At 70.1% G+C, this 56,138-nt stretch carries 52 protein-coding genes and 3 pseudogenes (2 of these 55 only partly in view); 16 read left to right on the top strand and 39 right to left on the bottom strand.

Annotated features, from left to right (window positions below; all coding sequences use genetic code 11):
• The 3 genes from EJG53_RS17635 to EJG53_RS17625 all read right to left on the bottom strand — a co-directional run.
• On the bottom strand, positions 1-561 hold the 5' portion of the coding sequence (locus EJG53_RS17635) for a hypothetical protein (RefSeq protein ID WP_125045666.1). It extends 33 nt beyond the left edge of the window; 561 of the gene's 594 nt are visible here — the first part of the coding sequence; it begins with the start codon at positions 559-561; its stop codon lies off the left edge, out of view.
• A gap of 34 nt (positions 562-595) precedes the next feature.
• Positions 596-1,030, bottom strand: a complete 435-nt coding sequence (locus EJG53_RS17630; protein ID WP_031004996.1) for a helix-turn-helix domain-containing protein — start codon at positions 1,028-1,030, stop codon at positions 596-598.
• A gap of 136 nt (positions 1,031-1,166) precedes the next feature.
• Positions 1,167-1,352 carry an Lrp/AsnC ligand binding domain-containing protein gene (locus EJG53_RS17625; protein ID WP_244955191.1) on the bottom strand — a complete coding sequence of 62 codons (186 nt, stop codon included), beginning with the start codon at positions 1,350-1,352 and terminating at the stop codon, positions 1,167-1,169.
• 778 nt (positions 1,353-2,130) lie between these two features.
• Between EJG53_RS17625 and EJG53_RS17620 the strand changes: the two genes are divergently transcribed.
• From EJG53_RS17620 to EJG53_RS17600, 5 genes are all read left to right on the top strand, one after another.
• Positions 2,131-3,282, top strand: a complete 1,152-nt coding sequence (locus EJG53_RS17620) for an HNH endonuclease (protein ID WP_167515127.1) — start codon at positions 2,131-2,133, stop codon at positions 3,280-3,282.
• Positions 3,279-4,613: an SMODS domain-containing nucleotidyltransferase gene (locus tag EJG53_RS17615; RefSeq protein WP_125045663.1), complete on the top strand. Its 1,335-nt coding sequence runs from the start codon at positions 3,279-3,281 to the stop codon at positions 4,611-4,613. Before EJG53_RS17620 ends, EJG53_RS17615 begins: the two co-directional genes overlap by 4 nt.
• Before the next feature lie 109 nt (positions 4,614-4,722).
• Positions 4,723-6,231 (top strand): hypothetical protein, encoded by a 1,509-nt coding sequence (locus EJG53_RS17610; protein WP_125045662.1) that lies wholly within the window; start codon positions 4,723-4,725, stop codon positions 6,229-6,231.
• 282 nt (positions 6,232-6,513) lie between these two features.
• Positions 6,514-6,858 (top strand): hypothetical protein, encoded by a 345-nt coding sequence (locus tag EJG53_RS17605; RefSeq protein ID WP_125045661.1) that lies wholly within the window; start codon positions 6,514-6,516, stop codon positions 6,856-6,858.
• 24 nt (positions 6,859-6,882) lie between these two features.
• Positions 6,883-7,083 (top strand): hypothetical protein, encoded by a 201-nt coding sequence (locus EJG53_RS17600; RefSeq protein WP_125045660.1) that lies wholly within the window; start codon positions 6,883-6,885, stop codon positions 7,081-7,083.
• Positions 7,084-7,301: 218 nt separating this feature from the next.
• On the opposite strand, the gene EJG53_RS17595 is transcribed toward EJG53_RS17600, so the two are convergent.
• Positions 7,302-7,565 carry a helix-turn-helix transcriptional regulator gene (locus EJG53_RS17595; protein ID WP_125045659.1) on the bottom strand — a complete coding sequence of 88 codons (264 nt, stop codon included), beginning with the start codon at positions 7,563-7,565 and terminating at the stop codon, positions 7,302-7,304.
• Positions 7,566-7,728: 163 nt separating this feature from the next.
• Between EJG53_RS17595 and EJG53_RS17590 the strand changes: the two genes are divergently transcribed.
• Positions 7,729-8,175: a hypothetical protein gene (locus EJG53_RS17590; protein ID WP_125045658.1), complete on the top strand. Its 447-nt coding sequence runs from the start codon at positions 7,729-7,731 to the stop codon at positions 8,173-8,175.
• A 290-nt stretch (positions 8,176-8,465) separates the two neighbouring features.
• Positions 8,466-12,056 carry a hypothetical protein gene (locus tag EJG53_RS17585; RefSeq protein WP_125045657.1) on the top strand — a complete coding sequence of 1,197 codons (3,591 nt, stop codon included), beginning with the start codon at positions 8,466-8,468 and terminating at the stop codon, positions 12,054-12,056.
• A gap of 126 nt (positions 12,057-12,182) precedes the next feature.
• Here the strand turns inward: EJG53_RS17585 and EJG53_RS17580 are convergent, their stop codons facing one another.
• The 13 genes and pseudogenes from EJG53_RS17580 to EJG53_RS17520 form a co-directional block, all read right to left on the bottom strand.
• A complete protein-coding gene (locus tag EJG53_RS17580; RefSeq protein WP_125045656.1) occupies positions 12,183-12,737 on the bottom strand; it encodes a hypothetical protein in 555 nt (184 codons plus the stop codon).
• Positions 12,734-13,144: a hypothetical protein gene (locus EJG53_RS17575; protein ID WP_125045655.1), complete on the bottom strand. Its 411-nt coding sequence runs from the start codon at positions 13,142-13,144 to the stop codon at positions 12,734-12,736. Before EJG53_RS17575 ends, EJG53_RS17580 begins: the two co-directional genes overlap by 4 nt.
• Positions 13,145-13,387: 243 nt before the next feature.
• Positions 13,388-14,512, bottom strand: coding sequence for a restriction system modified-DNA reader domain-containing protein (locus EJG53_RS17570; protein WP_244955190.1), 1,125 nt, complete (start codon positions 14,510-14,512; stop codon positions 13,388-13,390).
• Positions 14,513-14,517: 5 nt separating this feature from the next.
• Positions 14,518-16,158, bottom strand: a complete 1,641-nt coding sequence (locus EJG53_RS17565) for an AAA family ATPase (protein ID WP_125045654.1) — start codon at positions 16,156-16,158, stop codon at positions 14,518-14,520.
• Between the two features lie 34 nt (positions 16,159-16,192).
• Positions 16,193-17,692: a class I SAM-dependent DNA methyltransferase gene (locus EJG53_RS17560; protein ID WP_125045653.1), complete on the bottom strand. Its 1,500-nt coding sequence runs from the start codon at positions 17,690-17,692 to the stop codon at positions 16,193-16,195.
• Entirely contained in the window at positions 17,689-19,038 is a 1,350-nt protein-coding gene (locus EJG53_RS17555) for a restriction endonuclease subunit S (RefSeq protein ID WP_125045652.1), read from the bottom strand. The genes EJG53_RS17560 and EJG53_RS17555 overlap by 4 nt, the downstream gene beginning before the upstream one ends.
• Entirely contained in the window at positions 19,038-22,091 is a 3,054-nt protein-coding gene (locus EJG53_RS17550; protein WP_125045651.1) for a DEAD/DEAH box helicase family protein, read from the bottom strand. Before EJG53_RS17550 ends, EJG53_RS17555 begins: the two co-directional genes overlap by 1 nt.
• 1,173 nt (positions 22,092-23,264) lie before the next feature.
• Positions 23,265-23,696 (bottom strand): annotated as a pseudogene (locus EJG53_RS42550) (TniQ family protein); the annotation flags it as partial.
• 2 nt (positions 23,697-23,698) lie between these two features.
• The gene (locus tag EJG53_RS43910; protein ID WP_125045649.1) at positions 23,699-24,919 is read right to left on the bottom strand and encodes a TniQ family protein; all 1,221 of its coding nucleotides are present in this window, start codon (positions 24,917-24,919) and stop codon (positions 23,699-23,701) included.
• Positions 24,916-26,229 carry an ATP-binding protein gene (locus tag EJG53_RS17535; RefSeq protein WP_125045648.1) on the bottom strand — a complete coding sequence of 438 codons (1,314 nt, stop codon included), beginning with the start codon at positions 26,227-26,229 and terminating at the stop codon, positions 24,916-24,918. Before EJG53_RS17535 ends, EJG53_RS43910 begins: the two co-directional genes overlap by 4 nt.
• Positions 26,222-28,321 carry a transposase gene (locus EJG53_RS17530; protein WP_371858697.1) on the bottom strand — a complete coding sequence of 700 codons (2,100 nt, stop codon included), beginning with the start codon at positions 28,319-28,321 and terminating at the stop codon, positions 26,222-26,224. The genes EJG53_RS17535 and EJG53_RS17530 overlap by 8 nt, the downstream gene beginning before the upstream one ends.
• 257 nt (positions 28,322-28,578) lie before the next feature.
• Positions 28,579-29,358 (bottom strand): TnsA-like heteromeric transposase endonuclease subunit, encoded by a 780-nt coding sequence (locus EJG53_RS17525; RefSeq protein WP_174856420.1) that lies wholly within the window; start codon positions 29,356-29,358, stop codon positions 28,579-28,581.
• Positions 29,359-29,678: 320 nt separating this feature from the next.
• Complete coding sequence (locus tag EJG53_RS17520; RefSeq protein WP_125045647.1) at positions 29,679-30,218, bottom strand: TetR/AcrR family transcriptional regulator; 540 nt, start codon at positions 30,216-30,218, stop codon at positions 29,679-29,681.
• Positions 30,219-30,368: 150 nt separating this feature from the next.
• On the opposite strand from EJG53_RS17520, the gene EJG53_RS17515 reads away from it, so the two are divergent.
• A complete protein-coding gene (locus EJG53_RS17515) occupies positions 30,369-30,782 on the top strand; it encodes a PPOX class F420-dependent oxidoreductase (protein WP_125045646.1) in 414 nt (137 codons plus the stop codon).
• Positions 30,783-30,809: 27 nt separating this feature from the next.
• Positions 30,810-31,661 carry an SDR family NAD(P)-dependent oxidoreductase gene (locus EJG53_RS17510; protein ID WP_125045645.1) on the top strand — a complete coding sequence of 284 codons (852 nt, stop codon included), beginning with the start codon at positions 30,810-30,812 and terminating at the stop codon, positions 31,659-31,661.
• An 83-nt stretch (positions 31,662-31,744) separates the two neighbouring features.
• Here EJG53_RS17510 and EJG53_RS17505 read toward each other — a convergent pair whose 3' ends face one another.
• Positions 31,745-32,209: an SRPBCC family protein gene (locus tag EJG53_RS17505; protein WP_125045644.1), complete on the bottom strand. Its 465-nt coding sequence runs from the start codon at positions 32,207-32,209 to the stop codon at positions 31,745-31,747.
• Complete coding sequence (locus tag EJG53_RS17500) at positions 32,197-33,105, bottom strand: RNA polymerase sigma-70 factor (RefSeq protein ID WP_125045643.1); 909 nt, start codon at positions 33,103-33,105, stop codon at positions 32,197-32,199. The genes EJG53_RS17505 and EJG53_RS17500 overlap by 13 nt, the downstream gene beginning before the upstream one ends.
• Before the next feature lie 176 nt (positions 33,106-33,281).
• Here EJG53_RS17500 and EJG53_RS17495 point away from each other — a divergent pair, with 176 nt between their 5' ends.
• Positions 33,282-33,995: a DUF5710 domain-containing protein gene (locus tag EJG53_RS17495; protein ID WP_125045642.1), complete on the top strand. Its 714-nt coding sequence runs from the start codon at positions 33,282-33,284 to the stop codon at positions 33,993-33,995.
• Positions 33,996-34,030: 35 nt separating this feature from the next.
• On the opposite strand, the gene EJG53_RS17490 is transcribed toward EJG53_RS17495, so the two are convergent.
• Positions 34,031-34,900 carry a putative protein N(5)-glutamine methyltransferase gene (locus EJG53_RS17490; RefSeq protein ID WP_125045641.1) on the bottom strand — a complete coding sequence of 290 codons (870 nt, stop codon included), beginning with the start codon at positions 34,898-34,900 and terminating at the stop codon, positions 34,031-34,033.
• 335 nt (positions 34,901-35,235) lie between these two features.
• Between EJG53_RS17490 and EJG53_RS17485 the strand changes: the two are divergent.
• Both EJG53_RS17485 and EJG53_RS17480 read left to right on the top strand, forming a co-directional pair.
• A pseudogene (locus EJG53_RS17485) lies at positions 35,236-36,620 on the top strand (carotenoid oxygenase family protein).
• Positions 36,621-36,894: 274 nt separating this feature from the next.
• Entirely contained in the window at positions 36,895-37,815 is a 921-nt protein-coding gene (locus tag EJG53_RS17480; protein ID WP_125045640.1) for an NAD(P)-dependent oxidoreductase, read from the top strand.
• Positions 37,816-37,961: 146 nt separating this feature from the next.
• Here the strand turns inward: EJG53_RS17480 and EJG53_RS17475 are convergent, their stop codons facing one another.
• The 5 genes from EJG53_RS17475 to EJG53_RS17455 all read right to left on the bottom strand — a co-directional run bounded on the left by EJG53_RS17475 (position 37,962) and on the right by EJG53_RS17455 (position 42,349).
• Positions 37,962-38,528 carry an NADPH-dependent FMN reductase gene (locus tag EJG53_RS17475; RefSeq protein WP_125045639.1) on the bottom strand — a complete coding sequence of 189 codons (567 nt, stop codon included), beginning with the start codon at positions 38,526-38,528 and terminating at the stop codon, positions 37,962-37,964.
• 167 nt (positions 38,529-38,695) lie between these two features.
• Positions 38,696-39,127, bottom strand: a complete 432-nt coding sequence (locus EJG53_RS17470; RefSeq protein ID WP_125045638.1) for an ankyrin repeat domain-containing protein — start codon at positions 39,125-39,127, stop codon at positions 38,696-38,698.
• Positions 39,128-39,260: 133 nt separating this feature from the next.
• A complete protein-coding gene (locus tag EJG53_RS17465) occupies positions 39,261-40,502 on the bottom strand; it encodes a GNAT family N-acetyltransferase (RefSeq protein ID WP_125045637.1) in 1,242 nt (413 codons plus the stop codon).
• Positions 40,503-40,644: 142 nt separating this feature from the next.
• Positions 40,645-41,625 (bottom strand): asparaginase, encoded by a 981-nt coding sequence (locus tag EJG53_RS17460; RefSeq protein WP_125045636.1) that lies wholly within the window; start codon positions 41,623-41,625, stop codon positions 40,645-40,647.
• Positions 41,626-41,680: 55 nt separating this feature from the next.
• Positions 41,681-42,349 (bottom strand): RsiG family protein, encoded by a 669-nt coding sequence (locus EJG53_RS17455; protein WP_125045635.1) that lies wholly within the window; start codon positions 42,347-42,349, stop codon positions 41,681-41,683.
• A gap of 183 nt (positions 42,350-42,532) precedes the next feature.
• On the opposite strand from EJG53_RS17455, the gene dtd reads away from it, so the two are divergent.
• A complete protein-coding gene (gene dtd / locus EJG53_RS17450) occupies positions 42,533-42,958 on the top strand; it encodes a D-aminoacyl-tRNA deacylase (protein WP_125045634.1) in 426 nt (141 codons plus the stop codon).
• Positions 42,959-42,997: 39 nt separating this feature from the next.
• Here dtd and ygfZ read toward each other — a convergent pair whose 3' ends face one another.
• From ygfZ to EJG53_RS17415, 7 genes are all read right to left on the bottom strand, one after another.
• Positions 42,998-43,978 (bottom strand): CAF17-like 4Fe-4S cluster assembly/insertion protein YgfZ, encoded by a 981-nt coding sequence (gene ygfZ / locus EJG53_RS17445; RefSeq protein WP_125045633.1) that lies wholly within the window; start codon positions 43,976-43,978, stop codon positions 42,998-43,000.
• A gap of 19 nt (positions 43,979-43,997) precedes the next feature.
• A complete protein-coding gene (locus tag EJG53_RS17440) occupies positions 43,998-44,483 on the bottom strand; it encodes a Fur family transcriptional regulator (protein WP_125045632.1) in 486 nt (161 codons plus the stop codon).
• Between the two features lie 21 nt (positions 44,484-44,504).
• On the bottom strand, positions 44,505-45,548 hold the full coding sequence (locus EJG53_RS17435) for an ABC transporter substrate-binding protein (protein WP_125045631.1): 1,044 nt from the start codon (positions 45,546-45,548) through the stop codon (positions 44,505-44,507).
• An 8-nt stretch (positions 45,549-45,556) separates the two neighbouring features.
• Positions 45,557-46,351 (bottom strand): ABC transporter ATP-binding protein, encoded by a 795-nt coding sequence (locus EJG53_RS17430; RefSeq protein ID WP_125045630.1) that lies wholly within the window; start codon positions 46,349-46,351, stop codon positions 45,557-45,559.
• Positions 46,352-46,424: 73 nt separating this feature from the next.
• Positions 46,425-47,537, bottom strand: coding sequence for a FecCD family ABC transporter permease (locus tag EJG53_RS17425; RefSeq protein ID WP_167515125.1), 1,113 nt, complete (start codon positions 47,535-47,537; stop codon positions 46,425-46,427).
• A 253-nt stretch (positions 47,538-47,790) separates the two neighbouring features.
• The gene (locus EJG53_RS17420; protein WP_125045629.1) at positions 47,791-48,354 is read right to left on the bottom strand and encodes a heme-binding beta-barrel domain-containing protein; all 564 of its coding nucleotides are present in this window, start codon (positions 48,352-48,354) and stop codon (positions 47,791-47,793) included.
• Positions 48,355-48,640: 286 nt separating this feature from the next.
• Positions 48,641-49,123, bottom strand: coding sequence for a hypothetical protein (locus EJG53_RS17415; RefSeq protein WP_125045628.1), 483 nt, complete (start codon positions 49,121-49,123; stop codon positions 48,641-48,643).
• A 78-nt stretch (positions 49,124-49,201) separates the two neighbouring features.
• Between EJG53_RS17415 and EJG53_RS17410 the strand changes: the two genes are divergently transcribed.
• Positions 49,202-49,567, top strand: coding sequence for a DsrE family protein (locus EJG53_RS17410; protein WP_125045627.1), 366 nt, complete (start codon positions 49,202-49,204; stop codon positions 49,565-49,567).
• A 34-nt stretch (positions 49,568-49,601) separates the two neighbouring features.
• On the opposite strand, the gene EJG53_RS17405 is transcribed toward EJG53_RS17410, so the two are convergent.
• The 6 genes and pseudogenes from EJG53_RS17405 to EJG53_RS17380 form a co-directional block, all read right to left on the bottom strand.
• Entirely contained in the window at positions 49,602-49,913 is a 312-nt protein-coding gene (locus EJG53_RS17405) for a DUF3099 domain-containing protein (RefSeq protein WP_125045626.1), read from the bottom strand.
• 120 nt (positions 49,914-50,033) lie between these two features.
• The gene (locus tag EJG53_RS17400) at positions 50,034-50,321 is read right to left on the bottom strand and encodes a DUF1416 domain-containing protein (protein WP_125045625.1); all 288 of its coding nucleotides are present in this window, start codon (positions 50,319-50,321) and stop codon (positions 50,034-50,036) included.
• A gap of 46 nt (positions 50,322-50,367) precedes the next feature.
• A complete protein-coding gene (locus tag EJG53_RS17395; protein ID WP_125045624.1) occupies positions 50,368-51,213 on the bottom strand; it encodes a sulfurtransferase in 846 nt (281 codons plus the stop codon).
• A gap of 134 nt (positions 51,214-51,347) precedes the next feature.
• A complete protein-coding gene (locus EJG53_RS43905) occupies positions 51,348-51,455 on the bottom strand; it encodes an Ms5788A family Cys-rich leader peptide (RefSeq protein ID WP_358974834.1) in 108 nt (35 codons plus the stop codon).
• Between the two features lie 257 nt (positions 51,456-51,712).
• Positions 51,713-52,423, bottom strand: a complete 711-nt coding sequence (locus EJG53_RS17385) for an LmeA family phospholipid-binding protein (RefSeq protein WP_125045623.1) — start codon at positions 52,421-52,423, stop codon at positions 51,713-51,715.
• 422 nt (positions 52,424-52,845) lie between these two features.
• Positions 52,846-53,655: pseudogene (locus EJG53_RS17380) on the bottom strand (hypothetical protein); the annotation flags it as partial.
• Between the two features lie 453 nt (positions 53,656-54,108).
• Here EJG53_RS17380 and EJG53_RS17375 point away from each other — a divergent pair.
• Positions 54,109-54,384: a hypothetical protein gene (locus EJG53_RS17375; RefSeq protein ID WP_125045622.1), complete on the top strand. Its 276-nt coding sequence runs from the start codon at positions 54,109-54,111 to the stop codon at positions 54,382-54,384.
• A gap of 148 nt (positions 54,385-54,532) precedes the next feature.
• Here the strand turns inward: EJG53_RS17375 and EJG53_RS17370 are convergent, their stop codons facing one another.
• A complete protein-coding gene (locus tag EJG53_RS17370) occupies positions 54,533-54,778 on the bottom strand; it encodes a MoaD/ThiS family protein (protein ID WP_030021040.1) in 246 nt (81 codons plus the stop codon).
• Between the two features lie 204 nt (positions 54,779-54,982).
• Here EJG53_RS17370 and EJG53_RS17365 point away from each other — a divergent pair, with 204 nt between their 5' ends.
• Positions 54,983-56,138 carry the 5' portion of an ABC transporter ATP-binding protein gene (locus EJG53_RS17365; RefSeq protein WP_125045621.1) on the top strand. 578 nt of this gene lie beyond the right edge of the window, so 1,156 of the gene's 1,734 nt are visible here — the first part of the coding sequence; the start codon lies at positions 54,983-54,985; the stop codon falls past the right edge of the window.

Here is a 56,138-nt window from a genome sequence, read left to right as displayed (position 1 = left end):
CTTCGCCGTCGTCTTCTTGGCGGCCGGAGCCTTCCTGGCCGCAGCGCCCTTGGCCTCCGGCTCGCTCCCGGCGGTCTCCGCGTCGCCCGCAGCGGGCTCCTGCTTCGGCTCCTGCCGGGGCTCCGGCTCGATCGCGACCGCGAGGTCCTCGGTCGCCTCGGCGGTCTCGCTGCGCCAGCTCTGCACGGCGCCGCGACCGCGCTCGGCCAGCCCCTCGTACCCCTCACGGGCCTTGACCGCGGCCTCGGCGGCCCGGCCGACCCCCTGCAGCACGAGGTCCTGCGTCTGCTGGCTCAGCTTCTTGAAGTCGGCGTCGAGCAGGCCGAGCTGCCGGGTGATCCAGTCCTGCGCCTCCTTGGCCTCCTTGGTGACGCGGTCCTGCACGGCCTTGGGGTCGGTGTTGCGGACGGCCTCGAAGCGCTTGGGAGCCTCCTCGCGCAGCTTCTCGACCAGCGCCGGCAGCTCCTTGGCCTTCTCGGCGGCGAGGTCCACACCGCCCGCGAAGGCGTACAGCGGAGTCGGGTCGGTGAGCACCTTGCGGACGTCGTCGGTGATGGCCATGGCGTGGTTCCTCCTGGAATCGGTGGTCGGTCGCTCAGGTGGCGTGCGGGTCGCCGTCGGCCTCTCGGGCGTCCGGAGCGGGCTCGTGCGCCGTCGCGCCGTCGCTCTCGCCGCGCCCGCTCCCGTGTCCGTTCTCCTTGCGGAAGGACTCGTAGATCTGCAGCAGCACCTGCTTCTGCTTCTCGGTCAGCGCGGGGTCGGTGAGGATCGCGGTGTGCACCTCGACCCCGTCCACCTTCCGCTCGTCGAGGATCCCGGCCTGCACGTACAGCGTCTCGGCGGAGATCCGCAGCGCCTTGGCGAGCTGCTGCAGGATGTCCGCGCTCGGCTTGCGCAGCCCGCGCTCGATCTGACTGAGATACGGATTGGACACCCCGGCGGCATCGGCGAGCTGCCGCAGGCTCAGCTGCGCGTTACGCCGCTGCTCCCGCAGGAACTCGCCGAGGTTGCCGACGTTGAGTGATGCCATGCCCCGATGGTGCGCCATCGTGCTAACTATTGCAAGCGGGCGCTAGCAAAAGTGGCGTTAAGGGGGGATCGTTCGGTTGAGACTGAGCACGATAGGTGTCGCATTTGCAGGACAACTGTCGTGCCACCACTGCCGGTCAGCTGTCTGTCTTGATCTTCTTCATGGTGAGGTGGGATTCGAGGCACCGTACGCCGGGCAGGCCGCTCAACTTGCCTGCGAGGAAGCCTTCGTAGGCGGCGTGGTCGTCGACGGAGACGCGAAGGAAGTAGTGGGGGCGGCCGTACATGCGTCGGCACTCGATGACCTCGTCGAAGGCAGCCACGGGGAGACTCGAACTCCTCGAAGCTCTTGCGGCCTGGGAGTAGATCTCGACGTCGATTAGGCCCTCGAGGCCGCGGCCGAGGGCTTCCGGGGCGAGGACGCCTGGAAGAGGCCGGCGCCATCGCCGGGTACCGGGCTCATTGAGGGTTCTGCGCGCCGAGTGAACCGTTGCCTAGGCGCCTGACGGAAGCGTCGCCCAAGGCCACTGCGTGTACGAACGGGACCGCAGCGGGCTGTCCGCGCCCTCGATGACCAGCAGCTGTCCGGTCTCTGTGATGTCCGGGCAGTCTCGGAGATCTCCGAGCAGGTGAGCTGATGTCTCAGTCATCTCCGGGTACGTCGCTGTGACTGTGTCCACGGTCGTCGTGGCTGGTAGGCGTCGCTCCGGAGGCCTGGATGGATGCGTGTGAGGTGTCGGCGGAGGACGTCGATCTGGACTACGTCAACGCGGGCGGGGTCCGTGAGCGCGAGGCGCGCGCTGGAGTGTCTGTGGTCAGTCCGGTTCGAGTCGGTACGGCCCGAGCGCCGGTTCCCGGCTTTCCGAGGGCCGGGGCAACCGGTACGGCTGGCGCTGGTCAGCGACGTGTGGCGGGCATGTGGGCTACGAGTCGTGGCTGGACCGCGATCGCCTGATGCTGCTCGACTGCGACCGCTGGTGACAAGCATGTCCTCACAGCCGTTCCGGCCGTCTTGGTGCCGACGGCCACCGGCTGTCAGTGGCGCGTGCTTCTCTGTATGCACTTCCGTCTTCGATGGGAAGATGCGCGAGAAGAGGTCATATGGCCATCTCTGACACAGAACGCTTGAAGGCTTGGGTGCGAGCCGGGGGACGGTGCGAGTTCTGCGGCAACTACCTGCTCGAGGGCAAGCTCACCTACAAGGACTTCACCCTCGGGGAACTGGCCCACATCGTGGGCCGTGACGTAGCACCTGGCTCTCCGCGGGGCATGGACCCGCTCCCGGAAGACAAGCGCGACCTCGCTGACAACCTGATGCTTCTGTGTCGAGGTGAGCACAACGAGATCGACCGCAAGGGGTCACTCAACCTCATGACGGTGGAGCGCTTGCGGACGATCAAGCGCGAGCGCGAGGCATGGATTCGGCGCATGACTGGCCTCAGCCCCCAAAACGGAACCGCGGTGATCCGGTTGATCGGGCCGGTGCGGGGCTACGAAGTTGAGCTGACCAAGCCGACGGCCGCCGAGGCGGTGATCCGCTCAGAAGGGCGGTTCCCCGATTTCCCATTGAGCCTGCACGGCGACGGCTTCGAGATCGACCTTTGTAACGTGATCGGAGAGGAGGAGCCCGAGCCGGCCTACTGGGAACAGTGCAAGCGGCACATCGATCGGATTCTTGAACGTCGGCTCGCCGAAGCACTGCGCGAGGACGCCGTGCAACACGTCAGCGCCTTCGGCTTCGCGCGTCTGCCGTTGCTCGTCTACTTCGGCTCGCGCCTCGACGACACCTTTGCCGTCACTATCTACCAACGGCACCGCAGTACAGAAGCCTGGAACTGGCCCGACAACCCGGCGCCCAGCACGAGCTTCACCACCACCTCACCGCAGAACCCCCCGCAGGGCGCCGAGGAGGGAGTCCTGGTACTCAACATCTCCGGCTCAATCCAGGCTGACGAACTTCCCGAGAATCTCCAGGGACTACCACGCTGGGTGATCAACCCTGCTGGCGCAGTGCCATCCGTCGATGTAATCGACTCACTGGAAACGCTGAGCGAATTCACAAACTCGCTGCGCTCAATGCTCTCCAGCATGGAAGCCCAGCACAAGCACATGCGAATCCTGCACGTTCTAGCCGCAGCCCCGGTTTCGGCAGCCGTGGCGTTGGGACGGGTTCACGACTCTCACGTGCACCCGAAGATGGCTATCTACGACCGAACCGAGGGGCGCTACACAGTCGCGCTGGAGATTTCATGAAACTGCTGGCTTACTTCAGTGCATTCCTTACGAGCACTGTAAATCTCAACCAGACACGCCTAGATCAACTCGACGATCACGTGGCCACAATTACATCAACTCTGAAGGCTGACAGTCAAATCGGCAGCCTCTACAGGACGCACATTCCGCAGGGGTCCTGGGCTCACCGCACAATCATCAGGCCATTCAACAATCACGAGTTTGACGCAGACTTCCTCCTACATCTGGATGAGGTGGAGGACTGGAAGCCAAAAGACTACTTGCGGGAGGTCCGGGCTGCGTTCAAGCGATCCGCCACCTACAAGTCGAAGGTAACCAAGAAGAACCGATGCTGCCGCATCGTCTACGCGGGCGACTGCCACGTCGACGTGGTGCCCTACATCACTCTGGCGGACGGCCGCGAGGTTATCGTCAACTACGCCGAGAATGATTTCGAAGATACCAACCCTCAGGGATTTACGGACTGGATGAAGGAGAAGGATAGTCTGGCCAACGGCCAACTGCGGCGCGTCATCAGACTGATGAAGTACGTCCGAGACTACAAGCAGACCTTCAGCGTACCGTCCGTAATTCTCACGACTCTGCTTGGTGAACGAATTCAAACCTGGCACGAAGCTACGCGCTACAGCGACACTCCCACAGCTCTAAAGGTAATTCTGGCCGATCTGAGCGCTTGGCTAGACCTGTACCCGCTCATGCCGACCCTCGCCGACCCAAGCTGTCCGGAGACAACGTTCAACCACCGCTGGAACCAGGAGCAATACGAGAACTTCCGAAAGAAGATCAAGCTGTATAGCTCATGGGTAACCGAGGCCTATGATGAGGAAGACAAAGCGCTGAGCCTTGCAGCATGGCAGCGCGTCTTTGGTGACTCGTTCCAGCAACCGAGCTCGGTTCAGAAGCCTCTGACGGCATCCTCGGATATTCAACCGACTCGCGAAGCTCGTGCCCCGCACGAGCAGTACATCGAAGAATTTGGCTTCAGCTGGCGAGGAGGGTACAAAGTACGGATCAACGCTCAGGTTCTCCCGAAGAGTGGTTTTCGGAACGGCCCCCTACGCCGTCTCCGTCGAGTGAGCGTCCTTCAGAGCCTGCGCTTCACAATCACCACCGATGTTCCAGAGCCGTACGACCTCTATTGGAAGGTCAGGAATCGCGGCCCCGAAGCCGCTGCGCGCGATCAACTCCGAGGCGCGATCGTTCTCGATGAGGACCGAAGCAGAACCCGCGAGGAGTCAACATCTTGGAAAGGACAACACTATGTGGAGGTCTACATCGTCAAAAACGGCCGTGTCCTAGCCACTGATCATCACGACGTCATCATCAGCTGAGCTCAGGCGCCCGCCGGGCCCAGCACTGCGCTGGCGTCCATCAGCAGACATCGGGGTTGCGCCCCCGCCGGAGCTGCCGAACACGCAGCCCGGAAGGGAACATTCGTACGTGACGCGTGACCCGTGCGCGGGACGTGCGGGATGCGTGCGCCTGCGCGCCCGCATGGTGGCTGGCGGGTTGCGGCGCATGCCTACCCGACTGAGTGACGCAGCTTTCGACGAGCAGTCGTGGTCCTCGGGGCCGGTGCGCCGGGCCCTGTGGAACGTGACCTCGTCGGACATCGCGACGATCGTGTGCCCGACCTGCGGGGCTTCGCAGTACGCCCCCTGCCGGACCTTGCGGGACCGTCCGACCACGGCGCTGCACCGTGGCCGCACCCTCCGCTATCTCAACGTCCGCTTCGCCCTCGACCTGCGCGAACCTCACCACCGCAGCGTGCAGCGACGCAGCGGCCTTGGCCTTGACGCGGCGGGCCTGCGCGCCGTGCGGATGCCGCATCCGCAGCCGTGGCGACTGCCCCTGCCGGAACTGTCGGACTTGATCAACGTCAGCTTCCTCGACCTGACCAAAGTGGTGACCGCGCAGGCATGCGGGGTGCGCCGCACGGGTCTCGACGAGCTGCTGTACGGCCCGGACCGTATCGAGCAGAGCATCGACGCCCTCACCTACGCGCTGTACGACCGGCAGATTCGACGCGAGATCCGGATCCTGTCCGGCCAGTGTGATGAGACGGCCCGGAATCTCAAGGCTCAGCAGCAGGCTGTATGGCAGCAGTTGCGGGAAGCGGAGCGCCGCTTGAAGGCTAAGCGTGTCGAGGAGCTCACCACCGCGGGAGTACTCCCGTTCCCGCCCGCCACCGATGACTCCCGGCGGGTGGCACGCGCCTGGCTGGGCCGCTACCTAAGCGCCGAGAAGGACGCCCTGGTCCTGGAGTTCGCAACCGCGGCAGGGGTGCCCACCGCGGCAGCCGCGCCGATCCGCTGCATTCAGGAGAAGATCACCCGCTGCATCGACAACGGGTGGCTCATCGCACCGCTCAACGACGCCGTCCGCTCCGTCCTCGCATTCGACGAGTCGGCGTTTCGAAAGCGGATGCTCACCGACGCCGGCCGCCAGGACGAACGCGATGACGTGCTGTGTCATCCCTTGGTACTCAACCGCTGGCGCGATCAGCTCAACGAGAGCCTGCGTGCCGTCGCCCCGGGCGCGGACAACCCACACACCAAGCACCTGACCGATCTGACCCGCACGCCGACTCCCCGCACCACCGTGCAGCTAAAGCAACTCCAGGCCCGGCGGCGGCTGTTCGCGGCGCTGCTGCAGCGCCGCGCCGAGGCCGTACGCCTGATCACCGCGCTCAACGATGGGCTGTCCATCGCCGAGCGCGGCGATCCCAGCCATGCACTGCTGAAGCAAGCCGGCGACCAGGCCTACGACGAGCTCGTACGCCGCCACCCGGATCTCTACCAGCGCATCCGTGCGCACCTGGCAGGGTTCGAGACGCGCTATGGGCGCCTGCAGACCCCCGGCTCGCGCACCCGGCTGCGCGAGCAGATCTTCGAGGAACTCGACCGCGCGGCAGTGCGGACGCCGGCCAGTGTGACCGTGCGGCGGTGAGCTGACGCGATGCCGCGCGGGTAGCCGCATCGCGACCCGGTCCCCGCTCCTGTGGCCCGCCGCGGCCGACGGAGCGCGGACCGGGCGGGATTCGGGGCCGCGGCGGTATCGCGTCGTTGGTGGGCGGTATTCGGCTGGCGGCGCACTTTCGCAGCACCTTCTGCGGGGGCACACTGGCTGAACGGAACCCGGCAGGCGGTCAGCGTCTGCGCAGCTCAGCCCGGCGCAGACACCGCTGTCTACGAGCGGGCGGCCGACCTGGTGCAGCGGGCCGAGGACTGCGTGGCCGCCGGAACCAGCCTCACCACCCTCCTCGACCACACGGGCACCGGGGAAGGCGAGCCGTCGGGCGGCGGCTGGTCACCTGCCAGCGGGGCACCCGCAGGGCGCCGCGACTACGTCCTGGTCAAGCCGGTCGTGAAGTGGCACGTCCGGCTGCTGCTCACCAAGGTCAGCATGGTCTACCCGCTGGCCATCACCGCCTCCACGGTCGGCGTCGCCTACTCCAACGGGCTGGGAGAAGGGTGGGCTGGCTGGCTCTACATCCGGGCACACGTCGGCTTCAGCATGATCTTTGCCGCGTACTGGGGCAGCGGCCGGCTGGACTGGACGGCCGGGGCGACCTAGATCGGTCCACCACTCGTCGTGCTCATGGACGTGTGCATGGGCGCGCTGTTCCATGACGCCTGGCCGCTGCTGGCCTACTTCCCTCCAGCGTGGCTGGTGTGGCTCCTGTTCTGCGTCCCGGGTCTGGCGTGCCTCCCCTTCACCTGGCGCATCTGGTTCGGCCAGCCCCAGCCCCGGACGCCCGCGCAAGGCGACACTCCCTCGCTCCGCAATGTGCGCTGGTAGTGGCCTCCCGGCGTATCCGGCTGCGGTGCCACATGCCGCACTGCCAGGCGGTCGGGTGGGAGCCGCCTGACGGCACGCCATGCCGGGCGCGCACACGTGCCCACCGACGGGCTGCGCCATCTTGCCTCTGCGCAGCGGCAGGAAAGGATCAGATACTCGAATCTGGCACGGGCGCCCGAACGCTGCGTCCCCTTCGGGTGGGCCTTGCCTCCCTCAGGTCAGCACTCGGATCCCGGAGGCTCGTGCCCCGTACACAGGGAATCCAGGAGTTCGCCCAGCGAAATGCCGAAGGCGTGGGCGAGGGCGTGCCAGGTACCGAGTGATCCGATGGTGCGACCCTGTTCGACCTCGATGAGGGTGCGGCGCGACAGGCCGCTGCGGGCGGCAAGCTCGTCATAGCTCCAGCCCCGCTCGGCACGGTGCCGGGCGAGTGCCTGCCGGAGCGCCGTCGGGTCGGGGTCCGGCGGCGGAAAGATCGTCACCCAACCATCGGACGGTGCAGCCCCCTGCCCTGACAGTGCAGGCCTCTGCCCTATTTGTGGCGGTACGAAGACGCCCCGCGAGGGCAGAGGTCTGCACTACTCTCTCCGCGCGTCGCCCGGGTCGAAGGCCGGCGACGATCTGATGACGGCTTGGAGGGATCCGATGACCACCGCCCCACCCTCGCGCGCCTGGACGGTCACCATCAGCAGCCCGGCCGGGCGGCCCCTGCTGATGTGCAGCGCCTGCCCCGGACCGGACCCTGCGGCGAGTGTCCCGCGAGGGGAGGAGATGCGGCGGCATCTGGCGCGCCACGTACGGGAATCCGGCCTGGAGCCGCATCTACGTACGTGTCAGTGCCGCGAGCGGTTCTGCGTCTGGCACCGGCGCCAGGGTCCGTGCAACGGCGCCCTGCGGCTGGTGCTGATCCGGGCGGACCAGGGCCGGACCTGGCACCTCGCCGATGCTTGCGCCGCCTGCGCCGTCGCGATTCCACAGGCGGCGACCGTCTCGGAGCCCCCTGCGCCGCACGGCCGGACAGCGCGCGACTCGCCGGCGACCGACGCCTCGTATGTGCTCGAAGAGCCCGGCGAGTGGACCGAATCGCTGTGAACACCGCCGCATCGCGGCCGTGACAGGGATCTGCATGGGCGGGTTCCAGAGCGGCCGGCCCGCTCACGCTGCCGCAGCAGGGGTCAAGAGGCATCATCGGGATGCCTGACCCTGTGTCGGCCGGCCGCGTTGTGCGCGCCCGCGACGATAGAGGCGATTGTCAGACGCAGTCGCTAACCTCCATTGACCTGAGTGGCGTTGGACGAACTGGGGATTCGATGGTGCGGATGGACGGCGGTCGGTTAGCAGCCCGAGGGTTTCAGTACCAGTACCTGCGCACACTCGAAGCGATGTTGACCGCATCGGATCAGGAACGGATCCACGGCTGCCGGATCGAGGGGCCTACGGACACGACTTCGACCGCGGCGGTCGACGTGGTCGACTTCGACCTTGTCGACAGGGAAGGCGACTGTCTGCTCGCCGCGCAGGTCAAGAGCGCTTCGCCGGGACGCCAGGTCAGCGCCCCGGATGCCTTCACGATTCTGGCCGAGCTGGTCTGCAAGGTCGAGGCCGAGCGGTACGAGCTGATCACGGCTGCGGTGCCCGACCGTAACTGCCGGACCCTGGCCAAGATCCTCGATGCGCCGCTCACTGACACCGATCAGCTCAAGTCGCAGCTGGCGCAGATGTTGCAGCGGGCTCCCTCAGCAGCGACCCGCCTCGAAGCATTGACCGGGCCGGACCTGGAGCGTCTTGCCCGCGCGCGGGTGGTGTGCGACGCCCGGGACGTGGAGGGCATCCGCCAAGACCTGCACGAGCGGCTGCGCAAGCGGCGGGCCCGCCATCGCGTCGGCCTCGGCAGCCGCTCCGCGGGCCTGATCACAGGGCATCTTCTCGCCGAGATCATGCGCCGCGCGGCCGACCCCCACCAGGCGTACTGGAGCATCGCCGACTTCACCGACGCCGCGCTCGTCGAGGACGACGTGCTGGTGCGCGCGCTGGGGCGCCAGGACTGGGGCTGCGTGTTCGGCCCGCTCGCGCCCGTACCCGACGTATCCCGTCCTGACCTTCTCGCCGACATCACCGAAGCCCTGGCCCCGTCCGATCCGCGCGACCGTTCCGTCAACTCCTGTGTCCTGTCCGGCCTGTCGGGTATCGGGAAATCGAGCACGGCCGCCGCGTATGTAGCCGCACACGCCGACGCCTACGACCTCGTCCTGTGGGCCGAGGCCGCCACGGAAGAGTCCCTGGTCGGCTCCTTTCGGCGCATCTGGGGGCATCTGAACGGGCAGGCGCACGATACCCCCGCCGGCGCGAGCACCCCGTACCTGCGGGAACAGGTCCACGAGCTGCTCGCGGCGCTGCCCGGACGCTGGCTGCTCGTCTTCGACGACGCCACCCCCGACGGGGTCGATGCGTGGATCCCGCGGCTGGGGCGTGGCGATGTGCTATTCACGTCCATCGACAGCGCCAACTGGCACAGCCTGCCCCGCGTCGGCCTGTCACCGATGGACCGTGCCCAGGCAGTCGACCTCCTCACCCGCCGCCTCCGGTTGAACGCCGACACCGCGGCCTTTCACCGGGAAGACCTGGACGCTCTGGCCGAGACGCTGGAGGGGTGGCCTCTGGCCATCGAGCTGGCCTGCGGATACATGCGCACCTGCCAGATCCCCGTCGAACGACTGGGCACCTTCCGTACCCTCCTGCTCGATCGGGCCCTGGCCGACAAGAGATCCAAGCCATCGGGCTATCCGCGGACCCTGGCAGCCACCGTCGAGCTGAGCCTGGAGCGACTGGCCCGCAACACGGCCGACGACAGCCACTTCTCCCTCCCGGTACGGGAACTCCTCGGGTTCCTGTGCAACTTCGCCGCCCAGCGCATTCCGGTGCACCTGGCGATGGCCTGCGCGTTCATCCCGCCCGACCTCGTCCCCGCAGGCAAGGAAGCCGTCGTGGTGGACGAGGCCACTGTCCCGGTCAGGGAGATGATCCGGTCGCTGATCCAGGTGTCCTTCGTCCGCTACGACGAGCCGCTCGCCTCCCGCCATTCCGAGATCGCCGGCAGCGACGACACCGTGTCGATGAACACTGTCCTGCAGCATCTGCTGCGCCAACACCATGCCCACGGCGCCCAGGTGGAGAGGGCACTCTCCCGCAGCGCCTTCCACACCGCGCGCTGGCTCGGCGCGGCCCTCGACTTCGACGATGCCGACCGGGCCTGGGAGATCGCCCCGCACGCGGCGGCCCTAGCCGGCCACATCCAGGACATGCAGGTCAAGGACAACGACACCGCGCTCCTGATCGGCAACCTCGCCGGATTCGAGTACATCCAGGGGCAGATGGACCAGGTAACGCGGCTGCTGCACCTGGAACTGGACTGGCTTCAGGAACTGGCCGACCCCAACAAGCTCCTGATCGCGCAGACCCGCATCTCGCTGGCCCAGATGTACGCGCACCACAGCATCTCCGATCCGGTGGAACAGGTGGTGAACCTGCTGTCGCCGCTCGTGGAGTACGTCGAGCACCTGCCCAAGGAGCAGGACGGCGAGAACGCGGCCGCGCTGTTGGCAACGCAGGCCCGCATCCTCCTGCACAACCTTGCCGACTCCCGCCCCGACAACCCTCACCTACAGCCCGTGCTGGACGCCTTCACCCGACTGTCCGATCAGCTGCCCCAGACCTCGGCGGTCAGCGAGCGGCTCGGAGCCGAGCGGATCGCCCGCCTGTTCGGCGACGGAGATCTGCAGGGTGTCGAACACGCCGCCCGCGACCAGCTCCCCCCTCCCCACCACACCCACGCCCGTTCCTTCTACGCCGCCGAGATCCAGCGCCACCTCATCGAAGCGCTCGTCTACCAGCGCCGCTGGGCAGAGGCCGAAGCGGAGTTCGAGGCCTTCCTCCCCTACACCGGACCCCGGTCGCTGTACCGCTCCTCCGTCCAGGACTTCGTCCACAACATCGGGCTCGCCTGCGCCCTGGCATGGATCGAATCCGCCGACGACCACGCCGCGGCGCTGCTGCGCCGCGTGCTGACCGAGTGCGGCATCGAGCATCTCGATGCCGCACTGCGCGAGCATGAGCGAGCCCGGTTCACCCTCCTCAAGGCGGTCGACGCCGCCGCCCACCACGACGCCGACGCCTTCATCGCCCTGACCGTCGAGCTGCGCGACAAGTCCTTCGACATCGACGGCATCAATCCGACCGCGCCCTGGGAACGTCTCATGATGGCGCTGCTGGAACGGGTCACGGCCATGACCAGCAAGCAGATCCACGACCATGCCCACGCAGCCGGCGAGGCGCTCTTCGACGAAGAGCGCATCCTCCCCGAACAGCGCGCGTATCTCCGCCAGATCGTCGAAGCGGCGGTGGCCGATGTGCACTGCGCCCTCAGCGGGCAGGCCCCCCTCCAGGCGATCGGCGTCATCCGCGATCCGCGCACTGTCGCCGACGGGGCGCGCCCTCCGAGGACCCCCATCGTGCTGATGGAGCCGCGTCACATGCTCACCGCCATGGCCGCGGTCGGGGCGCCCGCCATGGAGTACCAAGTCCACCGGATCAGCAGCGCAGGCTTTCGTCGGATGATCCCCGAGGCCCCGTCCGTCCCCTTCCTTCCCGGATGGCGGTTGTGCCAGCGCGGCAACCGCATGGAACTGCGTGACCCAGAGGGCACCGTCTGGGCCCGCGCCCTGACCAGCCTGCCGCCCCGGTGGAACGATGCGGCCGCCGCCAGCAAACGGGTCCTGGTGGTTTACGGATTCGGATTCACTCTGGAGGAGCCACCCGAGCGGCGCCCGGCGTTCGCTTCCCCGCAGGCCTTCGCGGAGTACTTCCACACGGCGGCCACTTCCGGGATGCTGACGGCCGCGTTCGTCGAGTGGGACGCTGTGCGGCCCCGCAAGCAGACCTCCCGCCAGCAGGGCCGCAAGCGGCGCAAACGCTGACACGCGGCCCGTTCACCGAACGCGACCACACCAGACCGGGCGCGGTTTCAATGACCGTCGTGGCGACGGTGCGCGCTGCCCCGCGCACGGCGCCCTCGCCGTCGTTCACCTCTCGACGCGAGGCGGTCACAACGGGCCGAGGACCTGCGCCATCTGTTGGCCCAGGTCGGCGATCACCTCGAAGGTGGCCTTCTCCGGGGCCCGTACGCCGTAGTAGGCGAAGACGGCGACGCCGAGGGGCAGGTACCACCAGGAGTAGACGTCCGTCCGGTGAGGCAGCACCATGCGAAGGATCCTGAACACCAACGCTGCCAGAGCCATGGTCCCGAGCGTGTAGAGGGTGGACCACCACAGGGACGGGCCGGGGTCGGCGGTCCAGGTGGCCCGCACACTGGCCCCGGAGATCGCGAGCGGGATGATCGGGGCCAAGGGCAGTAAGGCGAGGGCGAAGAGATCGCCAAGCCCATTGAGGAAGTAGACATCCGCTGGCTCGTAGTGCCAGCCCCCTTCGTCGTCATCCTCGTCTTCGTCGTCAACCTCGTCGTCGGCCAGTACGGGCTCTGCGCCGTGATAGTGGTACTCGGTGATGTGCTGGTCGCCGCCCGCCTGGTAGACGCGGCCTTCATCCTCGGCGCTCGCGTTCATCTGCCAGGACGCATCGTTATCATATGGGTCGGTCATTGTTCGTGGATGAACTGATTGCCGCCTGCCTGGTAGACGCGCCCGTTGTCGTGGACTTCGGCACGGAAGCTGATGGGTGGACGGGACGTATCGGCCGGCGCCAGCCGTGCCAGCAGTTCCTCGAACTCGGCGGCTGCGGTGCGGTCATCCAGGAAGAGCGTCAGCATCCGCCCCTGCCACACCGACTGCAGGGCATCGCGGACCTGCTGCCTCTCGCCTTCCGGGACGGCGAGCAGCGTCTGGCGGGTCGCGTCGAGATCCCGCTCGACAGCATCCGTGGTCTCAGGTTGGAAGCGACGCCACAGGGCGACAACGCCCGTACGGAACGCGCTCCATCCATCGGCCGCCATGGCCGAGACCAGAGCCGCACCACCGGCACTGGCCAAGGTGATGAGTGTTGGATCCACGGTGCCCTCCTTCCCGCTGATGTCCAAGCGTTCAGCTGCCAGTGAAGCATCACCTCCGTGCAGCGGCTCGGAACTTCAGTGAGACGATGGATAGGTGGCCGGTTCACGCCTGTCCACGTGAGGCGATTCGTCCGCCCGCGCTATTCGATACGCGACTGCCTTCCCCTCTCGCCGCATCGCAGGCCGAGTACGCCGCGCAGCGGCCATGGGTCGCGCTTCGTGCTCGCCGCCGGTACCGGTGTCTCACACGAGCGCGATGGGCGGGACGTGCTGGGCGCGGAATTCGGCGAGGGTCTGCTCCACGCCGCCGATGGTCAGATGCCAGAAGTCCCAGCCGTTGATCTTGTTGCTTCCGGTGGCGACTCGGGCAGCGGTGGTCGGGGTGCGCCAGAGGCGGCCCGAGACGTCGATGTGGCCCTCGTGGTTCAAGACTGCCTGATGGACCTTCTTCTCGTGCCGGCCGGTGAGGGTGATGCCAGCCTTGAGGTCGTCCGGGTCCAGATGTTGCAGCAGGTCGTGCAGGTCGACTCGGGAGCGTGCCGGGTCGGTGGTGGGTGCGGCGGCGGGCGTCGTTGCGGCCGTGGCGGGCGCGGCGGCCGGCTGGGCGACGGCACGGTGCAGGGCCAGAGCCATGGCGGCTGCCGCACTGTAGGGCGCCTCGGGTCCCACCTTGTCGTCGACCAGCTGCTGGATGTCGGTCAGGTCCCCGTGGCGGGCGAGTACGGTGACCTCCCGTATGAGGCGGGCGCGGAGCGGGACGAGGTGGGAGTCGTTGAGCGCCAGAATCCGTATGGTTTCGTCGGCGCGGCACACGCCGCGGTTCGTTTCGGCCGGCGAGTAGGGGGTGCTGCTGCGCCGGGCGTAGCCAGCGGAGTCAAAGCCGAGTAGGTCGGGGTCACTGGGGTGGGCCGGGTCCAGGAGCAGCGGCTGTTCGCTGTTCAGGTCGTCGACTGATGTGCGGGCGCGGGTTCCGCCTATTAGCGGGAACTGGCTGCCCTTGGCGCGGCCTTCCCGGACCCCGTTGTAGCGGGCTCCGCCGCTGTTGCAGTGCTTGCAGGCGATGCGGTAGTTCGACACCTCGTAAGCCAGCCACCAGTAGCCCGGGTGGCCAGGCACGTCGAGTACTTCGGATTTCGGCCGGAAGTGGTCGACGGTGATGTCCGCGCGCACAATGAGGGTCTCGCAGTACCAGCACTTGACGCCGACGAGACCGAGGAGCAGGTCGCGTACGGCGTCCTCGGCCCAGTGCGAATTGAATTCACGCTCGGTGCCAGCAGCGACGGCGGCCCTGACCGCGTCGAGGGTGCGTTTGGCCTTGGCTGCCCAGGCCGGCGGGGCGGTGAGCCCTTGCATGTTGACGTGTCTCATCGGCGTCAGATCACCGACGAGAAGCGCTCGTGGAACAGCTCGGCGACCAGGGCCTGCAGTCGTTCGGGCGAGGGCGGGTTGGGGCCGTGGGCGGCCTCGAGGAGCGCGAGGCGTCTGCGGTGGAGCTCGGCGAGGAAAGCCGCCACGAGCGGATCACGGTCGGAGTTGGGAAAGTCCATGGTCTCCAGCTGGGCGGTGACGTCGCGCAGTGCAGCCTGTTTGACCGGGTCGCCAGCCGCCTCGGGGAGCAGCGCGTACTGGCGGTCGATCAGTTCCTGGGTGTGCTCGTCAAGCTGGGTGGGCAGGTCGAACAAGTCGGTGGTCAGCAGGCCGCCGGCACCTTGTCCGCGCGGGTTGGCCCGCGGTATCACCGCGGTGGCCTGGCCCTCCACGTCGGTGGTGACGACGCGGATCTGCTCGCGAGTCATGTTGGACACCAGGAGCGGTTCGTGGGTGGCGGTGAGGAACTGCGAGTGCTGATGCGGTCCCAACACGCTGCGTACGGAGGAGTACCAGCGCCGACTCCACTCGGGGTGGAAGTGGGAGTCGGGCTCGTCCAGCAGGAACAGCGACTCATGTGCCCGCTGGAGCCTCAGCAGGCCCAAGATGGTGAGGAGTTGCTGCTCCCCCGAGCTCAGGTCGTTCAAGCCGACGGTGAGCGCGCCGGGTTTGTCCAGGCGGACGTCGACGGTGAGGTAGCCGGCATCCAGCAAGGTGGCGAGCAGGCCGAACATCGACAGGTCGCTGTCGAAGAGGTTACGGAAGGCGCGAACATCTTCTGCAGTGCCCAGGACGATCTGGAACCCGTCGGCGGGGCTGCCGGCTCCGTCCACCGGGTCGGCATCGGGAATGAGACCGAACCGCCCCGATTCGGCGGCGGCCGCGAACAGGGTGCGGGCGGGCCCGCCCAGGCCCCAGTACGGGAGGGCGGCCAGGTGCGGGGCGCGTGCGGCGCGTGGCGCGCGGATCCGCAGGACCGCAGAGGCCACACGCTGGAGGTAGGAGTGGCGGCGCAGATAGGTGCCGAACGAGTCGGACCAGTGGGTGGTCTGCGCGAGGAGCAGCAGCGGCAGGTGCGCGGGCGTACACAGGAACACCGGCGTGTACAGGGGGCAGGTGATGGGCAGGGTCAGCTGCTCGGTCCACAGTTCGCCTTCGTTCAGGGCGTGGTGTGCGCGCCACTGGTCGAAGTCCGTCATCCACTGCCGGCGCCATTGGCCGACGCGGCGGGCGGCGAAGCGGCGGTGCTGGTCGAACTCGCTGGTCCAGGGAGCCTGGGCATGCGCCTGGTAGCCGAAGACGTGATCGGGCAGATGCTGCGCCCACACTGCGCGGGCCACGCGTATCGGCCGGCCCACGGAGGTGTCCACGGATAGCTCGGGTGAGGTATTGGGGGAGGTCTGAACGACCCGGACCGTCCTGTCGTGGACCTCGTAGTCGAGTTCGAAGGCGAAGGCCGCACGGCGGCCCGGCCGGTGCAGGGCGCCGAAGATCTCGGCGAGCGCGTGCAGGGCCCGGGACTTGCCGCCGCCGTTGGGGCCGATCAGGGTGGCAATGGCATGGCCGCCATCGAGGGCGCCAGTGAGGTCCAGCTCGAAGTGACGCAGGCCCCGGTAGGAGGGAAGTCTCAGTCGCAGCAGCCGCACGGCATCCCCCCGGTCAAGGTGCTCCTGGTCGCCGTCACCGCTCCGCCTCACGATCCGGGCCGTCCGCGTGCACACCGTAGGGGCGCAGTGCTTCAGTCAGGGAGGCGAATTCGGCCAGGGCGGCGCCCAGCTCAGCGGTGATCTCCTGGGCCATGCGGTGCAGGTCGGCCTCGGGCTCTTGCAGTGCGAAGGGCCCGGGCGGGGGTTCGGCGACCTGAAGGTCCAGGTTGACGCCGGGCCGGGCGAGCAGGTCCTGGACGGCGAAGGATCGGAAGAGGGGGGTCTCGACTCGTTCACTGCGGGGTCGGCCGGGCCGGTAGGCGGACACGAAGTCGCTGTAGTCGGGACCGGCTGGTGTCGTGGGCTTGGCCGTCGACGTGTGCAGGGAGCGCAGGTCGTACACCCACAACCGTGTCGTGGACGGGCTGCCGTCGGGGCGCGGTTCGGGCTTGTCGAAGAACAGGACGCTGGCCTTGAGACCGCTGGCGTAGAAGATGCCCACGGGAAGCCGCAGCAGGGTGTGGACGTCGCACGCGGACAGCAGGCGCTGCCGGATCAGCTCACCCGGCCCGCCTTCGAACAGCACACTGTCGGGTACCACGACAGCGGCGCGGCCGTCGGTCTCCAGCAGGCTGTGGATGTGCTGGAGGAAGTTGAGCTGCCGGCTGGTGGTGAGGGTCCAGAAGTCCTCCCGGTAGGGCTCCTCGCTGGTGGAGCGGCGCCCGAACGGAGGGTTGGTGAGCACCAGCGTCGCCCGCCGCACCGGTGGGCGGGCCAGGGCGTCCCCGACGGTGATACACGGGTGGGTCTCGTCGGCCCGGGTGACGCCGTGCAGGACGAGGTTCGTCGTGGCCAGCCGCGCGGTGGCGTCGACGAGTTCGGTGCCGAAGAAGGTGCTCTGGTCGAGCCGCTTACGCTGAGCCGCGGTGACACCTGAAGGAAAGTGGTCGACCAGGTAGTCGAAGGCTTTGATCAGGAAACCACCGGTGCCGCAGGCTGGGTCGGAGACCGTGTCGTCGATGCCGGGCTGCATGCACTGCACGATCGCCTCGATCAGCGGCCGGGGCGTGAAGTACTGGCCGGCGCCGGTCTTCGTGTCCGTGCTCATGCGGGCCAGCAGCGCCTCGAAGACAGCGCCGATGTCGGCTGAGGACCACTGGTAGCGGTCCACCACGTCGACGATCAAGCGGTGTAGGAGGGCAGGGTCCGGGATGCGGTTTTGTGCCCGCCGGAAGAGCAGCCCGAGCGTTCCGGGCCGGGCGGCGAGCTGGTCCAGGATCTGCTCGTACGCCGGGATGAGGGAGTCGCGCTCGGTCGAGGTGAGCTGCTCCCATGCGTCGAAGCCGAGGGTGTCGCGCCCGTTGAGGGGGCGTTGGCGTTGTTCATGGGCGCGCTTGAGGACGATCAGGCTGGAGAGCTGCTCGATGAGCTCCAGGCCCGAGGTGCCGTTGTCGCGCAGCACGTTGGCGTAGTTCCACAGCCGGTCCACCAGGGCCTGGTCGTGTCCGGGGCGGGAGGAGACGGTGGGGTTCACAGCACAGACTCCTGTTGCCCAGACGGGGAGAGCGGAGGGGACAGATGACCAGTGAAAGCGCGTTCCAGGAGGTTACGCCGTAGCCGTCCGGCCACCTCGAGAGCGCGTTCGGCTGCAGCGCAGGCCGCGTTCAGGGCCGCGGTGTGTGACTGGACCACCGCAACCAGATGGTGCTGCTCGTCTACGGGAGGAATCGGCACCGGCATGAGCCGGATCCTGGCCAGGCTGATGGATGCCGGCCCCGCGCTCTGGGTGGCGTTGCGGTGGCACCACTGGCGGCCGAGGCCGTTGGCGTGCCAGGCCAGCAGGACGGGGTGGAGCTGATGGGTGGTGATCCGGGCACGGAAGACGTGGCTGTGGGGGACGCAGTGGGGCAGCTGGTCCTCCCAGATCCAGCCGCGGCCCAGGCTGTCGATCGATCCGCCGCCGGTCAGCAGCACATCACCCGCCCGCAGTCGGGCTGCCTCAGCCCGTGATGGGGGCAGCCGGATCGTGCGAACGTCGTCCAGGTCGAGGCGGCCGCGCTGCACGTTGGCGACCCGAAGGCAGGAGACGTCCGTATCGGCGGGATTCCACTCCTGCGTGCCGGATGGGGTGATACCGCGGGTGACCTCGGCGACATCGTGCAGGCGGGTCCACCGCCAGCGTTCGGGCAGGTCGGGCAGTGTCCCGTCCCCTGCGCCGGCAACCCGGGGCAGGTCCGCGGGAACCCGAGCGGTATCGGTGAGAGCGCCGCGCCCTGCCCGCGCGGTCAGGGCGCGGCTAAGGACGTCGGCCTGGTCGAGGGCGCTGTGGGTGCGGATCGTGGTGGCGTCGATGCGGGTGAGGTGGTCCCCCAACAGGCCGACGATCCGGCGCTGTTCCCCCGCAGGGGGCAGCGGCAGCAGGACGTCGGCTAGATCACGCTGGTTGATCCGCCAGATCGCTGCGCCGCCCTGGCGGGCGCGCGCCTCGATCTGGCGCCGCATGACGGGCGACTTCCACAGGTGTGCGAGGTAGCGCGGATCGAGGACATCGGGGCGTACGCGTACTCGGATCATGGTGTCAGGGATGGCCGTCGGGGCCGGGGGGCCGTCGACCAGCGCGCCCTCGCCGACCAGGGAGTGTGAGCCGTTGACCCGGCCGACCAGCACATCCCCGTGTTCGGCCAGCAGTATCGCGTCGCCGTTGTCACTGCGGTCGCTGCTCTTGGACTGGGTGAAGTCCACGGTGACTGCCCGCAGCGCCGGCATGCGCAGTACGGGCAATCCGCCCTCGCCAGGGCGCGGGGACCGGCCGTTGACCAGCGGTTCACTCAGCACATCGGCCAGCCGGACGATCCTCCAGCCGACAGGCACCTCATTCATCACGCCAGGGCCCTGCGCAGTTCGTCCAGGAGGTCGATAGCGGCGTCGGGCCCGAAGGCGTCAAGGAAGCCGTCCGTGCCGCCGCGCGCCGAGAAGGGGATGCTGTCGAGATACGCCGGGTCGAAGCGCGTCTCGGTGGCCACCACATCCGCGATCTTCTCGATCCACCACAGCTGGGCGGAGTTAAAGGGTCCGGACCGCTCGACGAACTCGGCCAGACGCCGGCCCACCATCTTGTCTTGGCGGCGCCCCCGGCTGCCGGATGTCGTTCCCCGAGCAGGGGCCGGCCGGTCGTACAGGTCGAGCAGCACCTCTTGGAGTTGGAGGTCCTCGGTGAGCGGGTAGAGGGCCTCGCGCCGCTCGTCCTCGACGGCTCTCTTGCCTCCCGCCCGGCGCAGCGATGTCAGGTGGTCCGAGTCGACCGAGTCGAGGAGACGGGTCGCCAGCTCCTGCAGAGGCCGGCCCGCCAGCTTGCGGATCTCGGCGCCGTCGGCGTCACTGAGCGTGGGGATGAGCCGGGCGAGCCGGACGGCGAGTTCGGCTGTCTCCTGCGGCGTCGCCCGGCCGTCAGTGGCTCGGTGCAGCAGGCGCTCCAAGGCGGCCCGTCCCCTCTGCCCGGATGCATCCGTCACGTTCACCAGCGGCTGGAGGTGACGCGAAGCGCCCGCCGCATCGACGACCACGAGCTGCGCCTTGGCATCCGCTCCCGGGGTGACGGCGCGCAGCTCCGCGGACGAGATGGTCTGCGTTCCCATGGCCAGCAGCTGCTCGTAGTAGGCGGCGGAGCGCACCTCGCGCAGGATCAGCAGGCACTCCATCACCCGCATGTCACTGTTCCCAGAGATCAGATCCGTCACGACCGCGATCCGGAACTCCGGCGTCGTGCGGAACTCCCGCAGCAGGTCCGCCGCATACGCGTCGCGCGGCGCGATCCGTCGGCAGAAGACGTCCCCGGCGCCGAACACGTCGCGGACGCGCTCCACGACCTCGTCCGCATGCAGTCCGTCCTGCGCCAGCACCACGGTCTTGGGGACCCCGAGGAGCCCGCCGCCGTGCTGCATCCGATCGGGGAACAGGGTCGGCAGCGCGTTACGGAAAGCCGTCACCACGGTGGCCAGGCGCTCAGACGGGACAGCCCTTGCCGGGCCCTGCCCTACGGTGAAGGCCAGCTCCTCGTCCAGATCCTCGTATCGGGCGCGGCGCGAGCTGCGGGATTGCACACCGACCGCGTCGACAGGTGTGGCAAACGCCGACTGCCGGTCGCCGTCGACCTGGATCTGGTAAACGGAGTAGTCCACGGCGACGCCGTCGGCGACGGCCTGTTCATAGCTGTAGGAGTTGACCAGGTTGCCCTTGAAGAATCCCAGCACGGTAGCGGTCGGCGTCGCGCTGAATCCGACGACGGGAGCATCGAAGTATTCGAGAAGGGCACGCCGCTGTCCGTACAGCGCGCGGTGGCAGTCGTCGACGATGACGAGATCGAATGCGTCGGGCGGCAGCGTCTCGCAGTAGGTCACTTCCAGGGGTGTGGCATCGGGATGCGCCTGCCGTTCGGCGGTCTCGTACGCCGACACGCTCTCGGATCCGTCCTCGGCTGCTGGGGTGCCGGCGAGCATGGCCGACAGACGCTGCACCGTGGCCACGGCCACGGAAGCCGACGGGGCCAGGCCGTGCGCGGTCAGTTCCTGGACGTGGTACACGTCACCGAGAGGGCGCTCTCCGTCCGGCATGCTGAACTGGCGCAGCTGTGCGATCAGTTGGTGCACGGCGAGCTTGCGGTCGGTCACGAACAGGATCCGGCCCGCACGCGCGTAGTGGAGCTGCCGGTAGGCGGTGAAAACCCCGGTGAAGCTCGCCCCGAAGCCAGTGGCCATCTGCACCAGGGCGCGCCGCTGACCGGCCGCGAGGGCCTGCTCGATGGCCATTACCGCCCCGCGCTGGGCAATGCGCAGCTGGTCGAACCCCTCGTCCTGCCGCTGCAGGTAGGCGGCCTGGCGGGCCCGGTAGGTCGGTGCCGCGCCGTCCGCCTCCGCTTCGCGCTGCCAGCGGGCCAGCGTGCGGGGCTGATGGAAGCCGCTGACCAGGCGCGCGTGGGATTCGGCGTCATTGGCGTCGCGGAACAGCAGACGCCGACCATCGCTCACATACCGGTACGGCAGCGGCGAGCGCCACACGGGCCACGGCAGGGAGCCCGCCGGGGCCTTCGCCAGTGCGCCCGCCTGCTCCATAGCCTCGTCGAGATCGATGCCGTCCCGCTTGCACTCGACGATCCCGACCACCTGTCCGCCGACCGTCAGCAGCATGTCCGCGCGGAGACCTGCGGCCAAGCGGGGCTGCACCAGGACGCAGCCCAGGGAACGGTTGAGCTGAGACTCCTCGCCAGCGGCCAGGACGTCCCACCCCGCCTTAGCGAGCCTGCGCTGCACTTCCGCGGAAATGTCGGCTTCGCGCAGCGGTTCATAGGCGGCAGCGCGTGCGCTGACGATCAGTTGTTCACGTTCGGCGACCGCCAGGGGCGTGGGAGCGACGCGCTGTTCGAATTCGCGGCGCAGGCGGGGCAGGTCCTCTTCCAGCGCAGCAACCCGCTGCGCCAAAACCCGCAGATCGGATGCTGAGGCGTGGACGAAGGTCATCGGCTCCGGGTCGCCGGTCAGGGCGCGGAAGAGCCAGACGGCCAGCGCGAAGCAGCGCCCGACCAGATGCGCCGCCACGCCCCGCTCATCATGCGCGCCGCCGTCGAAGCGGTGAAGGTCGTTGAACGCGTCCCGAACCGGCCCGGGAAGCATCCCGGCTCGAGACAGGAGGTCCAGACGGGCCTGCTGATCGCCCGTAGGCAGGCGCACCCCGGCCCGGCGGCCGAGCTCAGCGGCAAGAACCTCACCGAACTGGCCTGCCGCCACCACTGCTTCAGCGGGAGCAGTAACCGCGCGGGCCTCACAGGATGCGCCGTGAAGAACAAGAAGCGGTTCGTGGGGGAGCAGGAATCCGAAATTGGCTGACGCCAGAGCCAGGTCCGTGAACCGGCTTTCGAGCACGCTCGACTCCAGAGCCACGCCGACCCTCCCTACCTGCACTGCGGCGCCGCGGAATCCGCTACAGAACGGCTCTCACCCTACCGTCCGGCCCCTACCCACAACACAAACCCTTGCCCCAATTCAGGCTGGTTGCCCTTCCTCATGCCGACGGGCAGAAGGGGCCTGAGGTGCGAAGCCGAAGCTCCCGGTCGATCCGAGCGGCCTGGTCGTGCTGTCGGCCAGCCTCGGTGAGGGGGCTCCGCTGTCACGGTGCGCCGCCGAGGCGTGGTGGTGCTTCAGGCGGCGACGCCGAGTTCTTGGCGTGTGCGGTGGATGAAGTCGCGGACAGTCGACTCGCGCCGCCAGGGGGCCAGGGCCATGTTGAAGTCGGCCACGTAGTCCGTGGCTCGGCTGGACTGGACGCGGGCGAGGATGTCGACGGCTTACTTCGGCGACCGGCACCTGTCCAGTCGTCCTCGACGGCAGACCGCAACTGCTTCGAGATCCAGCCTGGGCGACGCAAATAGGTACTGAGTGCCCGGTCGGCGTCACGCAGGCGCAGCACCAATGGGGCCAGGCGCTCTCGTGCTTCGTGCCGGTCCGGGTTCCAAGGAGTTGCGCCGCGATGTCCAGGACCGCGCCCGTGACCAGGGAGTCGTCGGGCGGCACGGTGTAGGGCTTGGAGGTCTTCTTCTTGCCTGCGCTGTTGAGCAGGGGCTCAGCCTTCGCGGCGCGGGCGGCATGTTCCGCGTCGAGCGCGGCGGCCAGCACGGGGGTGCTGGCGTAGGGGCGGGCTTCCGGCCAAGACCGGAAGATCATGGCAACGATAGCTCTCAGGTCGGCGAAGTAGTGGGCAACGGGGACCGGCGCCCCGGCGCTCATGGTGGTCGCTGGCCCTCCTGCCGCGAGTAGGTGCCCCAGTTCGCGCTGGACGTGGAACAGCACGTTCATGGTGACGGGATCAGGTTCCCCGGGCGGGGTGTCTGGCCGGGCAAGGTCGGCTCCGCAGGCCCCCGTGGGCTGCCGGTGCGAGGCCAATCGTGCGGTGAAGCGGCACTGTGTTGGGTGGAGCGAGTCGTCGGACAGGCGCGCAATGCCGTTTGCCGTGTGGACGAATTGCGCGAGTGTTCCGCAACTGGTACATCGGTGCGACAGGAGTCCTCGGTGCCGGAGACAGAGGAAGATCACGGGGAGACGCCACAGCCGCTGCCATGCGCCTCCGTGGCGGTCCTGGATTGCCTCGCCGTGCCCGGCGAGGCAGAAGGGGCAGTAGCGCGAGGAGCGGGTCAGCACCCACGGGTTGTCGTAGATCATCCGCGTTGGGGTGGTGCGTGGCGTGAAGGCGGGGTTCAGTGGCCCGTATCGCTCTCCGAGCGGGGCGAGGAGCATGCCACTGACCTCGCCGGGCGCCAGGCGGGTGGCTCGGGCGAAGCCTGCTATGTATTCGTCGTCCAGGTGGTACAGGAGCCCCAGGGGCAGCCGGGTGGGCAGCCCCGGGCGGGTGCGGGGTACCAGGCCGGTGCGGACGGAGACCTCTGCGGGTGTCGTGCCGAGCCTGTGGGCAAGGCGCAGCACGAATCCGGTAAGGGCCTCGTCGGGTAGCGGATCAAGGCTGCGGGGCAGGGGACGCACGTCGCACGTCATTCTCACCCCGCTTCCGCTGCCGGCGTCTGCGAAGCGCCGCGGGTAGCGGCCCTGCGCGGCCGCGGAGCCAGGCCGAGAATACAGCTCAGGGGTGGGGATACTACGAGATCTTTCACGTGCCTGGAGCCGAGCGCGTGGCATTCCTCCACTTCACGCCGGTAGAGGGCAACGAGCTCGGTTCGTTCCTCAGAGCGGTCCGTCGCTCTGAGGAGTCGGTCCGCGATCCCCAGAATGGCACCGGTCGTGAGTGCCGTGGCGGGAGGCGCGAGGAAGTAGTCGCGGGACGGAGCCCCCATGACCCGGCTGCGAAGGCCCCGGGAACTTCGGTGGCGACCTGCAGCCTCGCACTCAATGGCCCTGGCCAGCACCTCCGTTGCCGCCAGAGGGCGCGCCTGAGGCCAGGACGCGTAGATCAACGCGGTGACGGCCCGCAGGTCCATGAAGTACTGCGCCACAGAGACAGGTTCCCCACAGCTCTGGGTCTCGGCCGGACCGTCGGGAGAAAGCAGTGCATCAATGCGCCTCTGGACATCGATGATCTCCTCTCGTGTCGCACGGTCCTTCGCCACGATCCGGCCGCGCGACCTGTCGGACATGTAAGCGCCGCACACAGCCCTTTCCCTGAAGTCGGTCTGGAAGATGGACGGTGCGCGACACTGGATGGGGTGCAATCCTTCATAGGTGGCATGAGCGATGAGTCCTTGCCGGGTGGCGTGGGCGGGGCGCCCACAGGAGGTGCAGCAGCGTCGGAGCGTGCGGCGGTGCTCGACGCAGACGAAGACCACCGGCAGGTGCCAGTGCCTCTTCCACGAGCCACCGAGTTCGGCACCCAGAGGGTTGTCCCTTCCGGCCAAGCAGCGCTCGCAGAACTGCGTGCTACGCAGGTTGACCCATCGCCGGGGGTTAGTGAGGAGTTGAGGCCCGTACCACGGAGCGTGCGCTTGGCTCAGTGGTCCATAACGCTCGCCGAGGGGAGCCAGCAAGAGGTTCTCCATCTCGGAGAGCGACAGGCCCGCCACATGCGCAGCTTCGGCGAGCCTTTGCGGAGGGAGGGCAAGAAGTGATCCCGCCGGCACATGGATTCCCACTCGGTCCGTGAGGCCCATGCGCGTGGCGATGACCGCGGGTGAACTCCCCGTGTGCTGGGCCAGGCGCAGGATCAGTCCCACGAGCGATTCGTCCTCGAGGGGCGCGAGAGTACGGGGCAGGGGGCGTGGGGTCATGCCTCGGCCGCCGGAGGACTGCCGCGGTCGTCCAAGACCGTGTTCCGCCTCTTCCGGGGCTTCACGCTCTTCGTCTCCACCTTCCGCTCCGGCCCTTGCTCCGGTTCCGGGGAGGTGTCGACGTCGGGGATCTCACCGGATTCGGCGTCCCGCACGCCGTACTGGCCGGGGATGTTGCCCAGGTTGATGGTGATCTCGTCAAGGAGGCCGATGGTTAGATCCTCCAGACCGCTCTCCATGGCCTTGGTCAGTCCGTCCTCGATCAGCCGCCGCAGGAGGCCGATGATGCCGTGGGTCCGGCGGCGGAGGTACTCGGGCATCGCTCCTGCGGACAGCGTGCCCGGTCCGGCGTTGAAGAGCCGGATCTGGTTCTCCGTGGATTCGAGGTGATCGACGAACGCTGCGGTCCCGGCGTCCGTGGTGAAGTCGAACGGGTCGAGGTTGACCAGGTCGAAGCGGCGTTCGGTCTGGGTGGAGGCATCAGGGTTGTAGCTCTTGCCCTTCTTCAGGGGCTCGTAGACCCACTGCTTGGTGCGCGGGTCGTGCCAGCCTTCCCTGAGCAGCCCGGAGCGGGGGATGTTGACGCCGATGAGGACGAGCGTGACATCCAGGTCCATCAGGCCCCGGATGAGGTCGAGAGTGTCCTGGTCGTCCTCCCGGTGCATTTTCAGACGAGTGATGTCGTCAATGATCAGGACGGTGGTGGCGTGCGCCTTGATCGATGCCCGGACGTTGCGGATCATGCCGCGCAGGTTCTTGCCATAGGGGGCGCCGTAGTAGTCGAGGATCGCCTCGCACAGGCCGATCGGGGTGGCCTTGACCGGGGTCTGGCAGTAGGCGACCGGCGCGATGATGTCCCGGGTGCCGGGCATCGGGTCGAAGTAGTAGGCGCGGTTCTTCTCGAACAAGTCGCGCCATGTGTCCTCGAATTCGGCGGCGGTCCGGCAGGCGGTCTCGGTCTTGCCCTGGTAGCCGCCGCCGTTGATCATCAGTCCGTCGAGGGTGCTCGGACCGATGCGCATCGCGTTGTTCTGGATCCGAGAGCGCATGAGCGTGGTGACCACCGCGCTCATCGGAGTCTCCTCCATCCGCATGTTGACGTGCGTGGCAGCGCGATGCAGGTCGTACAGCGACTTCTTGCGCGGACTCATCAGCCCGTACTCGGCCACGGAAATCTTCTTGACCGGCACGAACAGCTCGCGCGTCCTTCGGAACTCCTGCCAGCCCTCATGAGTCGTCCGGTCCGGCCGGGGGCCGAGGCGCAGGAACGGTACGGGCCTCTCCGTCTCCTCCGGGGCCTGGTCACTCATTTCGCTCCTCGTCCGTCGCTTGCGCATCACGGCTTTGCTGGTCTGTGGCTGGTGCGTCGGGTGGGGCGTCGTCGTCCGCGATGACGAAGAGGTTGCGGCCACGGCGGCTGGAGCCGAGCAGAGCCGACTCCGGCGGCTTCCGTGGCCCGGCCGCCTCGCGACGCCTGCGCCGGTGGGCGTCCAGGCTCTCGGTGGCCTCCCGGGCCCTCTCCCGCCACGGTGGTTCCGTTTCACGCACACCGACAGCGGCCAGTCGCGGCGGTGCGTCCGTCGCCTGCGACGACTTTGACGGCTTCGGCCGGTCCGCGGCCGCCGCCCGAGCTTGGGTGATCTCCCCTGCGTGCTGGGTGCGCTGGGACTTGGTCAGCTGCGACGGCCAGTTCGCGACCGGGTCGACCGCGCCCAGCATCTCCAGGAGGATCGGGACGAGGTCACTGTCGGAGCGCGGCTTCAGCCCCGCTTCCCGTACGCGCGTGAGGAGTTCCTCGACCCGTGCATCCCCGAAGGCCGGCATCTCGCCCTCCGGAGGCAGGCCCGTCCAGCGCAGCTCATGCCACTCGTGCGTATCGGGATCATGGAAGAACACCATCCGTCGGTCCCGCGGTTCGCGGTGGATGACCCACTGCTTCTTGTACCGGCCGCCCCGGGCGGATTGCAGGTCGGGCTGGTGCAGCAACTCGGCGTCGTACCAGAGCCCTTTGACCTTCACACCCCGCCGGTAGATCCGCTTCACGTGGTGCTCGGGCAGGAAGCGGTAGTACGTCTCCGGTGACGGGATGTCCAGGTCGAAGCCTCCCTGCGCGAAGGAGGCGGCGAACAGGGTGTTGGGGCTGTGGTCGCCACCCGGATCCCAACAGGGGGCGAACTCGCCGAGCCTGCGGTTCTGCCAGATACCCACTACCCAGGTGGCGATGTAATGTTCCATCTGGCTGAGGGTCAGCACGGCGCTGCCCTCCGGGTCGGCACCGCGGTCGGCGACGTCGACTCCCGTGTAGCCGGGCAACTTCTCGAACACCAGCGAGCGGATACCGCCGAAAGTGCGCTCCACCGCGGCCTTGTCCTGGGGGCGCAGAACGCGAGCCGGCAGGATCCGGCAGCCCATCGCCTCCTGGACGTCCACAAGATGGTGGTTGCGGTAGACGGAGCCGTGGTCGGAGGTGATGGTCTCGGGGTTGAAGAACGGCAGGGCGGCCACCTTGTGACCGGCGAACTCGGCGACCACGGCGGCCGGCAGCCCTGGGTAAGGCCACTCCATGTCCTCGCCCCACTCCTCGCGCATAGGCAGCGGCAGCATGACGTCGCGCAGCATCATCGCGACGTCCACCGAGGAGTCCGACACCAGCGTGAGCCGGAAGGCGCAGATGGAGTGGGTGTAGACGTCCAGCGCCAGGGTGAAGTGGACGGTGACCGGATCTCCGAAGACGTTCTCGCGGACCATCACCGGCAGGATCGTCGTGTCCAGCGCGACGACCTGCCCGGGGCGGGTCACGAGCACGTGCCCGTTCTTGGTGGGGAGTTCGGCCGAGCGCTCGTACTTCGGTCGGGCCCCGCCCGGTCCGAACCATTCCTTCCACACCCGCAGCAGCGTGTGATAGCTCGGGACCTTGATCTCCCGCCCCTTGCTGCCCTTCTCGTTTTCCTCCTGGCCCTCGGCCTCGTTCGCGATCTCGAAGGTCTCCCGCACATAGCGCCGGATCATGATCTCGCGGGTCCGTGCGCTCACGCGGGACCGGTGCTGCTGCGTCTCTTGCCGTACCGCGAAGATCGCCTCACGGACCTCCTCGCTGATACTCGGATGTCCCCCGCTCGACCGCAGCCATCGATGATCGGCGCAGCCCACGATCCCGTACTTCCTGCGCCGTTTCTCCCAGCGCTCAAGGGTGCGCGCCCCGACATGGGCGACGCCCAAGAGCAGCTTCGCCTCCTCGGGCCGCAACACCGACAACTCGGCTGCCTTCGCCTCCCGCCGCTCGGTCAGCGTCGTATGGTCCGGGTCGGACTCGGGGCGCGGCTCTCCCGGCTCGGGACGGAACGGATCACCGCTCCGAAAACCGCAGTTGATCTCCATCAGGTGAGCGAAGCGCTGTTCCATCAGAGGGCGCTTCTCCGGCTTCACGTCACTCCACGAAGCCAGCTGACGCCCGCGGTTCGCCCCTTCCGCCGCCGTACGCGAGGACGGCCTGCACCGCGGGTGATTGACCAAGAAGCGGAAGCTCACCCGCTGACGCTCACCGTCCGCCCGCACCAGCTGGACCCGCCCCAGATGTGGCTCCTGCCGCTCGACCAGCCACTCCACATCGTCGAGCACCACGCCTGCTCCAGGCGAGAGATCCAACGCGGCAGCCCCGTTCACGAGACACCTCCCGCCCGCACCACCCGCGTCCGGTCCGTCAACGGTTGCGAGAGGTCGATCCCGAGCCTGCGGTGCCACAACAAGTGCAGCAGCTGGGCACGCGCCACAGGCCAGTACGCCTGCGCAGCCGCCAACTCCCCGAACGTCACACCGCCCTCGGCCTGAGCCAGCAGATCACCCTGGACACCGAGCACGTCATGCGTCGGACGGCGCTTTCCGTACAACGCGCTGAGTGTGGACCGCACATGGGGCCGCCACTCAGCCGCGACCACGTAATGCCACCCGCAGGCCACCGCCACTTCATCGGCCGCCGCGAAGGACTCCAAGTCTTCGGGCGCGATCAGATGCCGGGGCCGGACATCGATCAGCCAGGTACCTGCCCGCGTGACCGCGAGGAAGTCGGGCGTGTGCCTGCGCCACTTCTCCGCCGAACGAAACCGAATACGCAGGGGCTGCGCCAGCACCTCGACCAGATCGCCAGCAAAGTCCAGGGCGACGAGGAACTGATCCTCTTCGAGGCTCTCGAACCCATGCAGCCGGCCGGTGGCCATCAAAGACTCCAGACCGGGCCGGTGCTCCTGCTCCCGCCTCCAGGTGAACCCTCGCATCGGCCCACGACTCGCCACCGGTACCTGTCCCAGGTGCCGGACCGGACCCGTCACCTCGTCCCCGGCGTACTTCCAGGTTGCGGTCCACCGGTCCGCCCAGCCGACGGACAGATCCAGGTCACCCCGCCCCGCATCCAGTGAGACCGGCACCAGCAGATCCGTCCACATACACCGGTGGGACCACAGGGGCTCATCCGCGTCCGGCGACGTGTCCGGGCGGGTCCCCGGCCCTCCGCCAGCCTGCATGTGACTCATGACCCCAGGTAAGCGCTGCACCTCGCTGTGGGCGGCCAGTCTTCAGGGTTGGCGACAACTTGCCCGCAAAGAGCAAGGGGCACGTCAAGAAGGATGCGAATCTGACGACAGTTGTCCTGCTCAGCCCCTCAAGAAGCGCCAGGTCGGCGCATCGATTTCACGACATCTACCGTGCTCAGTCTCATCGGCCTCCCCATCCGCGGCCGTCGGCCGGGCGCCGGGGGCTGACCGTGTCAGGCGGGGCCGAGTCCGGTGATCAGGGACTGGACGACCATGTCGGCTCCCTGTGCGGTGGTCAGCTCCGGCATCTCGTGCGAGGCGACGTTGGTGAGGTGGATGAGCAGGGAGCGGGCCCAGCGGTCCGGAAGGCCAGGGCGGATGACGCCCTCGCGCACTGCGCGGGCCATGAAAGCGTCGAGTTGCCCGATCAGTCGGCAGAGGCGGGCGGCGACCGCCTCGTCCTGCACTTGCCGCACGTCGACCGGCCACCTCCTGCTGACGGTGATGATGCCCTCCGCGTATCTGTGCAGCGCCACCGTCACAGGCGCCTCGGTCAGCCGCGCCTCGGCGACGACCTTCTCGCAGGCGTCGAGCTTGGCCGCATGGACAGCGGTCATGAGGGCTTCGCGGGTCTCGAAGCGGCGGTAGACGGTGCGCCGGTCGACGCCCGCTGCCGCCGCGATCGCCGCGATGCTCGTGCCGGGGTCGCGCGCCAGCAGGCGTGCTCCGGTCTGCAGGACCGTGTCCAGGTTGCGTGCCGCGTCAGCTCTCATCGTCACCGGAGCATACGCAGGGGTGAGGCTGATGAGCCAGTAAACGCGTCGACGCTATTGCGCTTCCATTCCTATGTGTCACATAGTTGTGGCAGTTGCTGTGCTCGGCGCGTCGAGCCGTCGAGGCGTCTCTCACTCCAGGAGTCATGCGTGAGCCCGGTCCACCTGTCCGAGACATTGAAAGAAGCCCTCGATTCCAGAGTCTTCGTCACCGTGGCGACCCTTCAGCCTGACGGGAGCCCTCACCAATCAGTGGTCTGGGTGGGGAGGAACGGTGACGATCTTTTCTTCGTGACCGGTGTCGACAAGGTCAAGGTGCGCAATCTGCGGCGCGACCCCCGGCTGAGCGTGACGGTCAACCCACCGGACGAGCCCTACGGATACGCGGTGATCACCGGCACGGCCCGGTGCGAGAGTGCGGGCAGCCGCGAGCGCATGGACGAACTGGCCGTCAAATACACCGGCAAGACCTACGCCGAACATCATCCGGAGTCGTACGCCACCCTCCCGGAACTGGTCACCGTCCACGTCACGCCCGAAAAGGTCGCGTCACGGTTTCTGTGAAGCGAAGGAGCGGGAAGGGAGCACGAGGTGAAGACCTATGTCATCACCGGCGGTACGGACGGCATCGGCAAGGCACTCGCCCACACCTACCTGGGCCGGGGGCATGAGGTGGTGGTCGTCGGCCGCAGCATGGCGAAGGGCAAGGCATGGCTCGACGCCGCGCGACAACGCGGCGCGGCCGCGCGGGCACACTTCGTCCACGCCGACCTGAGCCTGCTGTCCCAGACCAAGGCAGCGGTCGACAGCATCGGGGCGGCCTTTGCGAAGGTCGATGCCCTGGTGCTGTGCGCCCGGCACTTCCGGACCACTCGCCTGGTCACGTCCGAAGGCTTCGAGAACACTTTTGCGCACTTCTACCTCAGTCGCTTCGTGCTGAGCCACGGGCTGGCCGGCCTGCTCGAATCCGCCCACCGCCCGGTCATCCTGAACATCGCCGGGCCCGGCGGCCAAGGAGAGGTCCACTGGGAAGACCTGCAACTGGCGCGGGAGTACGACGGGCAACGGGCGCTCATGCAAGGCGGTCGGCTCAACGATCTGCTCGGTGTTGCCTTCGCCGACGCCCGACCGGGGACGAAGGTGCGGTACGTGCTGCTCAACCCCGGCACGGTCGGCACCAGTTTCTCGGGGCAGTACACGCCGGACATGAGGGCGCACATCGACGTCATCCGCCGGTCCGCCCAGCCGGTCCACGAGGCGGTGGTCCCGATCCTCAAGATCCTGGACGACCCGCCCGCCACACCGCTCAGCGCCTTCGTGCGGGACACCCCGCTCAGCCCGCACCCGCACGGCCCCGCGTTCACGCTCGCGGAAGCTCGGCGGCTGCACCGGCACACCGAGACGCTGTTGGACAACTGGGCATCAGGGACGACAAAGAGCTGAGGCAGCGGACCTCAACCGCCGGCGTATGGTCAGGACGCGCTCCACTGCCTCGTCCAGCCGCCCCCAGGATGAGGTCCTCCTGGTCATCGGCGATGGGGCCGTGAGGAGACGGCCAAGGCGGTTTCCGCGGCGGCGAGGATGTTGCCGAAGGTGCGGGTGATGATCGGGCGGGCGATGTGGCGGGTGAGGAAGCCGCCGAGGAGGGGGACGGGGATCTCGGCTCGGGTGGTCCAGCGGACGTGGGTGCCCGCGGGGGTTTCGGTGAACGTCATCCGGCCGAGTTCGTGCCGGGACGGCGGCAGGCTGCGCTCGACGACGTACTCGGTGGCGTACGGCGCGTCGTAGCGGGTGATGCGTTCCCGGAACCAGCCGATCAGCCAGAGGTGGCTGCGCACCGCGCCGACGCCGTAGGGCGCGCCCTCCCCGTGCCGGGTCAGGCGGCAGCGCACCACCAGGGGCGAGCGGGTGTAGTGGGTGGTCGTGGTGAGCCAGGCGAACACCGTCGCGATCGGGGCGTCGATGACGCGCTCCACGGTCATGGTCTCCATGGCTGGGGTCCTCCTCTGTCGAGTGTGCGCACCGCGTCGGCGTGGTGCAGCTTGTCCGGGTTGCGTACGCCGTAGAGGCCGGTGATCCGGCCGTCCTGGATCTCGAAGGCGACCAGCCAGTCGAGGTCTCCGTCCGTGAGGAACCGTGCGGCGGGCATGCCGTTGTACGTGGCGGGCTCGGCGCGGGTGGCGGCGGTGGCGGTGCGGTACACGCCGAGGACGAACTGGACGACCTCGGTGCGGCCGGTGACCGGGCGGCGGGCGGCGACCGCCTTCCCGCCGCCGTCGGAGAGCACCACGACGTCGGGCGCGAGCAGGTCCATCAGCGGCTGGATCTCGCCGGTGGCGGCCGCTGCCAGGAAGCGCCGGACGATCTCCGCGGTGGCGTCCGAGCCGGGGGCGGAGCGACGGCGCCGCGCGTGGACGTGCCGGCGGGCGCGGTGCGCGGTCTGCCGTACGGAGGCCTCGGTCCGGCCGATCGAGGCGGCGATCTCGCCGTGCGGGTAGCCGAACACCTCGTGCAGCACGAACACCGCGCGCTCGGTCGGGCTCAGCGTCTCCAGGACGAGCAGCATCGCCATCGAGACGGACTCGGCCAGGATCACGTCCTCGCTCACCCCGGGCTCCGTACGGATCGGCTCGGGCAGCCACATGCCGACGTACTCCTCGCGCCGCGCCTTGGCCGCGCGCAGGTGGTTGAGGGCCTGCCGGGTCACCGTACGGACCAGGTAGGCGCGCGGATGCCCGACCGTGGCCGGATCGACGGCGCTCCACCGCAGATAGCTCTCCTGGAGGACGTCCTCGGCGTCGGCGGCGCTGCCCAGCATCTCGTAGGCGATGGTGAACAGCAGGGAGCGGTGTTCGGTGAAGGTGTCGGTGGAGGCGTCCTCAGGCATGGTTCATCCTTGCCGTGCGGGGGCGTGGCACCTGGGCATGGCGACCGGTTCCTCTCCTCGGGTGTCATGGAGACACGTCGCGCCGGAGAAGCGTGACAGTCCGGCGGTGTGGTTCGGCTCACAAGCCGGGCAGGATGCCGTCGATGGTGGTGACCGGTGTCTGAGGGGGTTGTTCCATGGCTGCTGAACGGGTGTGGCTGGACGTGCCGTTCGCGGAGAAGGACGAGGCCAAGAGGGGCGGCGCGCGCTGGGACCCGGCGGCCGAGCGGTGGTACGCGCCCCGGGCCGGAATGGCGGCGCTGCGGCGCTGGGCGGCGGCGCCGGACGTGCCCGACCTGCTGCCCGGTGAGGACCGCGGGCTCGGCAGCGGCCTCTTCGTCGATCTGGTGCCGCGTAGCTGCTGGTTCACCAACGTACGGTCGTGCGTGGCCGCCAAGGACTGGGAGCGGCTGCGCCGTACGATCACCCGCCGGGCCGGGCGCCGCTGCGAGATATGCGGCGCCGCGGCGGACCGGGGCGCCGGACGGTGGCTGGAGGCGCACGAGCGGTGGGTCTTCGACGACACCGCCCGGGTGCAGACCCTCAAGCGGCTCATCTGTCTGTGCACCGACTGCCACACGGTCACCCACTTCGGGTACGCGCAGGTGCGCGGCCTGGAGGCGCGGGCGTTCGCGCACCTGGTGAAGGTCACCGGCATGACCGGGGACACGGCCCGTCAGCACGTCAGGGACGCGTTCGACGTGTGGGAGCGGCGGTCCCGGGTCACCTGGGAGCTGGATCTGGGCATCCTCACGAACGCCGGGATCACGCTCGCGCCGCCGCCGGGGGCGGGCGAGCGGGCCCGTACCGCTGAGGAGACGCTCCGGAGGGAAGGGGAGCGGCGGCGGTAGGGCCCGCCCGTACGGTCCGCGCCGGGCTCAGGCCGTCACGGCGCTCCGGCCGGGCTGGTGCCGATGGCGACGGTCGCGCCCAGGTCGTCGTCGGTCGCCAGCCGGGTGACGAGGCCGCCGCGGCGGAAGGCTTCGAGGGTGTGCGGCGCCTGGCGTTCGCTGGTCTCGATCAGCAGGTGGCCGCCGGGGGAGAGCCACCGGAGCGCGTCGGCCGCGACCCGGCGCTGCACGTCGAGGCCGTCCGTGCCGCCGTCGAGCGCCACGCGGGGTTCGTGGTCGCGGGCTTCCGGGGGCAGCAGGCCGATCGCGTCGGTCGGTACGTAGGGGGCGTTGACGACGAGGAGGTCGACGCGGCCGCGCAGGGCGGGCGGCAGCGGGGCGTAGAGGTCGCCTTCGTACACCTGGCCGGTGGCGGGGCGGAGGTTGCGGCGGGCGCACCGTACGGCGGCGGGTTCGATGTCGGTGGCGTGCAGGTCGATGCGGTGCGGGGCGAGGGAGGTGGACGGCGCGGGGGCGTTCACGGCCGCGGCCAGTGCCGCGCCGACCGCGCCCGTGCCGCAGCACAGGTCGACGACGACGGGCCGTGGCCCGGCCGCGTCCCAGAGCCGGGTCCGGAGGAGCGCGGCGGCCTGGCGGACGAGGAATTCGGTGCGGCGGCGGGGGACGAAGACACCGGGGTCGACGGCGATCCGCAGGCCGCAGAACTCGGCCCAGCCGAGGACCTGTTCCAGGGGGAAACCGGCGATGCGGCGGTCCGTCATGGCGGCGAGGTCGGACGGGGTGCGGGCCGTGGCGACGAGGAGCCGTGCCTCGTCCTCGGCGAAGACGCAGCCGGCCGCGCGGAGTCGGGTGACGAGTCCGGCGGGGGCCGGGGCGGCGGTGGTGGCGGGCAGCGGAAGTGACATGCGCGTTCGGGCCTTTCGGGGTACCGAAGGGCGCTCTCGCGGTCACCTGCCGGGGAGGGACCGTACAGCCGTGAGGTGAGAGCACCCAGCCTGGACAGCGGTAATGGGTCTCACCTCCTTGGTCGTCCACTGTGTGTGGGCTGGTCACCTTACCCGAAGGCGGGAGGGGGGCAGGCACGGCGGCGGGCGGGGCGCGCGTGGCGGCCTTCGCGCCCGTCGGGCTGCCGCCGGTCTCGACGTGGCGGTGCCGGGGCTGGAGGGTGGAGGCGGGGTGCCTCCGCGGGAGGTGGTGACCGGGGGGTCGCCACGGGGCGGGGCCGGGAAGGCGGGCGGCCATGGCGGGAGCCGGAAATCCGTACATGCGGGGGCTGTTCGCCCCGGTGCGGGAGGAGACCACCGCGTACGAGCTGGCCGTGACCGGCCGGATTCCGGAGGAGCTGGACGGGCGCTATGTGCGCAACGGGCCCAACCCGCTGGGGGTGGACGACCCGGCGGCGTACCACTGGTTCAGCGGCGACGGGATGCTGCACGGCCTGCGGCTGCGCGGCGGCCGGGCCGAGTGGTACCGCAGCCGCTGGGTGCGGTCCGACGCGATGGCGCTGCGGCTGGGCGAGAAGATCCTGCACGGGCCGCGCCACCTGGACATGGACTTCGCCCCGAACACGCACGTCACACGCTTCGCCGGGCGCCTGCTCGCGCTGGTCGAGGGCGGCTCGCTGCCGTACGAGCTGGACGCCGACCTGGAGACGGTGGGCCCCTTCGACTTCGCGGGCACGCTGCCGGGCGGCCTCGCCGCGCACACCACCGTCGACCCGGACACCGACGAGCTGCACTGCGTGGCGTACTGCTGGGCCTGGCCGTACGTGCAATACCTGGTCGCGGGGACGGACGGCCGCATCCGGCGGCGCGTGGACATCCCGGTCGACGGGCGGCCGATGATGCACGACTTCTCGCTGACCGAGCGGCATGTGCTGCTGTACGACCTGCCGGTGGTCTTCAACCCGGGCGGGGTGGGGGTCGGGCCGTCCTTCCCGTACGTGTGGGAGCCGGGGCGCCCGGCCCGGCTGGGCGTGCTGCCGCGCGAGGGGGCGGCGTCGGACGTGCGGTGGCTGGAGATCGATCCGTGCTTCGTCTTCCACCCGATGAACGCGTACGAGACGGAGGACGGCAGCGGCCTGATCACCGTCCATCTGGTGCGCTACGAGCGGCTGTTCACGAAGGGGCGCACGGGACCGGACGGGTCGCCGCCCGCGCTGGAGCGCTGGACGGTCGACCTCCGGGCGGGCCGGGTACGGCGCGAGCGGGTGGACGACCGGCCGGTGGAGCTGCCGAGGGTGGACCCCGGCGGCTCACGCTGCCGCACCGGTACGGCTACGCGGTGCTGGAGTCCGAGGCGGCGGACGTACGGGTGGCGCACTTCCCGGGGATCGAACGGGTGGGCGCGGGCCTGGTGAAGTACGACCTGGAGCGCGGCACCAGCGAGGTGCGCCGCTTCTCCCCGCAGGGCGGCGTGGGGGAGGCCGTGTTCGTGCCCGCCGGTCCGGACACCGCCGAGGACGACGGCTGGCTGATGGCGTACGTGTTCGACCCGGACCGCGATGCCACGGACCTCGTGATCCTCGACGCGCGGGACTTCACGGGGGAGCCGGTCGCGCGGGTGCATCTGCCGGTGCGGGTGCCGGTCGGGTTCCACGGCGCGTGGATACCGGACCGGGAGTAGGCGGCGGGAAGACGCGGGGAGGGAAGGCGCGTACGGGCAGGAGTCCAGGCCGCCGGCGTACGGCCGTCGCGTCTGCCCATGGCCGAGCCCCCTCGACCGGCTCACCAAAAGGTAGGTACCTGACCGAATAGTCGGTACTTGAGGAAGGGCAGGCCACCGGCAACCATCGGGAGGGCGCGCGCCACGGAAGCATTCGGCAGGTACGACGGGCCGACGCGGCGGCTGTACGGGCGGGTTCGTCCGCGGCCGGCCGCGGGCCAGGGGAGTTGTGAACATGGGTGACAACCGCACTCCGGTGACGGTCATCGGGCTGGGCGACATGGGCGCCGCGCTGGCCGGGGCGTTCCTCGCGCAGGGCCACCAGGTGACGGTGTGGAACCGTACGGCGGCCAAGGCGGACGGCCTGGTCGCCCGGGGTGCCGTCCGGGCGGGGACGGTCGGCGACGCGGTGACGGCGAGCCCGCTCGTCATCGTCTGCGTCCTGGACTACGGCGTGGTGGAAGAGGTGCTGGCGCCGGTGGGCGGCGCGCTCGCGGGCCGGACGGTCGTCAACCTCACGAACGGCACGCCCGAGCAGGCCCGCAGGACCGCGGCCTGGGCGGACGAGCACGGCATCGGCTATCTGGACGGCGGCATCATGGCCGTACCGCCGGGCATCGGCACGGCCGAGGCGTTCCTCCTGCACAGCGGCCCGCGGGAGGTGTTCGACGCGTGGCGCGAGGAGCTGGCGGTGCTCGGCCGGCCCGAGTACGCCGGTGCCGACCCGGGGGCGGCCGCCCTTCAGGACCTGGCACTGCTCACCGGGATGTACGGGATGCTGGCAGGCGTCGTCCAGGCGCTGGCCCTGGTCCGCTCGGCGGGCTTCGGGCCGGTGGACTTCGCCACCGCGAAGCTGGTGCCGTGGCTGAGCGCGATGACGGCGGCCGTACCGCACTACGCCGGACAGATCGAGAGCGGCGACTACACCAAGGGCGTGGTCTCCAACCTCGCCATGCAGGCGGCGGGCCTGGAGAACATCTTCCGGGCCCACGAGGAGCAGGACGTCAGCACCGAACTGCTGGCCCCGGTACGGGCGCTGGTCGCCCGCCGGGTGGCCGAGGGGCACGGCACCGAGGACTTCCCCGGTGTGGCCGAACTGCTCGGCGGAAGCGGGGCCGGGAGCGAAGACGGGAGCGGGGCGGCCGCCGGCCGGTAGCCGCCCCTGGCCGGCCGACGGGCCCCGCACGGGGGACGGGAGCCCGCCGGCCGTCGCGCGGGACACGGGCCCGACCCCCGTGCGGGACCGTGCCGTGAGCGAAGAGCCGGGGCGGGACTGCCGCCGTACGGGGCCGGGGCCGGGGGTCAGCTCCCGTACGGGCGGGCCTCCCGGGCCTCCCGCAGGGCCTGGGCCCACCAGACCAGTTGGTCCAGCAGCACGGTGGCGGCCCGGTCGGCGTCCAGGGGCTCGCGCAGCTTCCCGTCGTCGTCGAAGAGGCTGCCGGCCATCGGGAAGCTGACCGTCTCGCGCACCGTGACCGCGTGCAACTCGGCAAAGACGAGCCGGAGTTGCTCCACGGCGCGCAGGCCGCCGGAGATCCCGCCGTACGAGACGAAGCCGACCGGCTTGGCCTGCCACTCCTGGTGCAGCAGGTCCACGGCGTGCTTGAGCGGGGCGGGGAAGGAGTGGTTGTACTCGGGGGTGACGACGACGAAGGCGTCGGCGGCGCCGACGCGCTTGGCGTAGGACGCCATCTCCTCGCTGCCGTACCGCAGTTCGTACGGGCCGATCTCGGCAAGGTCGAGCACGTCGACCACGATGTCGTCGCGCCGGCCGGCGTGTGCGGTGAACCAGCTCGCGACGACGGGCGCGAACCGGCCCTCGCGGGTGCTGGCGACGATGACGGCGAGGGTGAAGGGGCGCTCGGGCATGGCGGGGCCTCCTGAAGGCGGGGCGGCGGAGCCGGCGGTCGGCTCCGGGACCAGACGCTAAAACCTCAACCAAAGTTGATGTCAATGCCTGGCCCTGGGCTCACCCGCACCACCGCTCCCGGCGGCCCCGCGCTCCCCGGCGGTCGTCCGTCAGCGGCCGCCCCGCGTCACTGCGCCCCGAAGAGGGTGAGCAGGTCCGTCTTCTGGAACATCCGGGCCGTGTCCACCGCGGAGGGCGTCCCCGCGGCCGGGTCGGCGCCGTGCGCCACCAGGAGGCGCACGATGGCGTCCTCGCCCTTGAAGACGGCGCCGGCCAGCGGCGTCTGGCCCCGGTCGTTGGGGCGGTCCGGGTCGGCGCCGCGCTCCAGCAGGGCCGCCACCGCGTCGGCGTGGCCGTGGTACGCGGCGAGCATCACCAGGGTGTCGCCCTTGTCGTTGGTGAGGTTGGCGGGCACGCCGGCGTCGACGTACGCGGCGAGGGTGCTGGTGTCGCCGTGCCGTGCCAGATCGAAGACCTTGGCCGCGAGTTGCAGTACCTCGGGGTCGTGCGCGTGCTCGGTCGTGTCGGGACTCTGCGGCTCCGTGTTCGCGTCACTCATGGTCGCCGGCCTCCTGCTCTGGTGGTGCGGCGGTGTCCTGCAACTCCCGCCCGGGCCTCTACTTGTCCCCGCCACCCTATTCAGCACACCTGCCGGGCGGCCCCGGCGCGCGCCGGGGCCGCCCGGGGGCCCGTCAGAACGAGTCCGGGCACCACGGCCGGCGGGCCGTGTGCAGCAGGAGGTCGGCGGTCGCCAGGGCACCCGGCCGCTCCTCGCCGACGCGGCCCAGCGCGGCCAGCCGTACCGCCGACTCGTCGCCCAGGTAGAGCGACGCGAAGGCGCCCACGTCCAGGGTGAGGTCGGCGCCGCGGCCCGTACGCGTGCAGGTGGCGCCGTCCGGCCCGGCCTCCAGGAGATAGCGTCCGCCGGCCAGTTCCGCCGCGTCCCGTACCTCCAGGACGAGCGAGCCGGCCGCCGGGTACGTACGCGCCTCCAGCAGCCGGGGGATGTCCAGCGGCCGGATCCACAGGTAGTCGGAGTGCTGCACGACGCGTGCCGCGCGCGGGTCGCCGAGGTGGTACGGCAGCAGGTCGTCGGGCGCGCGGAGGCCGGTCCTGATGTGCAGGACCCAGTCGATCGCGCACAGGAACCGCCACAGGGCCCGCTCGGCGGCCGGGGTGGTCGTGGCCAGGCGGTCGACGGTGAGGGTGTTCTGCGGCAGCATGTGTTCCCACACGTCGGTCGTCCGGTACGTGACCAGGCCCTGGACCTCGCCGGAAGCGGACCGGTAGACGGCGTGGAAGCGCTGGTTCGCGGGGACGTGCGGCAGCGGGACGAGGCCCGTCTGGACCTGCCACCAGATGTCGGGCAGGTCGATCGCGCCGGGCTGCCCGGCGCGGAACCGTTCGTGCAGCGCGGGGCCGACCTCCCGGGCCTCGGCGGCGTCGGCGAAGTCGACCCGGCCGCCGTCGGCCGGGCCCGCGTGCCGCGGGTCCAGCGCGGCGCGCGCCACGTCGATGTGCCACTCGGTGGTCCAGGCGGCGGGCCCGAAGCCGTACCGTCCGTAGATCGGGTACTCCGCGGCGATCAGCGTGGCGAGGGCGTCCCCGCGCTCCTTGGCGGCCCGTAGGTCGTCCGCCATCATCCGGCTGAGCAGGCCGCGCCGCCGGTGGGTGGGGGAGACCGTCACGGACGTGACGGCGTCGGCGGGCACCCGCGCGCCGCCGACGACGGTCAGCTCCTGCGGGAAACTGCGGAACGTGGCGACCCAGCGGCCGTTGTCATAGGCGCCCTGCGTGCGGTCCGGATAGTAGTTGCCGCGGCGGAACTCGATCTCTTCCTTGGACACCTCGGGCGGCCGCAGGAAGCCCACGTTCAGGCTCCGCACCCAGTCGGGTATGTCCGCGTCGCCGACCTTGCGCAGCTCGATGCTCATTCCCGTACGGTAGCCACGCTGCTGTACCGCCGTCGCGGCAATTTCGCGGGCCCGGCAGGGCGCCCGGAAGGCGGGTTCACGGTACGGCAGGGCGCCCGGAAGGCGGGCGCCGCACGCCTCGGAGCGCCCGGCGCCGCGCCCCTCAGAACGCCGCGCGTATCTCCCCGACCCGCTCGGCGCCGCCCAGCAGCGGCGCCTCCGCGATGCGCTCCAGCACCGGCGACTCCACGCCCATCAGGCGCAGCACCCGGGCGAGCACCGGGCCGAGCGTGCGGCTCGCGCCGTCGTCGACCTTGAACGCCAGCGCCCGTCCGTCCGGCAGCGCCACCGCCTGCACGGCCTCGGCGCCCATCTTGGACAGCACGCCGGGCAGCGCCCGCATCAGCCAGGTGTCGGGGCGGCGGGTGCCCGCCACGTACTCCGGGTGGGCGCGCATCGCGTCGGCCACGCGCCGCTCCGGCGTACCGGCGTCGGCCAGCACGAAGTGCCGGAACGAGCGGGCCAGGCCGGTCAGGGATATCGCCATCAGCGGCGCGCCGCAGCCGTCCGTGCCGATGTGCTCGACGCGCTCGCCGCTGGCGGAGCGCACCGTCTCCAGGGTGAGCTGCTGGAGCGGGTGGTCCGGGTGGAGGTAGGAGCCCAGCGGCCAGCCGTTGGCGGCGCAGGCGGCCAGCATGGCGGTGTGCTTGCCGGAGCAGTTCATGGTCAGGGACTCGCGCACCCGCCCGGACGCCAGGTACGTCTCCGCCTCCGCCGGATCCAGCGGCAGGTCGGGCGGGGTCTGCACCAACTCGGGGGCCAGGCCGTGCTCGCTCAGCATCTTCTGGACGAGGTCGAGGTGAAAGCTTTCGCCGGAGTGGCTGGCGGCGGCCAGCGCCAGCCGTTCACCCGACAGGTCCAGGCCCGCCCGCAGGATGGCGGCGGCCTGCATCGGCTTGTTGGCGGAGCGCGGGAAGACGGGGGAGGTGACGTCGCCGAGTGCGGTCTCCACGCTGCCGTCCGCCGCCAGGACCACGAGGGAGCCGCGGTGCCGGCCCTCGACGAAGCCCGAACGCACGACCTCGGCGAGGACAGGGGACATACCGGGCAGGGCGGGCCCGTCGGTAACGGTGGAGGTGCTCATCGGGGGCCTTCCGGGGAGTGACCCGCGCTCCCCCCGGTACGGTGCGGCCGCCGGGTCAGGAGAGCAGGTCGTCTACTTGTGCTTCACCTTCACGGTACCTGCGGGCGATCTCGGCACTGCAATCGTCCGCGGTCCGCTGCAGCGCCTGGCGCCGCCGGGAGACCTGCTGCTCGTAACGGACCAGCCGGCCCATCGCGTCGTGCAGCTCCTGGTCCGTACGGGCCGTGAGGTCGGACAGCTCCACCTCGCCGAGCATCTGCTCCGCGAGCTGGCGGTACTCCTCGCTGTGCGGCATCCCCAGCGTCACGTGGCGGGCCGAGGAGCGGTGCTGCGACGGCCCGTCCGTCAGGATCTCCGGCAGCCGGTCCAGCAGGGGCGAGTGCGGGGCCGTACGGCGGGTGCTCTCGGCGCGCAGGATGTCGATCCGGCCCTGGAGAAGCCGCCGTACGTAGCTCAGGTCGGCCTCCTCCCGTTGCGCCTCGCGCCGCAGGACGCGCAGGTCGGGCAGGCTCAGCCGGTGCAGGTCGGGCCGCGGGACCGGGCGGAAGCGGTCGCGTTGCAGCGGCGGCCGGTGCGGCGCCGTGCCTGCCTGGAACATGGGGCCGTCCTCCGTGCGGGCGGGCCCGGCGGGTGCCGGGGCCGGCGGGGTCGTACGGGCCGCCGTGGGCGCCGTACGGGCGATCGGTACGGGTCCGGGGGTGTGCCCGGGACCGGCAGTGCTCATGAGTCGTTCCGTCCCCTCGTCCGGTGCGGCCGTGCGGGCACGTTGTCCGCGCGACGCACCGCGTGCACGCATCGTGCCACTGCGGGCGGGCCGTCCGCAGGGCCAGCCATGGCCATGGCACCCGAACGGCCCCGGGAGGGTACGGCTGTCGGAGGCCCGGGCGTGCCGTGCATCATGGGCGGTATGCGAGCTGTGGTGCAGAGGGTCGACGGCGCACGCGTCGAGGTGGACGGCGGGACGGTCGGGGAGATCGTCGGTGAAGGGCTGTGCGTGCTGGTCGGAGTGACGCACGACGACACCCCGGAGAAGGCGGCGCGGCTCGCCCGCAAGCTGTGGTCGGTGCGCATCCTGGACGGCGAGAAGTCCTGCTCGGACACGGGTGCGGGCCTGCTGGTGATCAGTCAGTTCACTCTCTACGGTGACGCCCGCAAGGGCCGTCGGCCCACCTGGAACGCGGCGGCCCCCGGCCCGGTGGCCGAACCCCTCGTCGACGAGGTCGTCACACAGCTCCGCGCACTGGGCGCGGAGGTCGCGACGGGCCGCTTCGGCGCGGACATGAAGGTCTCGCTGACGAACGACGGCCCGTTCACGGTGCTGCTGGAGGTCTGAGCCGCGGCTTCCGGGCCGCGGCTCCCTCTCCCGGCCGCCCTACGGCTCGACCACGACCTCCTGGGCCGCCGCCGTGCTCTCCACGAGCAGCGGCGCGTCGACGGGCACGTTGCGCTTGACCAGGGCCAGCGCGATGGGGCCCAGCTCGTGGTGGCGGGCCGAGGTGGTGACGAAGCCGAGCTGGCGGCCTTCGGCGCCGTCGGCGGCCAGGCGTACGGGCGCGCCGTGCGGCGGCAGGTGCACCTCGCTGCCGTCCAGGTGGAGGAAGACCAGGCGGCGCGGCGGCTTCCCCAGGTTGTGGACGCGGGCCACCGTCTCCTGGCCTCGGTAGCAGCCCTTCTGGAGGTGGACGGCGGTGCCGATCCAGCCCAGCTCGTGCGGGATGGTGCGGTGGTCGGTCTCCCGGCCCAGGCGCGGCCGGTGCGCCTCGACGCGCAGCGCCTCCAGGGCGAGGGTGCCGACGGCGGGGCCGTTGGCCGCCGCGAAGGTCTCCAGCTCGCCGCGCGGCAGGAACAGGTCCCGGCCGTGCGGGGTCTCCCGGACGACCGCGTCCTTCGGGGCTTCGGTGATGGAGCCGGCGGGCAGGTGGACGACCGCGTAGTCGTCCGTACGGTCGGCCACCTCGACCCGGTAGAAGAACTTCATGCTCTCCAGGTAGGCGATCAGCGCCTCCTCGTCGCCCGGCTCGGTGTGCAGCCAGGTCGTCTCCCCGTCGTCGACGAGGTAGAGGGCGTGCTCGATGTGGCCGTTGGCGGAGAGGATCAGGGCCTCGGTGGCGTGGCCGGGGGCGAGGTCGGTGACGTGCTGGGTGAGCAGCAGGTGCAGCCAGCTCAGCCGCTCGGGGCCACTGACGGTGACCACGCCGCGGTGCGAGAGGTCGACGAGGCCGCGGCCGTCCGCGAGGGTGCGTTGTTCGCGGAACAGGTCGCCGTAGTGTGCGGCGACCCCTTCGTCGGGGGCCTCGGCCGGGACGGCACCGGGCAGCGACAGCAGCGGACTGGCTTCACGTGGGCGCGGCATACCCCAAGCGTACGACCGGCTACGCGGCGGGCCCCGACCCGCCCTCGGCGGGCGGCCCGCCGTCGGGTGCCGGAGGCGTGGCCGTACCGCCGCCGGTGCACGCCGCGCAGCGCCCGAAGATCGCGAAGTGCTTCAGGTCCGTGTCGAAACCGAACGTCTCCCGCAGCGTCGTCGTGAACCGTTCGGCCACCGACAGATCGGCTTCGATCACTTCCGAGCAGTCCCGGCACACCAGATGGATGTGGTGGTGCCGGGACGCGAGGTGGTACGTGGGCGCGCCGTGCCCGAGATGGGCATGGCTGACCAGTTTCAGCTCCTCCAGCAGCTCCAGCGTCCGGTAGACGGTGGAGATGTTCACGCCGCCCGCCGTCCTGCGCACCTCGGTGAGGATGGCGTCGGGGGTGGCGTGTTCCAGCTTGTCCACCGCCTCCAGCACGAGCTGCCGCTGCGGGGTCAGCCGGTACCCGCGCTTGCGGAGGTCGCTCTGCCAGTCGCTGCTCACCACACCGACAGTGTAGGAGGACGTTCAGTGGCCGCCTACGTTCCGCAGGTAACCGGAGAGCGCGGCGACGGCCGCCGGGTTGCGCGGGCTCTCCACCAGGTCGGCGTAATCCAGGACGAAAATGCGGTCGTTCTTGATCGCCGAGACGTTCTTCAGCGGCCCGTACGACTTCAGGAACGCCTTCTTCTGCGCGGCCGTCGGCGTGCCGTAGTCGTTGATGACGATCACGTCGGGGTCGCGTTCGACCACCGACTCCCACCCGACCGTGGTCCAGGAGTCGTCGAGGTCCTTCATGACGTGGTCGCCGCCGGCCTTGGTGATGATGTCGTGCGGCCCGGCGAAGCGGCCGGAGGTCATCGGCTTGTCCTGGCCGCCGTCGTACAGGAAGACGGTGGGCCGTGCGCCGTCCTTGGGCACCTTGGCCTGCGCGTCGGCGATCTGCTTGCGGTACGTGGCGATCAGCGCGTCCGCCCGGTCCTCGACGTCGAAGATCTTCCCGAGGGTCTTCAGGTCCGTGTACAGCGCGTCCAGCGGCGGCATCACGCCGCGCGCGCTGCCCTGGCCGCCGTCGGACCCGTTGCGGCACGACTCGGTCAGGACGTAGCTGCCGATGCCGAGCTTCTTCAGGGAGGCCGGGGTGACGTCGCTGTCCTCGCCGAAGCCGTAGTTCCAGCCCGCGAAGACCAGGTCGGCTTTGGCGTCCAGGGCGATCTCCTTGGTGATCGCCTTCTTGGAGAGCCACGGCACCTTGCCGTACGCGTCCTTCCAGGCGACGGCGTCGAGCTTGCCCCGGTACTCCGGCATGACGTACCCGGCCATGTGGTCCTCCAGGCCGAGCGCGAACATGATGTCGGCGATCCCGACGTCGTTGGTGACCACCCGGCGCGGTGCCTTGGCGTACGTGGTCTTCATGCCGCAGTTCTCGATCGTGACCGGGTAGTGACCGGATCCGGACGCCTTGGCGGGGTCCCCCTTCCCCTCCTCGGCGACCTGGGCGCCGCAGCCGGTGAGCGCGGCGAGCGTGAGGGCGGTGAGCAGGGCGGCGGAGCGGTGGCGGCGGGTGCGCATGGGGGGCCTCACGGGGTGGTCGGTGCGTCGGTACGGGCGGGCAGGCGGTCGAACAGCAGTTGTACGGCGCCGGTCTCCGGATGCGGTACGCGGTGCGCGCGCACCCCGAACACCTCGGCCAGCAGCTCCGGCCCCAGCACGTCGTGCGGCGCGCCGGAGGCGACGATGCGGCCGCCGGAGATGACGTACAGCTCGTCGCAGTGCACGGCCGCCAGGTTCAGGTCGTGCAGCGCGGTCAGCACCGTCAGCCCGCTGTCCCTGACCAGCGCCAGCAGCTCCAGTTGCTGCGCGATGTCGAGGTGGTTCGTCGGCTCGTCCAGCACCAGCACCCGCGGCTCCTGGGCCAGCGCGCGGGCGATCAGCACCCGCTGCTTCTCGCCGCCGGACAGGCTCAGGAAGGCCCGCGTGGCGAGGTGGGCGGCACCGGTACGGTCCAGCGCTTCCTCGCACACCCGCAGGTCGGCGGCGCTCGGCCGCCCCGAACCGCGCTGGTGCGGCAGCCGCCCCATCGCGACGACCTCGGCGGCCGTGAACCCGAACTCCGTCGCCGACTCCTGGGGCAGCGCGGCCAGGTGCCGGGCCCCTTCGCGTACGCCCATGGCGTGCAGGTCGGTGCCGTCCAGCCGTACCGTCCCGGCGGCCGGGCGCAGCGCGCGGTAGGCGCAGCGCAGCAGGGTGGACTTGCCGCTGCCGTTGGGCCCGACCAGCCCGACGACCCGGCCGCTGTCCGCGTGCAGGGTGATGTCGTGCACGAGCCGCGCGCCGGCCACGTCCACGGACACCGCGTCGATGTCGATCCGCATCAGGCACCGCCTCCGTACGTACCGCCGTGTCCCGGCGTCCGGCACCGCATCCAGCACCCCATCCAGCACCCCATCAGGACCCGCCTCCGAACGTGTAGCCGCGCCGCCGCATCAGCAGCACGAAGGCCGGCACGCCGAGCACCGCGGTGATCACTCCGACCGGCAGCTCGACGGGCGCCAGCAGCACCCGGGACAGGATGTCCACCCACACCATCAGCACCGCGCCCAGCAGCGGCGCCACCGCCAGCACCCGGCGGTGCCCGGCGCCCACCAGCATCCGCGTCACGTGCGGCACCATCAGCCCGACGAAGCCGATCGCCCCGCTGACCGCGACCACCGCGCCGGTCACGGCCGCGGTGACCGCGAACAGCTCCCGGCGCAGCCGCCCGGGGTCCACGCCGAGCGCGGCGGCCGACTCGTCGCCCATGGCCAGCGCGTTCAGGCGGCCCGCGGAGAGCAGCAGGTACAGCAGCGCCCCGGCCACCGCCACCGCGGCGACCGGCAGCGAGCCCCAGCCCGCCCCGCTGAGGCTGCCGAGCAGCCACATCATGGCGGACCGCGCCGCCTCGCCCCGGTCGGCGGCGAAGACCATCAGGGTGGAGAGGGCGGAGAAGCCGTAGTACATGGCGGAGCCGGTCAGGACCAGGCGCAGCGGGGTCAGGCCGTGCGCGCTGCGGGCCGCCGCGTAGACCAGCACCATGGCCAGCAGCGCCGAGCCGAAGGCGGCGGTGGACAGGGCCCAGACGCCGAGCGCGGCCAGCGAGCCGAAGAGCAGGACGGCGTTGGCGCCGACCGCGGCGCCGGAGGAGATGCCGAGCACGAAGGGGTCGGCGAGGGCGTTGCGCACCAGGGCCTGGACGGCCACGCCGATGGCGGACAGCCCGGCGCCGACGACGGCGGCCAGGAGCGTGCGCGGGAAGCGCAGCTCCCACACGATGGTGTAGGCGGAGACCTCGTCGGAGGTGATGGTGCCGCCGCTCAGCCCGGCGCCCAGGTAGCGCAGCATCTCGCCCCACCCGACGCCGGAGGCGCCGAGGCCGACGCCGCACACCAGGGAGCCGAGCAGGACGAGGGCGAGCCCGGCGGCCAGCGGCACGGTGGGCAGCGGCGAGCCGGTACGGGGCCGGTCGCCGTCGGGCCCGACGGGTGCGGGGGCGGGGGCGGCGGTACGGGCTGGGGCGGCCAAGGGGCGTACGCCTTCGGCTCGGGCCGCGTCCGTACGGTCCGGGGTGACGGCGCGTGGCGCGGGGCCCGCGGCGGTGTCCCCTCGCAGTCCACGGCGAGTTGATCAGGAACCGGCGCCCCACGGGTGATCGGGCTGGCGGAACGCGTGGTCCCGCACACCGTTGCGGGTCAGCGCCGGACTCTCACCGGACTTCCCCGCGGGGCGCTCTGCGACTGTCTGTGCTGATGAGCGGACCTGTGGAGGTCCGGCCCGGCTACTTGAAGAACGCGATGCCGTCGTCCGGCAGGTCCTTGATGTCCTTGGCCCACTCGCGCGGGTCGACGACCTTCTTCAGGTGCGCCGACATGTACGGGCGCAGCGGCACCTCGGGGGTGGCCTTCTCGCCGACCCACATCAGGTCGCTGTTCACGTACCCGTACAGGCGCTTGCCACCGCTGTACGGGCCGGAGGCCGCGGTGCGCGCCACGGCGTCGGTGGCCAGGTCGATCTGCGGCTTCTGGTCGGCCAGCTCGCCGTACCAGACCTCCGCGACGCCGCCGTCGCGGATCATCACGATCTCGACCTTGCGGTCCTGGTCGATGCGCCAGTAGCCGGACTCGGTCTCCAGCGGAGCGACCTTCTTGCCCTCGCCGTCGAGCACCCAGGTGTGCGAGGTGTATTCGAGGAAGTCACGGCCGTCGTGCGTGAAGGTGACCTCCTGGCCGAAGTTGCACTTCTCGGAACCGGGGAAGTCGGCGACGCCGGCGCCCTCCCAGTTGCCGAGCAGAAAGGCGAGGGGCACGAGGGCCGGGTTCAGGTCGGACGGGATCTCGATCATCAGCTCAGGCGATCTGTGTCGGGGGAAGTCTGGTGTGTTCGGGGGTCTAGCGCTGGCCCTGGTACAGCTTCTTCCAGGTCAGCCCGGCGAAGGCGACGACGCCGACGGCGACCAGGACGAGCAGGGTGGTGAAGACTGCCTCAAGCACGAGCGCGCTCCTCGGACGGAGTGAGGTGATACGGACCGGAAGCGAGTCTAGTCGGCGTGCTCGGTGACGGCGCTGTGAGGTCGGTCCCGCCGGGTGCCCCGGGCGCCTGACGCCCCCGGGACACCCGGCGCCGCCGGCTCAGCCGAGGAGCTGCTGCTGGAGGGCGACGGACTGGTGGAAGGCGGTCGGTACGGTGCCGTCGGGACGGGAGTGGACGATGAGGGCGACGGTGTCGTCGGCGAACACGTACGCGTACCGCACCGAGAGAGCGCCTTCGGAACCCGTCTCCTTGTAGACCTCCACCCCGGACCCGAACCAGCCGCCGACGGCCGAGCCCGCCTCCTTCGGCACGGCCTTCTTGTACGCGTCGTCCCGTCCGACGGTCTGGGCGTCCCGCAGGAAGACGGCCGGGCCGCGCGCGTCGCTCAGCACGGTCAGCCGGAAGAACTCGGCCACCGCGGCGCTGTCGAACTGGAGCAGGTGCACCCGGGACAACCGTCGGCCCATGGTGCGGCCGCCGACCGTGCCGCCGCGTCCCCGGTCGTCCGCGGCGGCTGTGCCGCCACGCCCGCCGCCAACGACGGCAGCGGTCAGGTCGGTCCGGCTGCACGCGGCCCCCATGAAGATCGTGTGTAGGTCGGACCACTGGCCAACTACGGGGCCGAAAGGTTGCGTTGGCAGGAGCTCTAAAGTGGCCGTATGGCGAAGAAGCTGGTGATCAAGGTGACGGCGGGGGCGGACGCCCCCGAGCGGTGCTCGCAGGCGTTCACGGTGGCGGCGGTGGCCGTGGCCAGCGGGGTGCACGTCTCGCTCTGGCTGACCGGGGAGTCGGTGTGGTTCGCGCTGCCGGGGCGCGCGGCGGAGTTCGAGCTGCCGCACGCGGCGCCGCTGCCGGATCTGATCGACTCGATCGTGGCGGGCGGCGGCACGATCACCGTGTGCACGCAGTGCGCGGCCCGCCGGGACATCGAGGAGAAGGACCTCATCGAGGGCGCCCGGATCGCCGGGGCGCAGGTCTTCGTGAGCGAGGTCATGCCGGACGGGGTGCAGGCGCTCGTCTACTGAGGGCGCGGCGGTCCGGCCGCGGCCCGGGTACGGCTCAGCGACGGCCGGAGCCGGGCCCGGCCCCGGAACCCGGCCCGGAACCGCGGTCGTCGATCTCGCGCCACCACCGGTCCGACTCCGGGTCGCCCGACTCGTCCCACCAGCGCTCACCCGGCTCCCGCCGGTTGCCGACGATCGCCGCGAACGGCGGGATGACCATGGCGACCACACACATCGCCACGGCCGCCGGTACGGACCACAGCCGTACCACGCCCCACGCCAGCACGAAAAGGGCAAGACACACGCCCATCAGGGCGAAGTACCGGCGGTGCCGGCGCTGCGCGGGCGGACGCTGGTGCGCGGACATGGTTCCACCGTAGATCCGGCCGGGGTGGCTGGGAAGCGCGGCGGGCCGCACCCCGGCCAAGGCGTCCAACCCCCGGGGTGCGGCCCGTCGGCCGTACGTGGGTACGTATGCGTACCGCCGTCAGACGGCGATGGCGACCTCCGCGAGACCACCGTGCTGCGCGACGACGGTACGGTCCGCGGTCGCGCCCGGGACCAAGGCGCGCAGCGTCCAGGTGCCCTCGGCCGCGTAGAAGCGGAACTGTCCGGTCGCCGAGGTGGGGACCTCGGCGGTGAACTCGCCGGTGCTGTCCAGCAGGCGCACGTAACCGGTGACGGGCTGGCCGTCGCGCGTCACGCTGCCCTGAATGGTGGTCTCGCCCGGCTTGATCGTCGAAGCGTCCGGGCCGCCGGCCTTTGCTCCACACATATGGGTACGTCCTTGGTGAGTTGAGGGGTACGGGGGCGGGGTGCGCCTACTTGGCGGCGCCGAGCTCGATCGGCACGCCGACCAGCGAGCCGTACTCGGTCCACGAACCGTCGTAGTTCTTGACGTTGGACTGGCCGAGCAGCTCGTGCAGCACGAACCAGGTGAGCGCCGAGCGCTCGCCGATGCGGCAGTAGGCGATGGTGTCCTTCGCCAGGTCCACGTTCTCGGCCTCGTAGAGGGCCTTGAGCTCGTCGTCCGACTTGAAGGTGCCGTCGTCGTTGGCGTTCTTCGACCACGGGATGTTGCGGGCGCTCGGCACGTGGCCGGGGCGCTGCGACTGCTCCTGCGGCAGGTGCGCCGGGGCGAGCAGCTTGCCGCTGAACTCGTCGGGGGAGCGCACGTCGACCAGGTTCAGGTTGTCGATCGCGGCGACGACGTCGTCTCGGAAGGCGCGGATCGAGGTGTCCTGGGCCTTCGCCTTGTAGTCGGTCCGCGGACGGTTCGGCACCTGCGAGCCGTCGACCAGGTCGCGGGAGTCCAGCTCCCACTTCTTGCGGCCGCCGTCGAGCAGCTTGACGCTGTCGTGGCCGTAGAGCTTGAAGTACCAGTACGCGTACGCGGCGAACCAGTTGTTGTTGCCGCCGTAGAGCACGACGGTGTCGTCGTTGGCGATGCCCTTCCCGGAGAGCAGCTTCTCGAAGCCCGCCTGGTCGACGAAGTCGCGGCGCACCGGGTCCTGGAGGTCCTTCTGCCAGTCGATGCGGACGGCGTTCTTGATGTGGTTCTTGTCGTAGGCCGAGGTGTCCTCGTCGACCTCGACGATGACCACCTTCGGGTCGTCGATGTGGGCCTCGACCCAGTCGGCGTCCACCAGGACGTCGCTACGGCTCATGTTGTTCTCCTCCGGGGCAGTTACGGGGCACGCGTACGCCGGTGCGCGCTGCGGGCGGAAGACGCGGCGCTGCGTGGGGAAGTGGCAGGTGTGGCCTCAGCGGGCCGGGCGGAGACGGGGGAAGAGGCCGCCCGTCAGGCAGGGCGACAGAGCATGGCGGCGACGCGGCACAGGTCGACTGCCCGCCGCTTCGTGAGGTTCGCCTGTCCCCGCGAACGGGAACCGCTCAGAGAGCTCTGCATGCGACCGATCGTAGGGAGGCGCGGCGGGACGTGTCACCGGTGTGTCGGATGCTGAGACGTGTCGGTCCGAATGGCGGTACGGAGGGGTGGTGCGTGGGGCGTGCGGGCCGTACCGCCGTGGCCCGCACGCCGGTCGGAGTCTGGCGTGCGGGACGGGATGTCTCAGTGTGCGGACGGCCGGGTGGTTCGTAGCGGTACGTTCCGTTTCCGGCGGCCGGGGGTGGGGGAAGCCCCGGCCGGGAGGTGTCCCGGACGGATCAGCCGGGCAGCTTGACGTCCTTGCCGCTGGCCGAGATCGAGATGCCCTCCCGCGTCGAGACCACCTTGTCCAGCTTCAGGCCGCCGGGCAGCCGGTTCAGCTTCCACTCGTGGTCGGTCTGCGCGCGGACCTGATTGCGGCAGGCGGAGAGCTGGGAGCAGAGAGCCGGAAGGGTGTCGGCGCGCAGCCGGACGGTGTCGCCGTTCACTATGCTCACCGACCCGGTGACCTCCAGAGAGTTCAGCATCGGCAGGTTCGGCAGGTTCGGCGAGATCTTCACCTGGCTCTTGCCGTTCTTCTCGCCGCCGTAGCTCACCTTGACGTTCTTGCCCGAGGCGGTGGTCAGGTCCGCGTACGAGATCCGGGCCTCGCCGGTGGCGCTCGCGGCGCGCTCGATCGAGGTGTAGTCGCTGGTCAGCTTCACGTCGTGGAACTGCGCCGACAGCTCCTGGATACGCAGCGTGTGGCCCTCGGCGGTGGCGTTCAGCCCGTCAATCTTGGCATCCACCTGGTCCAGACTGCGCCCCGCGACCTGGGTCAGGAACGGGAAGCCGGTGATGGACACCTCCGGCGTACGGTCCAGGCCCTGGCTGCTGCGGATCTTGTCAGCGGCCTTGTCCTCGGCGAAGTTCACCGCGATCCGGTCGGCGGCCACGAACAGGCCGCCGAGTATCACGACGATCACCAACAGCACTCGCAGTGCGCGCATCGAACCACTACCCCAGGCGTGGGGCCGAAATCGGCCCGGTTTTTCCGGGTCAGGCCCCCGGTCGGATGCGTGCGAGCCTAACCGGACCATGGGGGGTGGTGTCTTTTACGGTCGGGGGGCGGGGTGTCCTGCTGTGTCTCGCTGCGTCCCGCTGCGCTCCGCGATGTCTCGCTGTGCTCTGTGGTGTCTCGCCGTGCGGGCTTCGCCGTGGCTGAGCCTGGGTAAGCCCCCGCTGGGGGGATGTGGGCGAGCGCCCCGTATAGCGCGCAGCCGACGTCAGCCCCGTGACCGCCAAGGGCGAGCCGTCAGCCCCGTAACGCCAAGAGCGGCCCATCAGTGAACGCCAAGGGCGGCCCGTCAGCCCCCTGAACGCCAAAGGCGGGCCCGTGATCATCACCGGACCCGCCCACGACAGCCGTCTCTCAGGCCAGCGCCCGCCCCAGTACGTAGATCGCCGGGGCCGCCAGCGTCAGCGGCAGGGCGACGCCCGCCGTCATGTGCACGAAGCGGGACGGGTAGTCGTAGCTGGCCACCCGGAGGCCGATCAGGGCACAGCCGCCGGCGACCAGGCCCAGCAGGGCGCCGGACGCGCCCAGGCCGGTGAGCTGGCCGGCCGCGATGCCCGCGCCGGCGCCGCCGAGCAGGGCGACGACCAGGGAGGCGGCCGACGGCAGCGGCAGCGCGCGGGCGAGGGCGGTCACCGCGACCGCGACGCAGCCCACCGTCACGGCGTGCGACGTGGCGGCCAGTTGCCCGGCGGCCAGGACCACCAGGGCGGTGGAGGTGAGGCCGGCGGTCAGCGCGTACATCCGCTCGTCCGCGCTGCTGCGGTTGCGCAATTGGAGGATCAGGATGAACAGGCACCAGACGCCGAGGGTGCCGATGGCGACCACGGGCGCCTGGTCGCGTTCGGTGGCCAGCAGCGCGATGTCGGTGGTCACACCCGCCAGGAAGGCGAGGGCGATGCCCTGCCGGGCGGGCCACATGCCGTTGAGGCGGAACCAGCCCGCCGCGGTGACGGCCTGGAGGAGCACCACCGGTACCGCCAGGGCCACCCGGGGCAGCGGCGCGGCGAGGGCGAGGAGCAGGGCCAGTACGGCGGTGAGGGCGGCGGGCTGCAGGCCGGGCGGAATGATCGGCGAGCGGCCCTCGGCGCGGGCGCGCTGGTTGGGCGCGAGCCGCGACAGGTCCGGCGCGGGCCCGTCGGCGGGCCGCTCGGGCTCCGGCGCGGCCCGGTGCCGGTGCTGCGCCCGGGGCTGCGGCTGCGGGGTGTGGGCGGCGGCGGCCGGTTCCGGGCTCTGCTTCGGCAGGTACGCGGTCTCCTCGGCGGACCGGTCCGGCGCGGACGGGCCGGGGGCCGCCGGGTCCGGGCCGCCCACGACGGGCAACTGGACGCCGGTGTCCCAGGTCGGCGCCGTCCAGATCTGGGTCTGCGGGCCGTCGTCGTCCCCGCCGGTGGCGTAGGCGTCGGAACCGTACGAGGAGGATCCGTACGAGCCGCCCCCGGACGCCTGCTGTCCGTAGGCGGCGGGACGGCCGTCCGGCCCGCTGGCGTACTGGCCGGACTGACCGGACTGACCGGACTGACCCTGCTGTCCGTACTGACCTGACTGACCGGCCTGGCTCTGCCCGTACTGCCCGGACTGCCCCCCCTGGCTCTGCCCGTACTGGCCGGACTGCCCGGTTTGGCTCTGCTGACCGTACTGACCGGTCTGCTGCTGCTGTCCGGCCGCCGCGGGCCAGGCCGTCTGCTGCGGCCGCCCGTACGCGTCGTAGGTCTGCTGGGGATGTTGCTGCGGGGGCTGCTGCCGGCTGTACGGCGGGGTTCCGTATGCCTGGTGCTCGTACGGCTGCTGCTGCCCGTAGCCCTGCTGCGGCGCCTGCGCCTGGCCGTACGTGCCGCCGTGACCGCCGTACGGCTGCGGGGCCGGTGTCCCGTACGCGTCGCCGGGCCCCCGTAGGACCCCTGCCCGTCGTACGGCGCCTGCGGATCGGCCGCGGGCTGCTGCGGGTGCGCGGGCTGCTGCGGCTGCTGCCGCTGGTCCTGGGGCTGGTACGGGTCGTAGGACCCGTACGGATGCTGCGGCTGGTTCTCGCTCATGGTCTCGCTCATCCTCCCGCGAACGGCGGCAGGACCTCGACGGTGCCGCCCTCGGCCAGCCGGACGGCCGCGTGGTCGCGGCCGCCGACCGGGTCGCCGTCCACCAGGAACGAGCAGCGCAGCAGGACGCGGGCGAACTCGGGGTTCGCGGCGTGCCGCTCGCGTGCCGCGGCCAGTGCCTCGGCGAGTGTCGCCGCCGCGTACGGCTCCTCGGCGGTGCCGGCGGCGGCCTTCGCCGCGGCCCAGTAGCGCACGGTGCCAGTTGTTGTCACGGCGGCCTCTTCATCGTCGTTCGTCGTGCGTCGTCAGGGGCCTCCATGATGGCGTACGTCGCGGCGGGTGCCGTTCCGGGCAACTTCGGCGACTGTCCGGACAAGTTCTGGCAAAACCTCCTGCTCCGTTCAAGTGGTACGGGGAAATTCGATTGCCGCGGACAAGGGCTCGCATAGGCTCGAACAGTGTTGGTCCGATTGGCGCGGGCGCATCTGCGGCCCCACATGCGCCCCATATCCCTGATCGTGCTGCTCCAGCTCGTCCAGACGCTGGCCACCCTCTACCTGCCCACCCTGAACGCCGACATCATCGACAACGGTGTCGTCAAAGGGGACATGGGCTACATCCTGAGCCTCGGCGGCGTCATGATCGCCGTGACCCTGCTGCAGATCGCCTGTTCGGTCTGCGCCGTCTACTTCGGCGCCCGCACGGCCATGGCACTGGGCCGTGACATCCGCGCCGCGGTCTTCGACCGGGTGCAGTCCTTCTCCTCCCGCGAGGTGGGCCGGTTCGGCGCGCCGTCCCTGATCACCCGTACCACCAACGACGTGCAGCAGGTCCAGATGCTGGTCCTGATGACGTTCACCATGATGGTGGCGGCGCCCATCATGTGCGTCGGCGGCGTGGTGATGGCGCTCAACCAGGACGTGCCGCTGTCCGGCCTGATCCTGGTCATCGTCCCGGTCCTGGCGATCCTGGTGTCGCTGGTCACCCGGCGGATGCGCCCGCTGTTCCGCGGGGTGCAGGAGCGTATCGACACCGTCAACCGGGTGCTGCGCGAGCAGATCACCGGCATCCGGGTCATCCGGGCCTTCGTCCGGGACGGGTACGAGCGCGAGCGGTTCGCGGGCGCCAACCACGACCTGTACGACGTGTCGTTGCGTGCCGGCCGGCTGATGTCGCTGATGTTCCCGCTGGTCATGCTGGTGGTGAATGTGTCGAGCGTGGCCGTCGTGTGGTTCGGCGGGCACCGTATCGACAGCGGCGGGATGCAGATCGGCGCGCTGACCGCCTTCCTCAGCTATCTGATGTACATCCTCATGTCGATCATGATGGCGACGTTCATGGTGATGATGCTGCCGCGCGCCGAGGTCTGCGCCGAGCGCATCCAGGAGGTGCTGGCCACCGACACCAGCGTCACCCCGCCGGAGCAGCCGGTCACCGAGCTGCGCCGGCACGGCGAACTGGAACTGCGGAACGTCGAGTTCCGCTTCCCGGGTGCCGAGGAGCCGGTCCTCAAGGACGTCTCGCTGGTCGCCCGCCCCGGCGAGACCACCGCCGTCATCGGCTCGACCGGCAGCGGCAAGTCCACCCTCCTCGGGCTGGTGCCGCGGCTGTTCG

This window comes from Streptomyces chrestomyceticus JCM 4735 (assembly GCF_003865135.1).
Taxonomy (GTDB): Bacteria; Actinomycetota; Actinomycetes; order Streptomycetales; family Streptomycetaceae; genus Streptomyces; species Streptomyces chrestomyceticus.
Note: the sequence above shows the minus strand (reverse complement) of the source record. Positions and strands in the feature narration are given on the sequence as shown.

Coding starts and splice junctions, on each gene's coding strand:
- EJG53_RS17405 (WP_125045626.1), bottom strand. CDS start 49,913: ATGTCCGCGCACCAGCGTCCGCCCGCGCAGCGCCGGCACCGCCGGTAC.
- EJG53_RS17590 (WP_125045658.1), top strand. CDS start 7,729: ATGACCACCGCCCCACCCTCGCGCGCCTGGACGGTCACCATCAGCAGC.
- EJG53_RS43905 (WP_358974834.1), bottom strand. CDS start 51,455: ATGCAGAGCTCTCTGAGCGGTTCCCGTTCGCGGGGACAGGCGAACCTC.
- EJG53_RS17555 (WP_125045652.1), bottom strand. CDS start 19,038: ATGAATGAGGTGCCTGTCGGCTGGAGGATCGTCCGGCTGGCCGATGTG.
- EJG53_RS17470 (WP_125045638.1), bottom strand. CDS start 39,127: ATGAGTGACGCGAACACGGAGCCGCAGAGTCCCGACACGACCGAGCAC.
- dtd (WP_125045634.1), top strand. CDS start 42,533: ATGCGAGCTGTGGTGCAGAGGGTCGACGGCGCACGCGTCGAGGTGGAC.
- EJG53_RS17415 (WP_125045628.1), bottom strand. CDS start 49,123: ATGGGGGCCGCGTGCAGCCGGACCGACCTGACCGCTGCCGTCGTTGGC.
- ygfZ (WP_125045633.1), bottom strand. CDS start 43,978: ATGCCGCGCCCACGTGAAGCCAGTCCGCTGCTGTCGCTGCCCGGTGCC.
- EJG53_RS17525 (WP_174856420.1), bottom strand. CDS start 29,358: ATGTGGACGGATCTGCTGGTGCCGGTCTCACTGGATGCGGGGCGGGGT.
- EJG53_RS17455 (WP_125045635.1), bottom strand. CDS start 42,349: ATGAGCACTGCCGGTCCCGGGCACACCCCCGGACCCGTACCGATCGCC.
- EJG53_RS17430 (WP_125045630.1), bottom strand. CDS start 46,351: ATGCGGATCGACATCGACGCGGTGTCCGTGGACGTGGCCGGCGCGCGG.
- EJG53_RS17570 (WP_244955190.1), bottom strand. CDS start 14,512: ATGAGACACGTCAACATGCAAGGGCTCACCGCCCCGCCGGCCTGGGCA.
- EJG53_RS17395 (WP_125045624.1), bottom strand. CDS start 51,213: ATGAGCCGTAGCGACGTCCTGGTGGACGCCGACTGGGTCGAGGCCCAC.
- EJG53_RS17580 (WP_125045656.1), bottom strand. CDS start 12,737: ATGACCGACCCATATGATAACGATGCGTCCTGGCAGATGAACGCGAGC.
- EJG53_RS17535 (WP_125045648.1), bottom strand. CDS start 26,229: ATGAGTGACCAGGCCCCGGAGGAGACGGAGAGGCCCGTACCGTTCCTG.
- EJG53_RS17410 (WP_125045627.1), top strand. CDS start 49,202: ATGGCGAAGAAGCTGGTGATCAAGGTGACGGCGGGGGCGGACGCCCCC.
- EJG53_RS17490 (WP_125045641.1), bottom strand. CDS start 34,900: ATGTCACTTCCGCTGCCCGCCACCACCGCCGCCCCGGCCCCCGCCGGA.
- EJG53_RS17600 (WP_125045660.1), top strand. CDS start 6,883: ATGGACGTGTGCATGGGCGCGCTGTTCCATGACGCCTGGCCGCTGCTG.
- EJG53_RS17465 (WP_125045637.1), bottom strand. CDS start 40,502: ATGAGCATCGAGCTGCGCAAGGTCGGCGACGCGGACATACCCGACTGG.
- EJG53_RS17480 (WP_125045640.1), top strand. CDS start 36,895: ATGGGTGACAACCGCACTCCGGTGACGGTCATCGGGCTGGGCGACATG.
- EJG53_RS17460 (WP_125045636.1), bottom strand. CDS start 41,625: ATGAGCACCTCCACCGTTACCGACGGGCCCGCCCTGCCCGGTATGTCC.
- EJG53_RS17500 (WP_125045643.1), bottom strand. CDS start 33,105: ATGCCTGAGGACGCCTCCACCGACACCTTCACCGAACACCGCTCCCTG.
- EJG53_RS17495 (WP_125045642.1), top strand. CDS start 33,282: ATGGCTGCTGAACGGGTGTGGCTGGACGTGCCGTTCGCGGAGAAGGAC.
- EJG53_RS17420 (WP_125045629.1), bottom strand. CDS start 48,354: ATGATCGAGATCCCGTCCGACCTGAACCCGGCCCTCGTGCCCCTCGCC.
- EJG53_RS17435 (WP_125045631.1), bottom strand. CDS start 45,548: ATGCGCACCCGCCGCCACCGCTCCGCCGCCCTGCTCACCGCCCTCACG.
- EJG53_RS17400 (WP_125045625.1), bottom strand. CDS start 50,321: ATGTGTGGAGCAAAGGCCGGCGGCCCGGACGCTTCGACGATCAAGCCG.
- EJG53_RS17630 (WP_031004996.1), bottom strand. CDS start 1,030: ATGGCATCACTCAACGTCGGCAACCTCGGCGAGTTCCTGCGGGAGCAG.
- EJG53_RS17385 (WP_125045623.1), bottom strand. CDS start 52,423: ATGCGCGCACTGCGAGTGCTGTTGGTGATCGTCGTGATACTCGGCGGC.
- EJG53_RS43910 (WP_125045649.1), bottom strand. CDS start 24,919: ATGACCCCACGCCCCCTGCCCCGTACTCTCGCGCCCCTCGAGGACGAA.
- EJG53_RS17475 (WP_125045639.1), bottom strand. CDS start 38,528: ATGCCCGAGCGCCCCTTCACCCTCGCCGTCATCGTCGCCAGCACCCGC.
- EJG53_RS17585 (WP_125045657.1), top strand. CDS start 8,466: ATGTTGACCGCATCGGATCAGGAACGGATCCACGGCTGCCGGATCGAG.
- EJG53_RS17620 (WP_167515127.1), top strand. CDS start 2,131: ATGGCCATCTCTGACACAGAACGCTTGAAGGCTTGGGTGCGAGCCGGG.
- EJG53_RS17505 (WP_125045644.1), bottom strand. CDS start 32,209: ATGGAGACCATGACCGTGGAGCGCGTCATCGACGCCCCGATCGCGACG.
- EJG53_RS17520 (WP_125045647.1), bottom strand. CDS start 30,218: ATGAGAGCTGACGCGGCACGCAACCTGGACACGGTCCTGCAGACCGGA.
- EJG53_RS17530 (WP_371858697.1), bottom strand. CDS start 28,321: ATGGAACAGCGCTTCGCTCACCTGATGGAGATCAACTGCGGTTTTCGG.
- EJG53_RS17615 (WP_125045663.1), top strand. CDS start 3,279: ATGAAACTGCTGGCTTACTTCAGTGCATTCCTTACGAGCACTGTAAAT.